The 52,364-nt window shown below is 38.6% G+C and carries 53 protein-coding genes, 2 tRNA genes and 2 rRNA genes; 53 read left to right on the top strand and 4 right to left on the bottom strand.

The window, feature by feature from the left end; all coding sequences use genetic code 11:
- Positions 1-7 precede the first annotated feature (7 nt).
- The 11 genes from rrf (at position 8) to rsmI (ending at position 7,920) form a co-directional block, all read left to right on the top strand.
- Positions 8-124 (top strand): 5S ribosomal RNA (gene rrf, locus FHY47_RS18440).
- Positions 125-823: 699 nt separating this feature from the next.
- On the top strand, positions 824-1,033 hold the full coding sequence (locus FHY47_RS18435; protein WP_066103225.1) for a sigma factor G inhibitor Gin: 210 nt from the start codon (positions 824-826) through the stop codon (positions 1,031-1,033).
- 98 nt (positions 1,034-1,131) lie between these two features.
- Positions 1,132-2,580, top strand: coding sequence for an aminotransferase class I/II-fold pyridoxal phosphate-dependent enzyme (locus tag FHY47_RS18430; RefSeq protein WP_262366042.1), 1,449 nt, complete (start codon positions 1,132-1,134; stop codon positions 2,578-2,580).
- A gap of 7 nt (positions 2,581-2,587) precedes the next feature.
- On the top strand, positions 2,588-3,268 hold the full coding sequence (gene tmk / locus FHY47_RS18425; RefSeq protein WP_148631348.1) for a dTMP kinase: 681 nt from the start codon (positions 2,588-2,590) through the stop codon (positions 3,266-3,268).
- Between the two features lie 133 nt (positions 3,269-3,401).
- Positions 3,402-3,731, top strand: a complete 330-nt coding sequence (locus FHY47_RS18420) for a cyclic-di-AMP receptor (protein ID WP_066103220.1) — start codon at positions 3,402-3,404, stop codon at positions 3,729-3,731.
- 37 nt (positions 3,732-3,768) lie between these two features.
- Positions 3,769-4,773: a DNA polymerase III subunit delta' gene (gene holB, locus FHY47_RS18415; RefSeq protein ID WP_066103216.1), complete on the top strand. Its 1,005-nt coding sequence runs from the start codon at positions 3,769-3,771 to the stop codon at positions 4,771-4,773.
- Positions 4,766-5,593, top strand: a complete 828-nt coding sequence (locus tag FHY47_RS18410; RefSeq protein ID WP_066103211.1) for a PSP1 domain-containing protein — start codon at positions 4,766-4,768, stop codon at positions 5,591-5,593. Before holB ends, FHY47_RS18410 begins: the two co-directional genes overlap by 8 nt.
- 17 nt (positions 5,594-5,610) lie before the next feature.
- Positions 5,611-5,967, top strand: coding sequence for a DNA replication initiation control protein YabA (gene yabA, locus FHY47_RS18405; protein ID WP_066103206.1), 357 nt, complete (start codon positions 5,611-5,613; stop codon positions 5,965-5,967).
- 85 nt (positions 5,968-6,052) lie between these two features.
- On the top strand, positions 6,053-6,790 hold the full coding sequence (locus FHY47_RS18400; RefSeq protein WP_066103240.1) for a tRNA1(Val) (adenine(37)-N6)-methyltransferase: 738 nt from the start codon (positions 6,053-6,055) through the stop codon (positions 6,788-6,790).
- Complete coding sequence (locus FHY47_RS18395) at positions 6,777-7,061, top strand: GIY-YIG nuclease family protein (RefSeq protein WP_066103203.1); 285 nt, start codon at positions 6,777-6,779, stop codon at positions 7,059-7,061. The genes FHY47_RS18400 and FHY47_RS18395 overlap by 14 nt, the downstream gene beginning before the upstream one ends.
- Positions 7,039-7,920 carry a 16S rRNA (cytidine(1402)-2'-O)-methyltransferase gene (gene rsmI, locus FHY47_RS18390; RefSeq protein WP_066103200.1) on the top strand — a complete coding sequence of 294 codons (882 nt, stop codon included), beginning with the start codon at positions 7,039-7,041 and terminating at the stop codon, positions 7,918-7,920. The genes FHY47_RS18395 and rsmI overlap by 23 nt, the downstream gene beginning before the upstream one ends.
- Before the next feature lie 44 nt (positions 7,921-7,964).
- Here the strand turns inward: rsmI and FHY47_RS18385 are convergent, their stop codons facing one another.
- Positions 7,965-8,255 (bottom strand): transition state genes transcriptional regulator AbrB, encoded by a 291-nt coding sequence (locus FHY47_RS18385; protein ID WP_139063808.1) that lies wholly within the window; start codon positions 8,253-8,255, stop codon positions 7,965-7,967.
- A gap of 503 nt (positions 8,256-8,758) precedes the next feature.
- Between FHY47_RS18385 and metG the strand changes: the two genes are divergently transcribed.
- From metG to FHY47_RS18260, 25 genes are all read left to right on the top strand, one after another.
- Entirely contained in the window at positions 8,759-10,726 is a 1,968-nt protein-coding gene (metG, locus tag FHY47_RS18380; RefSeq protein ID WP_148631345.1) for a methionine--tRNA ligase, read from the top strand.
- A gap of 93 nt (positions 10,727-10,819) precedes the next feature.
- Entirely contained in the window at positions 10,820-11,587 is a 768-nt protein-coding gene (locus tag FHY47_RS18375; RefSeq protein ID WP_066103192.1) for a TatD family hydrolase, read from the top strand.
- 173 nt (positions 11,588-11,760) lie between these two features.
- Positions 11,761-12,978, top strand: coding sequence for a resuscitation-promoting factor (locus FHY47_RS19465; RefSeq protein ID WP_316246012.1), 1,218 nt, complete (start codon positions 11,761-11,763; stop codon positions 12,976-12,978).
- Positions 12,979-13,141: 163 nt separating this feature from the next.
- Entirely contained in the window at positions 13,142-13,702 is a 561-nt protein-coding gene (gene rnmV, locus FHY47_RS18365) for a ribonuclease M5 (RefSeq protein WP_066103188.1), read from the top strand.
- Positions 13,695-14,576 carry a 16S rRNA (adenine(1518)-N(6)/adenine(1519)-N(6))-dimethyltransferase RsmA gene (gene rsmA, locus FHY47_RS18360; RefSeq protein WP_066103185.1) on the top strand — a complete coding sequence of 294 codons (882 nt, stop codon included), beginning with the start codon at positions 13,695-13,697 and terminating at the stop codon, positions 14,574-14,576. The genes rnmV and rsmA overlap by 8 nt, the downstream gene beginning before the upstream one ends.
- A gap of 131 nt (positions 14,577-14,707) precedes the next feature.
- Positions 14,708-15,604: a sporulation peptidase YabG gene (gene yabG, locus FHY47_RS18355; RefSeq protein WP_066103182.1), complete on the top strand. Its 897-nt coding sequence runs from the start codon at positions 14,708-14,710 to the stop codon at positions 15,602-15,604.
- A gap of 483 nt (positions 15,605-16,087) precedes the next feature.
- Complete coding sequence (gene veg, locus FHY47_RS18350; RefSeq protein ID WP_066103179.1) at positions 16,088-16,345, top strand: biofilm formation stimulator Veg; 258 nt, start codon at positions 16,088-16,090, stop codon at positions 16,343-16,345.
- Positions 16,346-16,482: 137 nt separating this feature from the next.
- A complete protein-coding gene (locus FHY47_RS18345; RefSeq protein WP_066103234.1) occupies positions 16,483-16,638 on the top strand; it encodes a small, acid-soluble spore protein, alpha/beta type in 156 nt (51 codons plus the stop codon).
- A gap of 188 nt (positions 16,639-16,826) precedes the next feature.
- On the top strand, positions 16,827-17,696 hold the full coding sequence (ispE, locus tag FHY47_RS18340) for a 4-(cytidine 5'-diphospho)-2-C-methyl-D-erythritol kinase (RefSeq protein WP_066103175.1): 870 nt from the start codon (positions 16,827-16,829) through the stop codon (positions 17,694-17,696).
- Positions 17,697-17,749: 53 nt separating this feature from the next.
- Positions 17,750-18,571 (top strand): pur operon repressor, encoded by an 822-nt coding sequence (purR, locus tag FHY47_RS18335; RefSeq protein WP_066103173.1) that lies wholly within the window; start codon positions 17,750-17,752, stop codon positions 18,569-18,571.
- Positions 18,572-18,739: 168 nt separating this feature from the next.
- A complete protein-coding gene (gene spoVG, locus FHY47_RS18330) occupies positions 18,740-19,033 on the top strand; it encodes a septation regulator SpoVG (protein ID WP_066103170.1) in 294 nt (97 codons plus the stop codon).
- A gap of 204 nt (positions 19,034-19,237) precedes the next feature.
- Positions 19,238-20,611, top strand: a complete 1,374-nt coding sequence (gene glmU, locus FHY47_RS18325) for a bifunctional UDP-N-acetylglucosamine diphosphorylase/glucosamine-1-phosphate N-acetyltransferase GlmU (protein ID WP_066103167.1) — start codon at positions 19,238-19,240, stop codon at positions 20,609-20,611.
- A gap of 15 nt (positions 20,612-20,626) precedes the next feature.
- Positions 20,627-21,580, top strand: a complete 954-nt coding sequence (locus tag FHY47_RS18320; protein ID WP_066103164.1) for a ribose-phosphate diphosphokinase — start codon at positions 20,627-20,629, stop codon at positions 21,578-21,580.
- A 143-nt stretch (positions 21,581-21,723) separates the two neighbouring features.
- A complete protein-coding gene (locus FHY47_RS18315; RefSeq protein WP_148631343.1) occupies positions 21,724-22,335 on the top strand; it encodes a 50S ribosomal protein L25/general stress protein Ctc in 612 nt (203 codons plus the stop codon).
- A gap of 215 nt (positions 22,336-22,550) precedes the next feature.
- Positions 22,551-23,114, top strand: coding sequence for an aminoacyl-tRNA hydrolase (gene pth / locus FHY47_RS18310; protein ID WP_066103158.1), 564 nt, complete (start codon positions 22,551-22,553; stop codon positions 23,112-23,114).
- A gap of 79 nt (positions 23,115-23,193) precedes the next feature.
- The gene (fin, locus tag FHY47_RS18305) at positions 23,194-23,424 is read left to right on the top strand and encodes an anti-sigma-F factor Fin (RefSeq protein ID WP_066103155.1); all 231 of its coding nucleotides are present in this window, start codon (positions 23,194-23,196) and stop codon (positions 23,422-23,424) included.
- Positions 23,425-23,540: 116 nt separating this feature from the next.
- Complete coding sequence (gene mfd, locus FHY47_RS18300; RefSeq protein WP_148631341.1) at positions 23,541-27,077, top strand: transcription-repair coupling factor; 3,537 nt, start codon at positions 23,541-23,543, stop codon at positions 27,075-27,077.
- 200 nt (positions 27,078-27,277) lie between these two features.
- On the top strand, positions 27,278-27,814 hold the full coding sequence (gene spoVT, locus FHY47_RS18295; RefSeq protein ID WP_066103150.1) for a stage V sporulation protein T: 537 nt from the start codon (positions 27,278-27,280) through the stop codon (positions 27,812-27,814).
- A 175-nt stretch (positions 27,815-27,989) separates the two neighbouring features.
- Positions 27,990-29,606 carry a putative polysaccharide biosynthesis protein gene (locus FHY47_RS18290; protein WP_148631338.1) on the top strand — a complete coding sequence of 539 codons (1,617 nt, stop codon included), beginning with the start codon at positions 27,990-27,992 and terminating at the stop codon, positions 29,604-29,606.
- A 12-nt stretch (positions 29,607-29,618) separates the two neighbouring features.
- The gene (yabN, locus tag FHY47_RS18285) at positions 29,619-31,082 is read left to right on the top strand and encodes a bifunctional methyltransferase/pyrophosphohydrolase YabN (RefSeq protein WP_077248005.1); all 1,464 of its coding nucleotides are present in this window, start codon (positions 29,619-29,621) and stop codon (positions 31,080-31,082) included.
- A gap of 26 nt (positions 31,083-31,108) precedes the next feature.
- Positions 31,109-31,375 (top strand): RNA-binding S4 domain-containing protein, encoded by a 267-nt coding sequence (locus tag FHY47_RS18280; protein ID WP_066103147.1) that lies wholly within the window; start codon positions 31,109-31,111, stop codon positions 31,373-31,375.
- Between the two features lie 64 nt (positions 31,376-31,439).
- Entirely contained in the window at positions 31,440-31,745 is a 306-nt protein-coding gene (gene yabP / locus FHY47_RS18275; protein WP_066103144.1) for a sporulation protein YabP, read from the top strand.
- Positions 31,742-32,392, top strand: coding sequence for a spore cortex biosynthesis protein YabQ (gene yabQ / locus FHY47_RS18270; protein ID WP_148631336.1), 651 nt, complete (start codon positions 31,742-31,744; stop codon positions 32,390-32,392). The genes yabP and yabQ overlap by 4 nt, the downstream gene beginning before the upstream one ends.
- Before the next feature lie 13 nt (positions 32,393-32,405).
- Complete coding sequence (locus FHY47_RS18265) at positions 32,406-32,792, top strand: FtsB family cell division protein (RefSeq protein ID WP_066103137.1); 387 nt, start codon at positions 32,406-32,408, stop codon at positions 32,790-32,792.
- A gap of 107 nt (positions 32,793-32,899) precedes the next feature.
- Entirely contained in the window at positions 32,900-33,379 is a 480-nt protein-coding gene (locus FHY47_RS18260) for a S1 domain-containing RNA-binding protein (protein ID WP_066103134.1), read from the top strand.
- Between the two features lie 327 nt (positions 33,380-33,706).
- Here FHY47_RS18260 and FHY47_RS18255 read toward each other — a convergent pair.
- The 3 genes from FHY47_RS18255 to FHY47_RS19370 all read right to left on the bottom strand — a co-directional run bounded on the left by FHY47_RS18255 (position 33,707) and on the right by FHY47_RS19370 (position 34,103).
- Positions 33,707-33,778 (bottom strand) — tRNA-Glu (locus FHY47_RS18255).
- Positions 33,779-33,784: 6 nt separating this feature from the next.
- A tRNA-Met gene (locus FHY47_RS18250) sits at positions 33,785-33,858 on the bottom strand.
- A gap of 119 nt (positions 33,859-33,977) precedes the next feature.
- Entirely contained in the window at positions 33,978-34,103 is a 126-nt protein-coding gene (locus FHY47_RS19370) for a hypothetical protein (RefSeq protein ID WP_262366041.1), read from the bottom strand.
- A 72-nt stretch (positions 34,104-34,175) separates the two neighbouring features.
- On the opposite strand from FHY47_RS19370, the gene spoIIE reads away from it, so the two are divergent.
- From spoIIE to FHY47_RS18165, 17 genes are all read left to right on the top strand, one after another.
- Complete coding sequence (spoIIE, locus tag FHY47_RS18245) at positions 34,176-36,656, top strand: stage II sporulation protein E (protein ID WP_066103129.1); 2,481 nt, start codon at positions 34,176-34,178, stop codon at positions 36,654-36,656.
- A 79-nt stretch (positions 36,657-36,735) separates the two neighbouring features.
- On the top strand, positions 36,736-37,470 hold the full coding sequence (locus FHY47_RS18240; RefSeq protein ID WP_066103126.1) for a VWA domain-containing protein: 735 nt from the start codon (positions 36,736-36,738) through the stop codon (positions 37,468-37,470).
- Positions 37,442-38,410 carry a protein kinase domain-containing protein gene (locus tag FHY47_RS18235; RefSeq protein WP_066103123.1) on the top strand — a complete coding sequence of 323 codons (969 nt, stop codon included), beginning with the start codon at positions 37,442-37,444 and terminating at the stop codon, positions 38,408-38,410. Before FHY47_RS18240 ends, FHY47_RS18235 begins: the two co-directional genes overlap by 29 nt.
- 125 nt (positions 38,411-38,535) lie before the next feature.
- Complete coding sequence (gene tilS, locus FHY47_RS18230; protein WP_148631333.1) at positions 38,536-39,921, top strand: tRNA lysidine(34) synthetase TilS; 1,386 nt, start codon at positions 38,536-38,538, stop codon at positions 39,919-39,921.
- A gap of 23 nt (positions 39,922-39,944) precedes the next feature.
- Positions 39,945-40,496, top strand: coding sequence for a hypoxanthine phosphoribosyltransferase (hpt, locus tag FHY47_RS18225; protein WP_066103117.1), 552 nt, complete (start codon positions 39,945-39,947; stop codon positions 40,494-40,496).
- 124 nt (positions 40,497-40,620) lie between these two features.
- Positions 40,621-42,606 carry an ATP-dependent zinc metalloprotease FtsH gene (gene ftsH / locus FHY47_RS18220; RefSeq protein WP_148631331.1) on the top strand — a complete coding sequence of 662 codons (1,986 nt, stop codon included), beginning with the start codon at positions 40,621-40,623 and terminating at the stop codon, positions 42,604-42,606.
- A gap of 537 nt (positions 42,607-43,143) precedes the next feature.
- Positions 43,144-43,914: a type III pantothenate kinase gene (locus tag FHY47_RS18215; protein WP_148631329.1), complete on the top strand. Its 771-nt coding sequence runs from the start codon at positions 43,144-43,146 to the stop codon at positions 43,912-43,914.
- 29 nt (positions 43,915-43,943) lie between these two features.
- Positions 43,944-44,822 carry an Hsp33 family molecular chaperone HslO gene (gene hslO / locus FHY47_RS18210; RefSeq protein WP_066103109.1) on the top strand — a complete coding sequence of 293 codons (879 nt, stop codon included), beginning with the start codon at positions 43,944-43,946 and terminating at the stop codon, positions 44,820-44,822.
- A gap of 18 nt (positions 44,823-44,840) precedes the next feature.
- On the top strand, positions 44,841-45,722 hold the full coding sequence (locus FHY47_RS18205) for a peptidylprolyl isomerase (protein WP_066103106.1): 882 nt from the start codon (positions 44,841-44,843) through the stop codon (positions 45,720-45,722).
- Positions 45,723-45,895: 173 nt separating this feature from the next.
- Positions 45,896-46,822 (top strand): cysteine synthase A, encoded by a 927-nt coding sequence (cysK, locus tag FHY47_RS18200; RefSeq protein ID WP_066103103.1) that lies wholly within the window; start codon positions 45,896-45,898, stop codon positions 46,820-46,822.
- A gap of 153 nt (positions 46,823-46,975) precedes the next feature.
- Positions 46,976-47,824: a dihydropteroate synthase gene (folP, locus tag FHY47_RS18195; protein WP_148631327.1), complete on the top strand. Its 849-nt coding sequence runs from the start codon at positions 46,976-46,978 to the stop codon at positions 47,822-47,824.
- Positions 47,817-48,191 carry a dihydroneopterin aldolase gene (gene folB, locus FHY47_RS18190; protein ID WP_148631325.1) on the top strand — a complete coding sequence of 125 codons (375 nt, stop codon included), beginning with the start codon at positions 47,817-47,819 and terminating at the stop codon, positions 48,189-48,191. Before folP ends, folB begins: the two co-directional genes overlap by 8 nt.
- Positions 48,181-48,708 (top strand): 2-amino-4-hydroxy-6-hydroxymethyldihydropteridine diphosphokinase, encoded by a 528-nt coding sequence (gene folK, locus FHY47_RS18185; RefSeq protein WP_148631323.1) that lies wholly within the window; start codon positions 48,181-48,183, stop codon positions 48,706-48,708. Before folB ends, folK begins: the two co-directional genes overlap by 11 nt.
- Complete coding sequence (locus FHY47_RS18180; RefSeq protein WP_066103093.1) at positions 48,660-48,869, top strand: helix-turn-helix domain-containing protein; 210 nt, start codon at positions 48,660-48,662, stop codon at positions 48,867-48,869. Before folK ends, FHY47_RS18180 begins: the two co-directional genes overlap by 49 nt.
- A 41-nt stretch (positions 48,870-48,910) precedes the next feature.
- Positions 48,911-49,906 carry a tRNA dihydrouridine synthase DusB gene (gene dusB / locus FHY47_RS18175; RefSeq protein WP_148631320.1) on the top strand — a complete coding sequence of 332 codons (996 nt, stop codon included), beginning with the start codon at positions 48,911-48,913 and terminating at the stop codon, positions 49,904-49,906.
- A 171-nt stretch (positions 49,907-50,077) separates the two neighbouring features.
- The gene (gene lysS / locus FHY47_RS18170) at positions 50,078-51,565 is read left to right on the top strand and encodes a lysine--tRNA ligase (RefSeq protein WP_148631318.1); all 1,488 of its coding nucleotides are present in this window, start codon (positions 50,078-50,080) and stop codon (positions 51,563-51,565) included.
- 397 nt (positions 51,566-51,962) lie between these two features.
- A 16S ribosomal RNA gene (locus FHY47_RS18165) occupies positions 51,963-52,364 on the top strand; the annotation flags it as partial.

The following is a 52,364-nucleotide window of genomic DNA, read 5'->3' as shown; positions in this document are numbered from 1 at the left end:
CAAATAGTCCGGTAATGATGGCGAAGAGGCCACACCCGTTCCCATTCCGAACACGGAAGTTAAGCTCTTCAGCGCCGATGGTAGTTGGGACGCGAGTCCCTGTGAGAGTAGGACGTTGCCGGGCAATTTAAGAAACCAGTTCAGTTGATGAGCTGGTTTTTTTGTGTTGTTTTTATAGGGACCAGGGAGGATTTTGGATACTTGTTAGAGCTGGATGGGTGAGGAGTCGGGAAGGATCTTTCGTCAAGGATACTACCTTAAAGACTTGTGGAAGCTATAGAAAAGCTGCGCTATTCAACACCTATGGGACATCTATACTCGGGGGAAGGTGGGTGAAGTGTGGAAGAAAGCAGTTATGCTCCACCTATGAAGCATCTATGCCCGACCTATACCGGGGTATAGGTGGTTGAAAGGTAGGTGAAGTATGGAGGAAAGCAGCTAGCTATGCTCCACCTATGAAGCACCTACGCCCGATCTATCACCTACCTGCTCCCCACCTATCCCCGAAATAAAGATACGAAATAGACAAAGGAAGCCACCTATCAAATACTAATGATTCCCCTTTCCTGGGGTTATGTAATTAAAGCTACGAATAGTTGAGCTATGCCAATTTCAAGAACACACCCCAGCATTTTGCTACAACATTTAAGCCGTGAATTCCAAAGGTTTCTACATGAATTATTCCTCAAAGATATTTATATGTTGGACATTTTGAAAGACATACAACGAAATTCACTTGTGGGCATAGAATAATATATAAATTTAAAATATTGTATACAGTTTGTGGCCGGGGGCGATACTAAGAGGTATGGAGGTGTAGTAAATGGCCAACTGCGAGCGTGAAACAAATGATCATCTTAACGAAGAATGTGCAATCTGTGAATCGACGAAAAAAAAGGGAATGCATCTATATAATATTTTTATTTGCTCGGAATGTGAGGATGTGTTAATTCATACAGAAACAAATGACCCTTTGTATAATGAGCATGTAGAGAAGTTGAAGAAAATGAATATTTCCAGTATTTACTCATAAAACTTGAATACCGCTATACTCCATCCTTATAATATAGTCAGCTGGCCCCTTCAACCGGAAGGAGCCTTTTTATTTGTTGGAAAAGGAGGCGTGTATGAGTGGCGGAAAAAATAATTAAAGTACCAATATTAGATATGCTGGAGAAACACCGAAATAAGAAGTCCATATCCATGCATGTTCCAGGCCATAAAAATGGTGTTGTCCTGCCTATTGAGGCTCCTCCGAGTTTTAGTTCGGTCCTGTCATGGGATGTGACAGAACTTGCAGGATTAGATGATTTGCATGAACCAGAAGAGGGTATTAAAGAGGCTGAAGCATTATTAGCGAAGTTTTATCAGACTAAAAAAAGTTACTTTCTTGTGAATGGAACAACTGTCGGTAATCTTGCGATGATCTTGGCTAGTATTGAGCCTGGAGATAAAGTCCTTGTACAAAGGAATTGCCATAAATCTGTGATGAATGGATTAAAACTAGCTAAAGCTAACCCAATATTTCTGACGCCTGTTATAGAATCTGATATTTCAATTGGTGTTCCATATGAAACAATTTATAATAGTTTGAATGATCATCTGGATGTAAAAGCAATTATTCTTACATATCCTAATTATTATGGGTTGGGAGTAGATCTGGCATCTATCATTAAGCGAGCTCATAAAAAGGGTATTCTAGTTTTAGTTGATGAAGCGCATGGTGCCCACTTTGCGGCAGGTGCTCCTTTTCCGCCATCTGCTGTCAATTTGGGGGCAGATATAGTTGTTCACTCAGCTCACAAAACCCTGCCTGCTATGACAATGGGCTCCTATTTACATATAAACAGTGAATTGGTAAACCAAGAGCGTGTGGAAGGGTATTTAAGAATGCTGCAATCAAGCAGCCCATCTTATCCAATTATGATGTCTCTAGATTTAGCGAGGGCTTATTTAGAGAGCTATTCAGAAAAGGATAAGGAATATTTAATAGAGCAAATTGAGTCTTTTAAACAATATTTACGAAGGCATGAGGAACTGTGCATTTTCGAATCAGAAAACAGCGATATTCAGGATCCTTTAAAGCTTGTTCTCTATCATAAAAACGGAATGTCAGGCTTTGAGCTGCAAAAATTAATGGAGCAAGCAGGGATTTATTCAGAGCTCGCAGATGAGCTGCATGTACTGCTTGTTCTGCCTTTATTAAAGAAAAGTCAACCATATTCTGTTGATGATATTATACAAAGGCTAGAAAGGATTAATTGGATTACAGGAGAACAAACACGAATAAGCCTGGCTAGTAACCCATTAAAAAATAAACAACAACATATGGAGAGTGTCCTAGCAATATCCTATGAGGAAATGGATATAATGCCGCGGAAAAGAATTTCTCTTGCTCATGCATGTGGAGAAATCTCAGCAGAAACAATTGTTCCATATCCTCCAGGTATTCCGCTCATTCAAAAGGGAGAGATTATTACCTATGACATGGTGCAGAAATGCACATCCTTACTAACTCAGGGGGCTAAAATCCAAGGAGGAGTTTATTTAAAGCAACAACAAATTGAGGTCTTTGTGTAAGTCACATATGATATACTATCTAGTAGTTACAATATTGGAGGTTACTGCCTTGAAACGTGGAGTTTTTATAACGGTAGAGGGTCCTGAAGGGGCTGGGAAAACGACCGTACTAGCAAGAGTGGGAGAGCAGCTTGAAAAGGAAGGCTACTCAATTGTACTGACAAGAGAACCTGGTGGAATTCCTATTGCAGAACAAATCCGGCAGGTCATCTTAAATCCTGATCATACTGAAATGGATTCCAGGACAGAAGCACTGTTATATGCAGCAGCGCGCAGACAGCATCTTATGGAGAAGGTGGTACCTGCATTAAATAAAGGCTGTATTGTCTTATGTGACCGGTTTGTAGATAGCTCATTGGCTTATCAGGGGTATGCAAGAGGTCTTGGGATAGAGGAAGTCAGAGAGATCAATCGCTTTGCTATACAGGATACCATGCCAGAACTTACATTGTTCTTTATGATTGATCCTGAAATTGGCTTGAAGAGAATTGAAAATCATAAAAGTCGGGAAATAAATCGTTTGGATCTTGAGAAGCTCAATTTCCACCAAAAAGTATATGAGGGCTATCAACTATTAATAAAAAATGAACCTGATAGAATAAAGGTAATTGATGCAAATCAAAGCTTTGAAGAAGTTTATCAAGAAACTCTTCAACAAATTCGGACATATATTCACAGGAGACCTTAAGGCAAATGCTTTAAGGTTTTATATTTATCACTTGAATTGCTTTATGGTTACAGAATAACTGGTATAATGGATAAGTAAAGCTTAAATACGCACCGTCATTTTTTCTTTATAATCCTTATAGGAGGTTTTAGCCATGAAACTTATAATAGCAGTAGTACAAGATAAAGATAGTACTAAATTATTAGGTGATTTGGTCGACAATAACTTCCGAGCAACTAAGTTGGCTACAACTGGAGGATTTTTAAAATCCGGTAATACTACCTTTTTGATAGGTACTGAGGAATTAAGGGTGAATAAGGCTCTTGAAATCATAAAGAAGAACTGCAAATCCAGAGAGCAGCTTGTAGCACCAGTTACTCCAATGGGTGGTAATACAGACTCTTATGTACCTTATCCAGTAGAGGTCGAGGTAGGAGGAGCAACAGTTTTTGTAATGCCGGTGGATAAGTTTTACCAATTTTAACAATTTATACAGTCAGTGAGGATGAGAGGAAATAAGCATGATTAACACGTGGGATCAATTAGCCAATCAACAACCAAGAGTATCAATGATGCTCAAGAATAGCCTAATGAAGAATCGTGTGGCCCATGCTTATCTTTTTGAAGGAGAGCGTGGTACCGGTAAAAAGGATACAAGTATTCTTCTGGCTAAATCTTTATTTTGCCATAACCGAGAAGACGGTTTTCTTCCCTGTGAGGAATGTACAAATTGTAAAAAAATTGACCATAAAAACCATGCGGATGTCCATGTTATTGAACCGGATGGTTTATCGATAAAAAAGGAACAAATTCGATTGCTTCATGAGGAATTTCAAAAGAAGGCAGTTGAGTCATCACAAAAAGTTTACATTATTACGCATGCACATAAAATGACTGCTTCTGCGGCCAATAGTTTATTGAAATTTTTAGAAGAACCTCATGCAGGGACAACAATTATTTTGCTTACAGATCAAATTCACCGCATGCTTTCAACCATCCTATCCCGTTGCCAAACGTTATCCTTTATGCCGTTAAATCCAAAGGAATTAAGTAAGCAGTTAATACAGGCAGGAGTACCTGTCACGAAGGCTCCCTTGATTGCGAGTTTGACGAACAGTGTCGATGAAGGTTTGTCGTTAAATGAGGATGAGTGGTTTGCACAAGCCCAAAAAATAGTGGTAAAATTATTTGAAGCAATGAAAAATCCTGTGGATGGTATTATGGTCATTCAGGAGAGTTGGCTTTCGCATTTTAAAGAAAGAGAACAGACAGAAATAGGCTTAATGCTCCTATTGAATATATATCGTGATCTCCTTTATATACAGCTGGATAAGCCGGAAGAGATTGTATACAAAGATATGGAGGAAAGGCTTCGCCAATTGGCCATTCAACATTCCCCCAAAAAATTGGCGTATCAAATGAATCAAATATTAGAGTCAAAACGAAAAATTTCGGCTAATATAAACCCACAGCTGTTAATGGAGCAGCTTGTGCTTAACCTTCAGGAGGGGTTTACACTTGTATGATGTTGTAGGAGTCCGCTTTAAAAAGGCGGGTAAAATATATTATTTTGACCCAGGTGATTTGGAAATAGCCAAGGATGAATACATCATAGTTGAGACAGTACGCGGAGTAGAGTTTGGAAAAGCTGTTATACCCAGAAAGCAGGTTGGGGAAAATGATGTAGTTCTGCCCCTGAAAAAAGTTATTCGAATAGCTGATGAAAAAGACCGGCTGATTGTGGACGAAAATAAACAAATCGCTGAACAGGCATTTCAAGTATGCAGCGAAAAAGTGGTTGAGCATCGTTTGGAAATGAAGCTTGTAGATGTTGAATATACTTTTGATCGTAATAAGGTGATTTTTTATTTCACAGCAGATGGACGAGTTGATTTTCGTGAGCTGGTTAAAGATCTGGCAGCTATTTTCCGAACACGTATTGAATTAAGACAGATTGGTGTCAGGGATGAGGCAAAAATGCTTGGAGGCATTGGACCTTGCGGCAGGATGTTATGTTGTTCTACATTTCTTGGGGACTTTGAACCGGTCTCCATTAAAATGGCTAAAGACCAAAACTTATCATTGAATCCCACGAAAATCTCAGGTCTATGCGGGCGTTTGATGTGCTGTTTAAAATATGAGAATGATGAATATGAGAGCGCAAAAGAGCAGCTTCCAGATTTGGGAGAGTACGTGGTTACACCGGTTGGTCGCGGTAAAGTAATCGGTCTTAACATTCTTGAAAAAATCATGCAAATAGAATTGCAGGGTAAGGAACGAGTAGTTGAATATACGCTGGATGAGATGATGGAGGAAGGCACCTTCTCGATTCAAGCCACAGATTAATAAGGTGGTGGGTGTTGATGAATAAAAAGGAAATTTTCGATTCGGTTAGCAGTATGGAAGCTCAAATTGGAGATTTGTATAAGCAACTTGGAGATTTAAAAGAACATCTCGCAGAAATATTGGAAGAAAATAATTCCCTCAAGTTAGAAAACGAAAATGTAAGGCGTCGCTTGCTGGATTTAGAAAAGACAAAGCCTGCGGTTTCTCAGAAAAAGCAAGCAAAAAAAGGCAATAAGCTAATGGATGTCGGAGAGGGCTACGATAATTTAGCGAGACTATATCAAGAAGGTTTCCATATTTGTAATCTGCACTTTGGAAGTCCACGTAAAGATGGGGATTGCCTGTTTTGTCTTTCATTTTTAAATAAGAAATAAAGATAGTCTTTCCTATCGATAGGAAAGACTATTTTTATAATTGATTTTTTACTGTATATAGGTAGGAGCGGATTGTAGAGTGTATATATTAAAGGATGATGAGCGTCTGGATTATTTATTGGGAGAGCCACTTAGGATTATTCAAAGCCCGAGTGTCTTTTCTTTTTCATTGGATGCTGTTTTATTATCTAAATTTGTATATGTTCCCATTCAAAAAGGGAATTTGGTCGATTTATGTTCTGGAAATGGTGTCATTCCACTCTTGCTCAGTACACGCACCAAGGGGCGTATATACGGAGTGGAGATTCAGGAGCGACTATATGATATGGCCGTTAGGAGTATAGGCTACAATAAGCTGGATGATAGAATTGAAATGTACCATGAGGATTTAAATAAAATTATTCCAATTCTCGGCCATGATAAATATGATGTTGTCACCTGTAATCCACCCTATTTTTTGACACCAGCGAAGGAAATTCAAAATGAAAATGAACATTTTGCCATAGCCAGGCATGAAATTAAATGTACATTGGAGGATGTAATCAGAGTGAGCAGCCAGCTTTTAAAGAACGGCGGTAAAGCGGCCTTTGTTCATAGACCCGGTAGGCTGCTTGATATTGTAACGTTAATGAGAAAGTATAGATTAGAACCAAAACGTCTTCAATTTGTGTATCCAAAGGCAAATAAAGAGGCAAATACAATCCTGATTGAAGGAATAAAAGGCGGAAATCCTGATTTAAAATTATTGCCACCATTAATTGTGTATGATGAAAATAATGAGTATACCAAAGAATTGAGAACCATCATCAATGGACAAGAATAATCACTATTTTTATGTACTTGAATGTGCGGACGGCAGTTATTATGCTGGGTATACAAATGATGTAAATAAGAGAGTGAATACACATAATGATGGGAAAGGTGCCAAATATACACGAGGGAGAAGGCCTGTGGTGCTTCGCTATGTCGAGGAGTATCAGACAAAGACAGAGGCTATGCAGGCTGAGTATCGCTTTAAACAGCTAAGCAGGGGCGCCAAGGAAAGGATCGTACAAATGGGAGGAACAGATAATGAAGGCCCAAAAAAGCTTTGAAAAAGAGAATGAAGCAGTTCTCTATTTAGTACCAACACCAATCGGTAATTTAGATGATATGACATTTCGCACAATAAATATCCTCAAGCAGGCAGATTTAATTGCGGCAGAGGATACAAGGAATACAAAAAAACTGTGCAATCACTTTGATATTCAGACACCGTTAGTCAGTTATCACGAGCACAATATGAATCAGAGCGGGGAATCCTTGATTGAGAAAATGAAAAGTGGAAAACAAATTGCCCTCGTAAGCGATGCCGGAATGCCTGCTATTTCAGATCCTGGCTATGAGTTAGTCCAGTCCTGCATAGAGGAGGACATAAAGGTCGTATCATTGCCTGGTGCAAATGCGGCACTAACGGCACTGATTGCTTCAGGTATAGTCCCGCAGCCATTTTATTTCTATGGATTTCTAAACCGAAGCCGTAAAGAAAAGAAGAAAGAACTGGAGCGATTAAAAATAAAGGATTCAACCATAATCTTCTATGAATCTCCTCATCGTTTAAAGGAAACACTTACGATAATGTATGAGTATTTTGGAAATCGAAAAATAGTATTGGCAAGAGAGCTGACAAAAAAGTTTGAGGAATATATTCGAGGGACAATGTCTGAGATTATACAATGGGCTAATGAACATGAAATACGCGGTGAGTTTGTGATCATAACCGAGGGGTCAGATAGGGAAGAGTTAGATGATCTAGGAACAGCCTGGTGGACAGAGATGGAATTGAAAGAGCACGTCGATTTTTATATTGAATCTGAGAACCTTAAACCGAATGAAGCGATAAAAAAGGTTGCGAAAGATAGGGGTCTTCAAAAAAGAGAAATCTATCAGGCTTATCATGTTGAAGAGAATTAAATTAAAAGCTAATCAAAAAGCTCCCCGAAAGGGAAGCTTTTTGATTAGTTGTTTACAACCAAGTTTTCTTGAATCTCTTTAAGAAGCTGTTCTGCTCCTTCACGGCTAAGGATTAATTTACCGTCAGCAAGTGTGAAGTTGTTGTCGGATACTTCACCTGTAACTTGGCAAGTCATATTCGGCTTATATTTTTTTAGAATAATTTTTTCATCGTCAACATAAATTTCTAAAGCATCTTTTTCTGCGATTCCTAAAGTACGACGAAGCTCAATTGGAATTACCACCCGTCCAAGCTCATCTACTTTACGTACAATACCTGTGGATTTCATAAAAATACTCCTCTCATAGTAAAATATTTTTTTAATAAAATTCGTCATTATTCGACAAAATTTAAGGATGTTTTCATAATACCAAGCATTCCCAAAACCGTCAATGTTTTTGGATTGCATAATAATAGTAGTTTATTCCATATTTAGTGAGGTTTTATGAAAAAAACAGTAAAAAAACGATATAAATTTACATAAATATACATTAAATGAATCATTTACATGGACAAATTGACGATAAATTATAAAAGATTCAAAATAAATCAAATATATTTTGCGCATATTTGTAATTTTATTACAAAATTAAATATATTCATATAATTAATACATCTTGTCTACAATAATTATTTGTGAAAAAGATTTCAATATATAAGTGTAATAAAATTTTCCAAAAGCGCCCCGGGTTCATATGTATAAAAATAATTAAAATTCCTTTATAATGTACTATTATGTAATGTATTTATAAGCAAATCTTACGTACTTTATTGCAAGGCCTTTAAGGAGTGGAAAAGATGAAGGAAAAATTAAATACTTTTTATATTACTACCCCAATTTACTATCCAAGTGGAAATCTTCATATTGGACATGCATATACGACAGTTGCAGGAGATGCAATGGCTCGTTATAAGAGAATGCGTGGATATGATGTTATGTACCTAACTGGTACAGATGAACATGGGCAAAAGATTCAGCAAAAGGCAGAAGAAAAAGGAATCAGCCCGCAGGAATATGTTGATGGTATGATCAGAGACATCAAAATACTATGGAACAAGCTTGATATTTCTTATGATGATTTCATTAGAACCACTGAAGAAAGACATAAGAAGGTTGTTGAGAAGATTTTTAAACGCTTGCTTGATCAGGGCGATATTTATCTTGATCAATATGAAGGCTGGTATTGCACTCCATGTGAATCATTTTTCACAGATCGTCAGGTAGAAGAGGGCAATTGTCCTGATTGTGGACGTCCAGTTGAAAAGGTAAAAGAAGAATCCTACTTCTTTAAAATGAGTAAATATGCTGACCGATTATTAAAGTTTTACGAAGAGAACCCTGAGTTCATTCAACCGGAGTCACGCAAAAATGAGATGATTAACAACTTCTTAAAGCCTGGTTTAGAGGATTTAGCTGTTTCCAGAACAACTTTTGACTGGGGCATAAAGGTGCCGGGTGATCCTAAGCATGTTATCTATGTTTGGATTGATGCATTATCTAATTATATTACGGCTTTAGGTTACGGTACTGATGATGACTCCAAGTACATGAATTATTGGCCGGCAGATGTCCATTTGGTTGGTAAGGAAATCGTTCGTTTCCATACTATTTACTGGCCAATCATGTTAATGGCACTTGATCTACCTCTTCCTAAAAAAGTATTTGCACATGGCTGGCTATTAATGAAAGACGGCAAAATGTCTAAATCTAAAGGGAATGTTGTAGATCCTGTAACGCTCATAGATCGATATGGTTTGGATGCCCTTCGTTATTACTTATTGCGTGAGGTTCCATTCGGAGCGGATGGCGTATTTACTCCAGAAGGCTTCGTTGAAAGAATTAACTTTGATTTAGCCAATGACCTTGGAAACTTATTGAACAGAACTGTTGCAATGATTAATAAGTACTTTGAAGGAAAAATACCAGCTTATAAAGGGTCAGAGCGTGAATTTGATCAGCAGCTGCTGCAGGCTAATAAGGAAACGGTAGTAAAATATGAAGAGGCAATGGATGATATGCAATTCTCTGTTGCGTTGTCTACTATATGGCAATTGGTAAGCCGCACAAATAAATACATTGATGAAACTCAACCATGGTCCTTAGCGAAAGATGAAGCTAAAGTTGACGAGTTGGCATCTGTAATGGTTCATTTAGCAGAATCCTTAAGAAGAGTTGCTATCATGCTGAAGCCGTTCCTAACTGTAACTCCTGAAAAAATATTTGAACAATTGGATTGTCAGGATCCTTTATTACAAAGCTGGGATAGCTTGAAAGAGTTCGGATTGATCTCTGAAAATTCAACTGTTAAAAAAGGACAGCCTATCTTCCCTCGCCTGGATATGGAGGAAGAAGTTACTTATATTAAGGAAGCGATGCAAAGTACGGCACCAGCTGCACCGGTCCAAGAAGCGAAAAAGGAAATCGAACAACCTACAGAGGTAGAAGAGATTACGATTGATGATTTCAAAAAGGTGGAGCTCAGAGTAGCTCAAGTAATAAAGGCTGAGCCTGTGCCAAAAGCAGACAAACTGTTAAAACTTCAATTAGATCTTGGATATGAGCAGCGTCAGGTTGTTTCTGGCATTGCGGAGCATTACAAACCAGAAGAATTGACTGGTAAGAAGGTTATTTGCGTAACGAATTTAAAACCGGTTAAACTTCGCGGTGTACTATCTCAAGGGATGATTTTAGCTGGTAGTCTTGATGGTCAATTAGCGTTGGCCTCAATTGCGGAATCCCTACCAAATGGGGCACAGGTTAAATAATTGATTTTGAACGTAGGGATGTTACATGTGAAACATCCCTATTGTTTTGGGTATAGAGAGGTATTCTAGGCAAATGGTAAAGGAGTGCTAACATTGTTATTTGATACACATGTGCATTTAAATGATGAGCAATTTGATAATGATTTGGAAGAAGTTATCAGTCGAGCCAAAGCGAATGGAGTAGAGCGGGTTATCGTTGTTGGTTTTGATGAGAAGACCATTAAACGAGCAATGGAGTTAATAGAAACTTATGACTTTATGTATGCAGCGATTGGTTGGCATCCGGTAGATGCAATCGATCTAACTGATGAATATCTTGAATGGATTGAGGAGCTGACCAAGCATCCAAAAGTGGTGGCAATTGGAGAAATAGGCTTAGACTATCATTGGGACAAATCACCGAAGGATATCCAAAAGGATGTATTCCGCCGTCAGATTCGTCTTGCTAAAAAACTTAAGCTTCCTATCATCATTCATAACAGGGATGCTACAGAGGACGTAGTAGAGATCCTTAAGGAAGAGCATGCAGAAGAAGTTGGCGGAATTATGCATTGCTTTAGCGGCAGTGTGGAAACGGCACAGGTATGCTTAGACATGAATTTTTATATTTCTTTAGGCGGACCGGTTACATTCAAAAATGCAGTTAAACCCAAAGAGGTTGCAAAGGCCGTGCCGTTGGAAAGATTATTGATTGAAACCGATTGTCCTTATTTAGCCCCTCACCCGTTTAGAGGGAAACGAAATGAACCAGGCTATGTCAAACTTGTTGCTGAGGAAATAGCAAGGTTGAAAGAAGTTTCTTATGAGGAAGTTGCTGAAGCAACAATGAGTAATGCCAAAACACTTTTTAAATTGATTTAAAGACAGATTCCCCCATTTTATTGGATGAAAATATACGTATATGGATAGGTAGACTGGATGTCATTAACTGCTTCGAGACAATCCTTACTCTAATAAGCATGAGAGCGGTATTATTTGACAAGCCTATTTATATATTTATATAATGCATTCAGTGAAAAGGGGGTAATTTTTTCGTGAATAAATACATGAAAAACCTATTTTCCAGGCCGCGGCAAACGCCAAAGGTAATATTAATGATGACTAGTATCGCTGTATTTCTATTAGCTTCCGGAGTTTTATTTTTTGAAGGAACAAAGAAGACAGTGGCACTGAGCCTGGATGGAGAAAAGCAAAAGGTAAAAACCCATGCTGATACCATAAGTGAATTACTTGAAGAACATGACATATTAGTAGATTCGAAGGACTATCTCAGTATACCTGAAACGACTAAAATAAAAGATGATTTACACATTGTGTGGGAGCCTGCTGTTGATATAAAGGTCATAATAGATGACAAAGAGCAGAGCTTTGCTACGACTGCGAAGACAGTTGAAGATGTTTTAAAAGAGGAAAATATACAGCTAAGGAACGAGGATTTCCTGTCCCATGATATGAATGACAAGATAGAAGCCGGTATGATCATACATATTGAGAAGGCTTTTCCTGTTACCGTAATTGATGGTGAGAATGAAAAAATACTATGGACAGTCTCGACCCCTGTGAAGGACTTTTTAGATACTGCCAATATACATATTGGTGATTTGGACCGTGTTGAACCTGGGATAAACGAGCAGCTTAGTAAGAAAGCATCCTTGTCTATTACACGAGTTGAAAAAGATACGGAAGTAGTGGAAGAACCGATTGCATATGAGACTATCAAGCGAAATGATCCCGCATTAACCTCAGGAAAACAGAAAGTAACCACTGAAGGCGTTAACGGTCTCATAAGTAAGAAATATGAGCTTATTAAAGAAAATGGGAAAGTTGTGTCCAAAAAGCTGATTTCAGAAAATGTTATTAAGGAAAAAACTGATCAGGTAATCTCCGTTGGGACAAAACAAAAACTACCTATAGCAAAGCCAATGTCTAATGTAAAAAAGAACGTGCAAAAGGCTAGTGATAGTGATGAATATTATGTTACGGCTACTGCCTATACCGTTGACTGTGATGGCTGTTCGGGTAAAACTGCAGTTGGCATTGACCTGCGTGCAAATCCGAACAAAAAGGTTATCGCTGTTGACCCTAACCTAATACCGCTTGGCTCAAGAGTATATGTAGAAGGCTATGGTTATGCAGTTGCAGGAGATACAGGTGGCGCCATAAATGGGAATAAAATTGACGTCTATGTTCCTACATCTGCCGAAGCCCATAACTGGGGTGTAAAAAAGGTCAAAATAAAAGTTATTCGTTAAATATTACGGTAATTTATACAGTGGATTTCGTATCCGCTGTTTTTTTACGTTATAATAGGCAGGGTTAACCGTAAATAAATTAATATTACATTAATATTACAAAAATAACACAAATATATCAATTGTAAATTACAAATTTTAGATAAAATTTTTTGGAGGGAAAATGAAAATCAAAGAAATTATTGTCGTTGAAGGAAAAGACGACACCACGGCCATCAAACGCGCTTTAAATGCTGATACAATAGAAACGAATGGTTCAGCTATTAATCAGGAAACATTAAATAAAATTCGCTTGGCGCAAAAGGTCAGGGGAGTGATTGTTTTTACTGATCCTGACTTTCCGGGAGAGAGAATAAGACAAATCATTTCACAGGAAGTACCCGGATGCCAGCATGCGTTTCTGCCAAAGCACTTGGCTATCCATAAGTCAGGGCGTGGGCTGGGTGTTGAACATGCGTCTGATGAAGCCATCAGAGATGCATTAAAAAATGCGAAACTAATGGATTCGGAATTAAAAGAAGTAATCAGTAAGGATGATTTGGTCTTATTTGGTTTAGTTGGCGGTCCAGGTTCCGCTGAGAGACGGGAAAAGTTAGGTCGATATCTGAATATCGGCTATGCAAATGGCAAACAGCTATATACAAGATTGAAGATGTTTGGAATCTCAAAGGAAGAGTTCATGAAGGCAATCGAACATATAAATGGAGTGGAAATAAATGAATAAAGATATTGCAACCCCAATTAAAACAAGAGAAATACTGGATAAATATGGATTCTCCTTTAAGAAGAGTCTTGGCCAGAACTTCTTAATTGATACAAACATACTACGAAATATTGTTCACCATTCGGGTGTTCACTCAGAGAGCGGAGCAATAGAAATTGGGCCGGGTATTGGCGCGTTGACAGAACAATTAGCAAAGAACTGTAAGAAAGTTGTAGCCTTTGAAATAGATCAACGCCTTTTGCCGATCTTAAAAGATACTCTTTCAGCTTATGATAATATCCAAGTTATTCACGAGGATATACTGAAAGCAGACGTAGCAAAAGTGATTAAGGAGGAGTTTACTGGTCAGGTAGATGATCTTCATATTGTAGCGAACTTGCCATATTACGTTACTACGCCGATTATCATGAAACTACTTGAAGAACGTCTGCCCCTTGAAAGCATAACGGTTATGCTTCAAAAAGAAGTTGCTGATCGTATGGCAGCAGCTCCAGGAACGAAAGAATATGGGTCATTGTCGATTGCAGTCCAGTATTACACAACAGCTGCAGTAGCCATGATTGTACCGAAAACGGTATTTGTGCCGCAGCCTAATGTAGATTCTGCTGTTATCCATCTAAAGGTCAGAGATAAACCGGCTGTAGAGGTTGAAGACGAAGGTTTCTTTTTTGAAATTACGAGGGCAAGTTTTGCTCAAAGAAGAAAAACGATTTTAAATAACTTAGTTTCCCAGCTTCCTGATGGAAAAGCAAGAAAGGAACTGATTCTCCAAGGGCTGGAAGCTGCGGGTATAGATCCGATTAGAAGAGGAGAGACATTATCTCTGCAAGAGTTTGCCGATTTGAGTAATGCTCTTAAACCTCATTTTAAATAAATATATTAAGCAAAAAAAGCCAGTTCAAGTTGATCTGGCTTTTTTCTGTCTTCACATCTGACCCTTGATCTGCATAGCCTATGTTGAATCCATTGATTAGTTGCAGTGACATAATATGGAGTGAGGCTTTCATGATAAAGGTTAATGATATAGTTGGTCGGAAATCGTATGATTGCGATATCTATTTTCGTGTTATAGATATTTTGGAGCATGATGGCGGAAAAATTGCGATCATATTTGGTGAAGATATACGTTTGGAAGCAGATGCACCCCTCTCGGATCTAAAAGTAATAGGCGAAGATGAGAGAGCTACAAGAAATATGTATACAGATACTTTGGTGAATCAATCAAATCATCTTATATCACAGGAATTTGAGCGATTGCGTCATAAAAAAGAATATGAAGTCACAGATGGGTACCGACAGCCTGTTGATTATTTTCAAATCCCTGGAAAGGTGCTGCATCTTGATGGAGATCCTAGTTATTTGGAGAAATGCCTGACCCTTTATAAGCGCATTGGAATTCCTGTACACGGAGAACATTGTAAGGAGCGTGAAATGCCTTATAAGGTTGGAGAATTATTGGATCAATACAGGCCTGATATCCTTGTCATCACAGGCCATGATTCCTATTCGAAGTCTAAAGGAGCCATTAATGATATAAATGCATATAGGCATTCAAAGGACTTCGTAATGGCCGTCAAGGAGGCTAGGAAAAAAATTCACCATTTGGACCATTTAGTTATCTTTGCAGGTGCTTGCCAATCTCATTTTGAATCATTAATCGTTGCTGGTGCTAATTTTGCCAGTTCTCCTTCCCGTGTGAATATCCATGCATTAGATCCGGTTTATATTGTTGGAAAGATAAGTCTTACGCCTTTTATGGATCATGTGAATGTATGGGAGGTTCTTCGTAATACTTTAACGGGTGAGAAAGGGCTTGGAGGAGTTGAATCGAAGGGTGTTCTTAGAATCGGAATGCCTTATCATACAAACGAGGCGAAGGAAAAGCTTGAAACAGATGACTGATTGTCTAACCCATATCATATGGTTTTTTAAAAGGTTCTTACCTATCTCTCAACTCTTGAATTAGTACTATTTATAAGCAGATTCTTAACAGAATGATTGCTAATGCCAAAAGTACCGATGGTTAATGATCGGTGCTTTTTTTATATTCACCAGATAAAGGGATAAAGTCAGTATTGATCCCTGCTAAATTGATTCCGCTGACTCGTGTTTAGTGAAGGGTAGAATGTTTTGTAGAAGTGGCTCTCCAAGATAGTTTTATTCAACAAAATAAATCATTTATCCTCTCTATAATCTTAAACATAATGTAATTGGAATTTACATACATATCTATCTGTCGAATAGGGTAGAATAAAAGAGAGAAAAAAACGGTATTTTTCTTGTGAAAAACATTGACAAACAAATTTGATCACTGATATAATTTATTATTTTATTTGACCGTCATTAGTCTATGTGATATACTACTTTTAGTGAGGTGGACGAAGCATGCCAAAAAGTTTGAATGATATTAAACAGATTTTGGATTCCCATTTGGGACAGAAGTTGCTACTCAAAGCGAATGGCGGTAGAAGAAAAACTATCGAACGTTCAGGTGTATTAGCTGAAACTTATCCCTCAGTATTCGTTGTCGAATTAGATCAGGATGAGAACTCTTTTGAAAGAGTTTCATACAGCTATGCAGATGTATTAACAGAAACGGTAGAATTAACATTTACTGAAGAGACATCAGGAAAAATGGCGTAACGGCAGTGAACAATAGTTCTCTGCTTTTTTATTTGCCTACATGAATATATTGGCTGTTATGAAATTTAGTTTTAGATAAATGATATAAAGGTCGTACCGATAAAAAGGAGCTGTTAAACTTGGGCAGAAGAAGTATGATGTCTGAAAAGTTTAAAGAAGAGCTTGCTAAGGAACTTGGTTTCTGGGATGTAGTGCAGAAAGAAGGATGGGGCGGAATTAGAGCCGTTGATGCAGGGAATATGGTGAAAAGGGCAATTGAAATAGCAGAGCAGCAATTAGCCAATCGATCATAAATGCTGTGACATTCGACTTTCCGAAAACTAATACTTGTTCGGTACGGCAATTAAACCCCAGGGATTTATATCCTGGGGTTTTCTTGTTCGCCACAAATTAAAGAGAAAAATTTATACGAATAGTGGCGATTGGTGTTACGAAAATGTACAATGTGAGAAGGTAACAAAAGGATAAGTAGGTGAACAGAATGAAATGGATGGAGAAAGCACCTGCTAAGATTAACTTGGCACTGGATGTTTTATATAAAAGGGAAGATGGCTTCCATGAAGTTGAAATGGTTATGACGAATGTCGATTTAGCAGATCGGATCGAACTGATGGAACTAAATAACAATACCATAAAAATTAACTCGCATAACCGCTATGTGCCGGATGATAGTCGGAATTTAGCTTATCAGGCAGCAGCATTATTGAAAAAGAAATACGAGATTAATACAGGTATTGAAATAACCATTGATAAACATATCCCTGTGGCAGCAGGTCTTGCAGGTGGCAGCAGTGATGCTGCAGCAACATTAAGAGGGTTAAACCGCATTTGGAACCTTGGCCTTTCTATGGACCAGCTTGCAGAGCTTGGAGCTGAGATAGGATCAGATGTATCATTTTGTGTGCATGGTGGTACAGCAATCGCAAGAGGCAGGGGAGAAAGAATTGAGCATTTGCCAGCACCTCCAAACTGCTGGGTAGTTTTGGCGAAGCCGACAATAGGGGTATCTACAGCAGATGTCTATCGTAATTTGAAGATAAATGAATTGGCACACCCTAATATAAATTCAATGGTAGAGTCTATATATAATCAAAATTATGAGGCTATGTGTCAAAGTATGGGAAACGTTTTAGAGAGTGTAACGTTAAAAATGTATCCTGAAGTGAAAATGATTAAGGAACAAATGAGCAGGTTCGGAGCTGACGCTGTGTTAATGAGTGGAAGCGGACCTACAGTATTTGGCTTGGTTGAACATGATTCACGTATGCAAAGGATTTATAATGGGTTAATGGGTTTTTGTGAACATGTTTATGCAGTTCGCCTGCTTGGAAACAGGCTGGATATTGAATAAGCACGGACATTAATATAAAATCATAATAAAATATTCGTGTTCTGGGGGTAAAAATGAAATTGCGCAGAAGTGAACGTCTTGTAGATATGACAACCTATTTGATGGATCATCCCTCCACCCTTATTCCACTATCCTTTTTCTCAGAAAGATATCAATCTGCGAAATCTTCTATCAGTGAGGATCTCGTGATTATTAAACAGACCTTGGAAGCAATGGGGAATGGAACGTTGGTTACTGTCCCTGGAGCGGCAGGCGGAGTAAAGTATATTATTGGCGTGAGTATGGAGGAATCTGACCAAATCATCAAGGATTTATGTGCTTTGATGGAGACACCGGAAAGGCTGTTACCAGGCGGCTACCTTTATATGACGGATATTTTGGGTCAGCCAAAAATAATTGGTAACGTAGGAAAACTAATTGCCTCACATTATGCAAACCAAAATATTGACGTTGTTATGACAGTAGCAACAAAAGGTATTCCTTTAGCATATTCAGTAGCTCACTATTTAAATGTTCCGGTGGTTATTGTCAGAAGAGATTCATTAGTAACAGAAGGCCCGACATTAAGCATTAATTATGTGTCAGGCTCAAATAAAAGAATTCAAACAATGGTCTTGTCGAAGAAAAGTCTTAAAAGGGATTCGAAGGTTTTGATTGTGGATGACTTCATGAAAGCCGGCGGAACCGTAAACGGTATGATTAACTTAATTGAGGAATTTGATGCAAATGTAGCAGGGATTGCTGTGTTAGTTGAAGCTGAAAATTCTGAGGAGCGTCTTGTCGATGAGTACCTATCTTTGATTAAATTGACGGATGTGAATATGAAGGACAAAACAATTAAGGTAAATAAAGGGAATTTCTTCCGATCTAAGTAGGAAGTAATCGGCATAACCGATTGGATGTTCAGTGCCTTTTATACTGCGATTATATTCAGTTATTAAAAAGTTTCACAATTATTTCTATATTTTTCAAAAAAAAGAAGGAATATCATAATTTTTGTGGAAATAGTTTAGTAATTCGCATTATAAAAGGTGGTGACATAGATGGAAGTGACTGACGTAAGATTACGCCGCGTCAATACAGATGGTAGAATGAGGGCGATTGCATCCATTACTTTGGATAATGAATTTGTTGTTCATGATATTCGAGTTATAGATGGGAATAATGGCCTGTTTGTGGCAATGCCAAGCAAACGCACACCAGATGGAGAGTTCCGTGATATCGCTCATCCAATCAATTCTGGAACGCGCGGTAAAATCCAGGAAGCTGTTCTTGCCGAGTATCACCGTATTGGTGAAATGGAAGAGGTAGAGTTAGAAGGAGCAGGAGCATCTTAATAGATAGAAAATTTAAAATCAACATCTAGAGCCGACCATCTGAGAGGCTCTTTTTTATTTTTCTTCACAAATTCCTCTAATACTCTCCAGTGCATTTCTCTTCACAAATTTATAAATTAATTCATGGTTTTGACTCCACTTCTTGAAAAGAACATGGAGTTAAGGTATATTCGTAATGGATAAAAAGGTAAACGGAGGGCAATCATGACGAACCGAAATGCTGTAATACTAGCTGCGGGAAAAGGGACGAGAATGAAATCCAGCTTATATAAAGTATTACATCCCGTATGCGGCAAGCCGATGGTAGAACATGTTATAGATAACGTATCATCCATTAAGGCGGAGAAAATTGTAACGATTATTGGTCATGGCGCTGAAGAGGTTAAGTCAGTCTTAAAGGACAAGACTGAATATGCACTGCAAGCAGAACAATTAGGAACTGCCCATGCGGTTATGCAAGCACAGGACCTACTTGGTAGTGAAGAAGGCACAACTCTTGTGATTTGCGGAGATACACCTCTTATTACAGCAGAAACGTTAGATGCATTATTAAATCTGCATGCTGAGCAAAAAGCAAAAGCTACAATCCTCACGGCACGAACAACCAATCCTGCTGGTTATGGTCGTATCGTGCGAAACAAAGAGGGCTTGGTTGAGAAAATTGTAGAACATAAAGATGCAACTGAAGAAGAATTGCTTATTGAAGAGATTAACACTGGCACTTACTGTTTTGATAATAAGCTCTTATTTGATTGCTTAAAGAATGTTTCTAATCATAATGCACAGGGTGAATACTATTTACCGGATGTTATTGAGATACTAAAGAAACAGGGAGAAATTATTTCTGCATATGAGACACCTGATTTTGCAGAAACGCTAGGTATTAATGATCGAGTAGCACTGTCTCAGGCAGAAACATATATGAAGCGTCGTATTAATGAACAGCATATGCGTAATGGAGTCACTATTGTAGATCCAGAAAACACATATATCCATAAGGATGTACAAATAGGAACGGACTCATATATATATCCAGGTACGACTATTACTGGTCATACAGTAATAGGAAGCGGCTGTAAAATAGGGCCGAATACGGAAATCGAAAATTGTAATATCGGAGATAATACGGTTATTCGCCAATCGGTTGCACATGATAGCCAAATTGGATCTGAGGTTCAAATAGGACCTTTCGCCCACATTCGTCCTCAATCCAATATTATGGACGATGTTAAAATTGGAAACTTTGTTGAAATCAAAAAAACCACCTTTGGTAAAGGAAGCAAGGCATCTCATTTAAGTTACTTAGGAGATGCAATTGTTGGAGAAGGTGTAAATGTTGGATGCGGAAGCATCACGGTAAATTATGATGGTAAAAATAAATTCCTGACTACGATTGAAGACGGAGCTTTTATCGGTTGTAACTCGAACCTGGTTGCTCCTGTAACTGTAGGCAAGGGAGCATATGTTGCCGCTGGTTCAACGATTACGAAAGATGTTCCAGGTGAGGCATTATCAGTTGCCCGTGCACGTCAGGTAAACAAAGAAAATTATGTAGGCAAGTTAAATCTTAAAAAATAGTCTTGGAGGCCCATAATGTCAAATCGATATTTAGATCCTAATTTAAAGGTTTTTTCTCTTAATTCGAATCCCGGATTAGCAGAAGAAATTGCTAAAGAGATTGGCGTTGAATTAGGAAAATGCACAGTGTCGCAATTTAGCGATGGTGAAGTACAAATCAATATTGAAGAAAGTATTCGCGGATGTGATGTTTATGTCATTCAATCAACAAGCCAGCCTGTAAATGAACATCTAATGGAGCTGCTAATTATGATTGATGCGCTGAAAAGAGCGTCTGCTAAGACCATTAATATTGTTATGCCTTATTATGGTTACGCGCGTCAAGATAGAAAAGCAAGAGCACGTGAACCTATTACAGCCAAGCTTGTAGCTAATTTATTGGAAACAGCAGGGGCATCACGTGTCATTACACTTGATCTTCATGCTCCTCAAATTCAAGGATTCTTTGATATTCTGATTGATCACTTAATGGGTGTGCCAATTCTTGCGGATTATTTCCAACAGAAGAATTTGGAGGATATCGTTATTGTATCTCCGGATCATGGCGGAGTAACAAGAGCCCGTAAAATGGCTGATCGCTTAAAAGCACCTATTGCTATTATTGATAAACGCCGTCCAAGACCAAATGTTGCAGAAGTAATGAATATTGTTGGCAACATTGAAGGAAAAACAGCTATCTTAATTGATGATATTATTGATACTGCCGGTACGATTACACTCGCTGCCAATGCGTTGATTGCAAATGGAGCAAAAGAAGTATATGCCTGCTGTACACATCCAGTACTATCAGGTCCGGCAATTGAAAGAATTCAAAGCTCCAAAATTAAAGAACTGGCTGTTACAAACACCATTGCACTACCAGAAGAAAAAAGAATTGATAAGATCGTAAATCTATCAGTGGCTTCTTTAATTGGAGAGGCAATTATCCGTGTTCATGAGGAACAATCAGTAAGTACATTATTCGATTGATCAGAAGTCTGCCATAAGGCAGACTTCTTTTAGTTATCATTCAATGTAACTTACCCATAGTGATAAGTGAATTGTTTCGAGTTCGGGAGATTAGGGAATAATGAAAGGGTGATATTTAAAATAGATTAGGATGGTGAAGCAAAATGGTTACAAATTTAACAGTAAGTGAAAGAACAGATTTGAGACACTCATCTTTAAGAGAATTAAGAGCAAAAGGTAATTTCCCTGCAGTAGTATATGGGAATCAAAAAGAAGCGAAGACAATATTTGTAGATGAAGGTAGTTTTTTAAAGGCGATTAAAGAAAGTGGACGCAATGGCGTACTATCACTTGAGATAAATGGTAGTAAGGAAAAGGTAATGCTTACAGAGTATCAACAAGATCCTATAAAAGGGCATATTATGCACGCTGACTTTTTAATCGTAAATATGTCGCAGGAAATGGATGTAGAAGTTAGGATTGATCTTGTTGGACAGGCAGAGGGTGTAAAATCCGGCGGTATGCTGCAACAATCTCTGCACACAGTAACTGTATCATCTAAGCCTGATGATATTCCAAGCTCAATCGAATATGATGTTTCTGAATTAAAAATTGGCGATTCCATTATCATCGCTGATTTAAATGTTGAAGGTTCTTATACCATTTCACAGGATGAAGATGAAGTCGTTGCATCTATCCTTCCTCCTACAGTTGATACGGATGATGATGCTGAAGAAAAGGAAAGTGCCGAGACAACAGATAATAAAGAAGACTAAGATTAAACTAAGATAGAGCAATATAGGTCGTGAATTAAGAAGGTTGTTGAGAACTGTCGTTTCTCAGCAGCCTTTTTTATCATGACAAAAAAGAGAAGAGGACATGCTAAAAAAATCACAAATTTTTGTTATCCTTATTTTCCTTTGAGGATGAAACAGTATAAAATGTTAAGAGGAAACTAATTAGTTTGATATTCACAAGGATGTGTAAAGGTATGAAGTTGATTGTAGGTCTTGGAAACCCAGGATCACAGTATGAGCGAACACGTCATAATATCGGGTTTTTAATCATTGATTATTTGGCTGAACGCTGGAATATTAAAATGAATCAAAGTAAATATAATGGCTTATATGGAACAGGAACCGTTAATGGAGAAAAGGTCGTTTTATTAAAGCCATTGACATATATGAATCTTTCGGGGGAAGCCATTGCTCCGTTAGCCCGTTTTTATAAAATAGGTCTGGATGATATTGCAGTCATCTATGATGATCTTGATTTACCAAGGGGTAAAGTTCGACTCAGACAAAAGGGAAGCGCCGGCGGTCATAATGGGATGAAATCAACCATCCAGCATTTGGGCGGAGATAGTTTTAACCGTATAAGAGTTGGAATTGGCAGGCCGGAAGGAAGAATTCCCGTACCCGATTACGTTTTAACCAATTTCAAGGATGATGAATGGGAAATCATGAAGGAGGCAATTGATAAATCCTTAAAAGTCTGCGATCAATGGCTTAATGAGCCATTTTTAAAGGTAATGAACTCATTTAATGGGCAATAATCATATCCATCCACTAGACTGAATAAACAATAAGATAATGGTGCATACTAGCGGTATATAATAAAGCGGAGGGTATGATATGACGCTACATTATTGCTGCAGGCACTGTGGGCACACTTTAGGTGAGATTAGCGAACAGCAGGATGAATTATATCAATCGGTTTATGATTTTCTTTCAACCGAGGAAAGAAAAGAGATTATTGAATATGGTGAGAATGGAACTATTCGCATTCGATCAATTTGTGAAAGCTGCCAGAATACGCTGGATCAAAATCCAGACTATCATTTGCTTGAACACTTAATACAATAAGACAGTGGACTGCTTTGGATGAAAATTCCAAAGCGTTTTTCTGTTTATTATTTTCACATAGCAGACCAACTATAAATATATAAATTATGTAGAAGGCTGAAGGGAGGACGGATTATATGAATAAATTGCAGCAACTACTTACAGATAACAAAGATATTCGATCCATTACAGATGGGCTACAGGAAGGTCTGAAGGAACAATTATTAGCCGGTTTAACAGGTTCTTCGCGTTCTCTCTTTATGGCAGCGCTATATGAACAAACAAATCGGCCCCTTCTAGTGGTGGTACCGAATCTTTTACATGCCCAAAAAGTATATGAAGACCTAACGTCGATTTTAAATAAAAATAAAGTATTTCTATTTCCAGCAAATGAATTGATTGCTGCTGAATTAAGTATTGCCAGTCCTGAACTGCGTACACAGAGAATAGAAACACTTAATTATCTTGCAACAGAGGAAAAAGGCGGAGTTATTATTGCTCCGATTTCCGGTATTAAAAAGGTGCTTCCACCTCGTTCTGTTTGGAAGGAATCCTTGATTGAATGGAATGTGGGCGATGATCTGAATATCGAGAGCGTATTGGAGAATTTAATCTCGCTTGGATATTCGAGAACGGATATGGTATCGACTCCAGGTGAGTTTTCTCTTAGAGGCGGAATATTGGATATCTATCCTCTGACAGAAGAAAACCCTTTCCGGATTGAATTGTTTGATACAGAGATTGATTCCATTCGTATATTTTCAGCTGAAGATCAAAAATCGCTACAAAAGGTAGAAAAGGCATTTATCAGCCCGGTCAATGAAATTATTTTGAATAAGGGCAATGTGGCTAAAATAGCAGAGCATTTAGAAGCCGGCTTAAGCCAATCCTTAAAGAAGATTAAAAATGCAGATGCACAACAGCGGATGGTTCAGCAAATCGAGCATGAAATTGAAATGCTTAGAAGCGGGAATAAGTTTGACCATATCACTCAATATATGTCACTGGCCTATGATAAACAGGCTAGTTTGCTAGATTATATTCCGACAGAGAGTATCGTCATTTTTGATGAAATCAGCAGAATTCAGGAGATGGGTGAACAGCTGGATAAAGAAGAGGCTGAATATTATACAACTCTACTTGATGAGGGGAAAATTATTCATGATATTACTCTATCTCATTCACTCTCTTCACTTATGAGTCAACATAAATATCCGCATATTTATATGTCATTGTTTTTAAGGCATGTACCTCAAACAAGCCCTCAAAACATCGTAAATATCAGCTGCAAGCAAATGCAGGATTTCCATGGGCAGATGAATTTATTTAAAGCTGAGGTAGAACGCTGGAAAAAAGGAAAATACACAGTTGTTCTTATGGGTGCCGATGAGGAGCGGGTCAAGAGAATAGAGCGTATCCTAGAGGATTACGAAGTCGATGCAAGCTTTGTACAAAATAAAGATGATATTAAGATAGAATCCCTGCAAATTATGGAGGGGCAGCTACTGACTGGATTCGAGCTTCCTATGCAGAGACTAGCACTCATTACGGAGAAAGAACTGTTTAATAAGCGAACAAGAAAATCAGCCAGAAGGCAAAAAATGTCCAATGCCGAACGTATAAAAAATTATTCGGAATTGAAGCCTGGCGATTATGTTGTCCATGTAAATCACGGGATAGGGAAGTTTATTGGTATTGAAACATTAGAGATTAATGGAATTCATAAAGATTATCTTCATATTCGCTATCAGGGAACTGATAAGCTTTATGTGCCAGTAGATCAAATTGACCTGATTCAGAAATATGTTGGTTCAGAAGGTAAAGAACCTAAGATGTATAAGCTTGGCGGTAATGATTGGACACGCGTAAAAAGTAAGGTTCAATCAACGGTCCAGGATATAGCTGATGATCTAATCAAATTATATGCAGAACGAGAGACCGCGAAGGGCTATGCTTTTATGCCGGATGGAGAAATGCAGAAGGATTTCGAAGCCTCTTTTCCATATAAGGAAACAGAAGATCAGCTGAGATCTATTGTTGAAATCAAGAAGGATATGGAACGTGAACGTCCAATGGATCGTTTACTATGCGGTGATGTAGGATATGGGAAGACTGAGGTTGCCATTCGGGCAGTATTTAAAGCTGTTGCTGATGGTAAACAGGTTGCCTTTTTAGTGCCAACTACCATTCTTGCACAGCAGCACTATGAGACCATGCGTGAAAGGTTTCAGGATTTCCCAATCAACATCGGCCTTTTAAGTAGATTCAGAACAAGAAAACAGCAGAATGAAACAATTAAAGGTCTAAAAAACGGAACAGTTGATGTGGTTATTGGAACACATAGAATTTTATCTAAGGACATCGTTTATCGAGATCTTGGTTTACTTGTTGTAGATGAAGAGCAACGATTTGGTGTAACACATAAAGAAAAAATTAAACAACTAAAAACAAATGTAGATGTTCTGACTCTGACAGCTACCCCAATACCAAGAACCTTGCATATGTCCATGCTTGGTGTGAGGGATCTTTCAGTAATTGAGACACCTCCGGAAAATCGTTTCCCTGTGCAAACCTATGTAATGGAATATAATCCGATGCTAGCACGGGAGGCAATTGAGCGGGAGATGGCAAGAGGAGGACAGGTATACTATCTGTATAACCGTGTAGAAGATATTGAAAGAAGAGCTGAAGAGCTGTCGATGCTAATCCCGGATGCCAAAATCGTGACTGCGCATGGAAAAATGACAGAAAGTGAGCTTGAATCTGTCATGTACAGTTTCCTTGAGGGTGAGGCTGATGTGTTGGTAAGTACTACCATAATTGAGACTGGAGTGGATATTCCTAATGTAAATACACTCATCGTTTATGATGCAGACAGGATGGGCTTATCCCAGTTATATCAACTACGGGGAAGGGTTGGAAGATCCAATCGTGTAGCATATGCGTATTTTACTTATCGGCAGGATAAGGTATTGACAGAGGTTGCAGAAAGAAGATTGCAGGCAATAAAGGAATTTACAGAGTTGGGTTCAGGCTTTAAAATAGCAATGAGGGATCTGACCATTCGAGGTGCAGGTAATCTTTTGGGTGCGGAGCAGCATGGCTTTATCGATTCTGTTGGATTTGACCTTTATTCCCAAATGCTCAAAGAGGCAATTCAGGAACGAAAAGGGGATACCAATAAAGAAGTCCATAATCTGATTGAAATTGATCTTAAAGTAGATGCATATATTCCGGATTCTTATATTTCTGACGGCAATCAAAAAATCGAAATGTACAAACGTTTCAGAAGCATATCAACTTCTGAGGAATTGGATGAACTTCAGGAGGAAATGCTTGACCGATTTGGAGAATTTCCACAAGAAGTTACCTACCTGTTTAAAATTGCAGAAATTAAAGTTCTTGCCATTCGGGCAGGTGTAGAATTAATTAAACAAACAAAAGATGAAGTTACTATTATCACCTCTGAAAAAACAAGTAAAGAAATTGATGGACATGTATTATTCAGATCTGCTTCAAAGTTTGGTCGTATGGTCGGACTGGGTATGGAGGCTAATCGCTTGAAAATGGTTCTTTACGTAAAGAAAGTACCGGTTCAGGACTGGCTCAATGCTGCCTTTGAATTAGTTTCTGAGTTGGAACGTAACAAAAAGGTTAAAGAAAAGACTGAATAGTAAAATGTGAACTATGTGCTTTTTAAAGCAATCAAGTGTACCAATGCCCTCCTTTTTATGGTGATACATAAAGAAAAAATTTTCTTTATGTATAGAAGTTACCATTAGAAAAATACTATGTACAACATCGGCGGCATAGTCGATTTGGGCAGCAGGATGTGTCGCAAAAAATCAACCCGATGAAAGAGAGGCAACATAGAATGAAAGCAACTGGTATTGTTCGTCGTATAGATGATCTAGGACGCGTTGTTATTCCAAAAGAAATCAGAAGAACATTGAGAATCCGTGAGGGAGATCCTTTGGAAATCTTCGTTGACAGAGATGGCGAAGTAATTTTAAAAAAATATTCTCCTATCAGTGAACTTGGAGACTTCTCTAAAGAATATGCAGAGGCACTTTATGATAGCTTAGGAAACCCAGTTCTAATCTGTGACCGTGATACATTTATCGCAGTAGCAGGAAGCTCTAAAAAGGAATTCCTTAATAAAGCAATCAGTGACTCTTTAGAGAAAATTATGGAGGATCGTAACTCAGTTCTACATACTCAAAAAGGTTCTTTTTCACTTGTAGATGGCGTTGATGAAGAAGTAGCATCCTACACAGTGGCTCCAATTGTTGCAAACGGCGATCCAATCGGCGCAGTTGTGATTTTTGCTAAAGAAGCTACAGTTGGTGAAATTGAATTAAAAGCAATCGAAACAGCTGCAAGCTTCCTTGCGAAGCAAATGGAACAATAATATATTATTGTTTAACGGTTAATTGTGAAAACTCCAAGGAGTCTCCAATTAACCTTTTTTTGTCTCCTAAAAACAGGACATGACTATGAAAAAGAGGCAACCAATACTCCAAATAATGATTATTTTTGCTTATGTTATAATGTTTTGGAAATAGATAGAGAGGTGCTTTATTTGGATGAGCCGTCAGAATGATTCTTCACACAAAGTTTTAAAGGGCGCTGTTATTCTGACAGCAGCAGCTTTAATCGTAAAAATATTGAGTGCTGTATACCGAATTCCTTTTCAGAATATGGCTGGGGACACGGGTTTTTATATTTATCAACAGGTTTATCCATTTTACGGAATAGCTGTTGTTCTGGCTACTTATGGATTTCCAGTTGGTATCTCTAAGCTACTGATCGAATTTAACAGGTCTGGTAATGATAAAAAAGAAAAGAATAAAATAATAGCAGCTTCTTTTATATGGGTTGCTCTCTTCGGAATTATATTGTTTTTATTCTTGTACTTGGGAGCGGACTTGATAGCGAAGATTATGAATGATATTCAACTTGCCCCGTTAATTCGTATGGTGGCCTTTTCCTTTTTGCTAATGCCCTTCATTTCCATTGTAAGGGGTACTTATCAGGCGTCTGGAAATATGCTTCCAACTGCACTTTCCCAGACCTTTGAGCAGCTATTTAGAGTTACCTTTATTTTGATTGGTACATATTTGCTTATGAAATTCGAATATTCTTTATACACTGTTGGAAAAAGTGCGATAGCAGGGTCGTTAATTGGCGGTATTGCCGCTATGGGGGTTTTGGGACTTTATTTATGGAGAGAACGCCGTGATTATTTTCCAACCCTGATGCCAGAAAAGGAAATATTGATCAAAACGGGAGCAGTCCTTTTATTTCAGGGGTTAGCTTTTTGTTTAAGTAATATGTACTTGCTCCTTCTTCAACTAATTGATTCCTTCCAACTGTATACGAATCTCCTGTCTCAAGGGATACCTGCAGAGGAAGCGAAAGCGATGAAGGGTGTTTATGACCGAGGGCAACCGTTGATACAGGTAGGGCTTGTTGTAGCCACTTCACTTTCTTTGTCAATTGTCCCGGTATTAACCAGCTTGCAAAAAAGTAAAGCAATTGAAGAAGTAAAGAAAATGTGCCGTTTGGCTATAAAAATCAGTTCTGCTATTGGGGTTGGAGCAGCTATTGGGTTGGCTGGAATTATTCAGTCAGTAAATATTATGCTTTTTAAAGATGATGAAGGGGTTGGAGCTTTAAGCGTTCTCGCTATTTTAATATTGTTCGCATCCCTCCTGGTGACATGCTCAACTATTTTGCAAACAATGGGGTTTTGGAAAGCATCAGTTATGGTTATTCTGCTATCGGTAGGGATTAAAGTCCTTTTAAATCCTTGGTTGATTGCCGGAAGCGGAATAAAAGGGGCTGCCTACGCAAGTCTTCTTGCGCTGATGGCTGCTTGTATCCTGCTGCTTTATCTGGTAGGGAAATATATAACTGGAAGGAATATGGAATTTCATCATATAGCAAGCCTGGTGATAGCCGGAATTGTCATGTATATTGTATTAAAAGGCTATTCAGCTTTACTTTCCTTTTTTGTGGGGGAACTTGGTCAGTCAAGAATACTGGCCTCCATACATGCATTAAGTTCCGTTGCAATCGGAGGAATGATTTATCTGTATATGCTGCTTAAAATGAATCTATTTGAAAATGATGAATTGGCCCATCTACTTGGAGGACATCATTTGATAAGAATTATGAATAAAGGGAAAATCAAACGTTAGGAGAGCTGAAGTGTGACTAACCAAATCACAATTATAGGTTTAGGGGCAGGAGAGCTTGATCAAATGCCTTTGGGCATTTATAAATTACTGAAAAATACAGAGCTCGTATATGCGAGAACTATTGAACACCCGGTATTGAAAGAATTGGTGGCTGAGGGTCTGAAGGTTGAGAGCTTTGACTCCATCTATGAGGAGCATGATCAGTTCGAAGCAGTTTATGAGAAAATTGCAGAAATTCTAATTCAGAAGGCTAAGGTCCAGGATGTAATCTATAGTGTGCCGGGGCATCCGCTAATCGCTGAAAAGACTGTACAAATCTTACTTTCGGAAGGTGAAAAGAAAGGGATACCTGTACATATTAAAGGCGGCCAAAGCTTCCTCGATGCCATGTTCACATCCATTAAAGTGGATCCGGTTGAGGGTTTTCAATTTCTAGATGGTACGGACCTTTCATTGAGGGATGTCAATATCACTCAGCATATGATTGTAAGTCAGGTTTATGACGCCTTTGTTGCTTCCGAAGTGAAACTGACCTTAATGGAAAAATATCCGGATGATCATGAAGTTTATTTAGTGACCGGTGCGGGGATGAGCTCCGAATCAGTTGAACGTATGCCACTTTATGAATTGGATCGTGCCATGCAATTGAGCAATTTAACGTCAGTCTATGTACCTCCGATTCAGAAGGAAGAAAATCAATATAAGGAGTTTTGGAAGCTGAGAGAGATCATTGATAAACTCAGATCTCCGGAGGGATGCCCATGGGACAGAGAACAGACTCATGAATCGCTAAGGAAGTATTTACTGGAAGAGGCTTATGAACTGATTGATGCAATTAATGAAGGTGATATTGATCACATAATTGAAGAGCTTGGTGATGTATTACTTCAGGTGATGTTACATGCCAGAATCGGGGAAGATGAAGGGTACTTTTCCATTGATGATGTCATTCAAGGGATATCTGAAAAAATGGTGCGCAGACATCCCCATGTTTTTGGTAATGAAAGGGCAGAATCAGCAAAAGATGTAGAGGAAACCTGGCAGAGGGTTAAAAAGGAAGAAGGTTCAAATACCTCTGATTCCATTTTGAATGTCAGCACCCATTTTCCGAATCTTATACAGGCTTATGATATTCAGAAGCAAGCCTCTAAATTGGGCTTTGATTGGAATGATGTTTCACCTGCCTGGGAAAAGGTTTTTGAAGAACTTGATGAATTTAAAGCAGAGTGGAATAAGAATAAACCAGACACCCATAATATAGAATCAGAGTTTGGAGATGTTCTGTTTGCCCTTGTAAATGTGGCTAGATTGTTAAAAATCAACCCTGAAGAGGCGCTACATCGGACAAATCAAAAATTTAGAAAGAGATTTTTGTTTGTAAATGATTGCGTAAGGGAATCAGGAAAAGCATGGAGCGATTATACACTTAAAGAGCTTGATGAGTTTTGGGAACAAGCCAAAGAGTCAGGTATATAAAGGAATAAATGGAGGTTGAATACATAGTGAGATTAGATAAGTTTTTAAAGGTTTCCCGGATTATTAAAAGGAGAACAATTGCAAAAGAAGTTGCAGATCAGGGAAGAATTAAAATAAATGGTAAAGAATCCAAAGCTTCAGCCGATGTAAAGATTGGAGATATTTTGGATATCAGATTGGGGCAAAAAGTACTGACTGTCCGTGTAGATAAACTTCTGGAGACAACGAAGAAGGATGAGGCAGCAGGAATGTATACCCTCATAAAAGAAGCAAAACTATCAGAGTCGTTTTAAGCATGGTCTAATTCCTATCATCCTATCATACACTTGTACAAATGTTTGATAATGGGGGATTAGGATGAACCAATATTATGATACAAACCAAACGAGTAAATCAGCTGGACCTGATCACGATATTAGCATGAAGGGTAGAAGGCTTCTCGATATATCAGGTGTTAAGCAGGTAGAGAGCTTTGACAATGAGGAGTTCCTTCTCGAAACGGTCATGGGGTTTCTTTCGGTCAGAGGGCAAAATCTACAAATGAAAAACCTGGATGTCGATAAAGGAATTGTATCAATTAAAGGTAAAATACTTGAAATCAATTACTTGGACGAACATAGCGGGGAGAAAGCTAAAGGATTCTTTGGCAAACTGTTCAGATGAGTCTGGACACCCAGTTTGTAACCCTGTTATCCATGATTGGCATGGGTATTTACTTTGGAGCAGCATTTGATACATACAACCGCTTTTTAGTTAGAGCAAAGAGAAAAGTATGGTTTGTTTTTATTAATGACATCTTATTTTGGTGCATTCAGGCCTTGCTCATTTTCTATGTTTTATACGAATCCAATCAGGGAGAATGGCGCTTTTATATCTTATTGGCACTGCTATGCGGTTATTCCGCCTATCAAGCCCTTCTTAGAAATTCATATAAAAGATTGCTGGAAATGACTATTTATTGGGTTAATAAATTCAGTAAATTCCTTGTTAAATTGGGAGCTCTCTTATTCATTCGGCCAATAAAAGGGTTAATTGCGCTAATTATTACTGTTATATTGCTTATATTTCAAGTGTTGCTAAAGTTTGGCAATCCTCTATTATGGCTTGCCAAGTATCTTTTAAAGGCATTAATATCGATAGTAAGGGTGATTTTCTATCCCTTTACTAGTACAGCGTCATGGCTTTGGAAGACAATTCCGGGCGGTGTGCGATCACCTGTCGAAAAGTTTTTTGATAAACTAGCAGGAATTGGAAAAAAGTTGAAGAATACTATCAATAAATTATTAAAAAAATGGACAAATAAGTCTTAAAGGAGGAAAGGAAATGGGATCGCTTGATAAAAAGAAGGAAAATATCAAACAAATCGATACGCCATATGCCCAATATCAAGAGAAACGAACCCAGTCCTTTGAGAAAAAGAAATTAGGATTGACAAGAAGGCTTGTAATATTTGGGCTTTTTGCCATCATAACAACTGGGATCGTTCTTACAACACTCTTTTCTCAACATTCCGCTTTGAAGGCTAAAGAAGAACATAAAAGTGAATTGAAAGTGAAATTGTCAGATCTTCAAAAGGATGAAGCAAGATTAAAGGAAGAAATCATTAAATTGAATGATGATGAATATATAGCAAAGTTTGCGCGTAAAGAATATTTTCTATCAGATGATGGAGAAATAATATTCAATCTTCCCGAAAATGAGGGCAAGTAGATATCCCTCACGTTGACACATATTTTTTTAAGTGATTATAATATAAGGGGAAGCTATAACTTCCATTATTTTATTTTTTTAATTTCTTAAGGAGGAGCAATTTTTTTATGTCAATCGAAGTAGGCAGCAAGTTACAAGGTAAGGTAACAGGAATCACTAATTTCGGAGCATTTGTTGAGCTGCCCGAGGGTTCAACAGGACTTGTCCACATCAGTGAGGTTGCTGATAATTATGTAAAAGATATTAATGATCACCTAAAAGTGGGAGATCAAGTTGAAGTAAAAGTCATAAATGTAGAGAAAGATGGCAAAATCGGTCTTTCTATAAAAAAAGCTGTTGAGAAGAAGGAGAGCGAACAACCTGCGCAATCATCTTATCAACAACGACCTCGTTATAACAGAGGAAACGATTCACGTGGTGGAAGAAATGACTCTCGGGGAGGAAGAGGAGGACATGATTCCAGACCGCCGCGAGAAAGCTTCGAACAAAAAATGGCCCGCTTCTTGAAAGATAGTGAAGAGCGTATGTCATCTCTTAAGAGGAACACAGAATCCAAACGAGGTGGCAGAGGCGGAAGACGCGGCTAAACCTTGCTGCTGAAACAAAATGGCAATTTATATAACAGACCAACATCAGTTGTTGGTCTGTTTTTGTTTTTTACATTTGATTATCAATTGATATAGGGATTATATGGCATAGATAGGGTAGTATAATCCTGCTGTTTAAAGGATTTGACTAGAATGAGCATGTCAGTAAATGTTGTTCATTTAAAAATCAATAAAGCCATCATGTTAAAAATGTTTGATTGTTGAGTGTTCTTATAGATGGAATAGTATGAAGTGATAAATCTAGAAGAGTTATATTCTTTATAAACACAAAAAAACCAGGGATATATCCCTGGTTTTTTGTATAGATGACCCCTACGGGATTCGAACCCGTGTTACCGCCGTGAAAGGGCGGTGTCTTAACCGCTTGACCAAGGGGCCTCAAAATAGCGGCGGAGGGGATCGAACCCCCGACCTTACGGGTATGAACCGTACGCTCTAGCCAGCTGAGCTACACCGCCATAATCAAATATACTTTTAAACACAAAAATTATCTTACAATCTAGTAAATACTTTGTCAATGGTTTAAATATTTTAGCCAATAATTAGAATATTACATTTAAATAAGTATCTATTTCTTCTATCTTCTAGCCTTTCCTACAAAGTAGTTTAATAAAATATTCTCCTTTATGATTCCTTCGATAACCTTTGTGTTTTCTTCTGCCCATTCACATGGAATGCCGTCGAACACTTTATAAAAACTCATCCTCCGTTCTGACAAATTTAGGATTATATCCCCTTTATAATAAAAGACAATCACCTGTTAGGGAGTGGTAATGTGGATAAAACACAAAGTACAATGTATGGATCGGTAACGGATGTTCAATATGATGCTGGCAAATGGAATCCTACTCAATTAGTGGACAAGTATGTAACGAAGCTAGAGGATTACTTCGTGAAACAAGGATATATATTAGTAGTTTTGGGATTTCTCCTGGGAAGGGCGCTTATCCTTTCACAGTTGGCTCCTTTTTCTCTCCCATTCTTTGCAGCAGTATACATGATGAGGCGGGAACGTTCTCCGCTTGTTATGGTCGCCTCAATAGGAGGTGCGTTAACAATCTCCTGGTCAGCAGGTTTAAGTTTATTTGCTTCATGTGCCTTATTCCTCCTCTTATATAAGCTAAGACAGCCATCAGTGGAGAATCAATTTAAAGTTGTTGGTGTATATGTTTTAATAGCCATGGGAATTGCAGGAGCAACGGAACGCTATTTGAAATATATGAAGTTTGAGATATACGATGCCATGATGATCGGTGTTGAAGCAGGTTTAGCTCTTATTCTTACCATGATTTTTATTCAATGTATCCCACTGATTGCTATGAAAAAAAGTCCACAGGGACTAAGGACAGAGGAAGTTATCAGTTTGATTATCATGCTGGCCTCTGTTATGACCGGTACGATCGGCTGGTCGATTTATCATATATCTCTTGATCATACATTGAGCAGATACTTAGTTCTCCTTTTTGCAGTCTCTGGAGGAGCCTCAATTGGATCGACAGTAGGAGTGGTAACTGGTTTAATATTCAGTCTGGCCAATCTGAGCAACCTTTTCCAGATGAGCTTATTGGCCTTCTCTGGTTTACTAGGAGGCCTTCTTAAAGAAGGGAAAAAAATAGGGGCATCATTAGGTTTAATAATTGCCACATTATTAATTGGCCTTTATGGGGAAGGGAGTCAAAATATATCAGTAACTCTATATGAATCTTTATTGGCTATTGCTTTATTTTTTATGACCCCTGCTACCCTTATTTCAAAAGTAGCCAAACATATTCCTGGAACAGCAGAGCATACGAATGAACAGCAACGTTATGTCAGGAGGGTCAGAGATGTTACTGCGCAAAGAGTGAATCAATTTTCATCTGTTTTCCAGGCTTTATCGAATAGTTTTTCACAGATGGAGGAACAAACAACGAAGGAGGTAGAAAAGGAACGTGAGTTGGATTATTTTCTTAGCAATGTGACTGAAAAAACATGCCAGACCTGTTTCAAAAAGGATCATTGCTGGGCGAAGAATTTTGATTATACGTATGGAATGATGGGAGAGTTGGTTGAGAGTTTACAGGACGAGTCCGGGCAAGTTCCGCAGGCCACGCAGAGAGAATGGAAACGGTTCTGTACAAGATATGATAAAGTGACGGAGGCGATGCTTCAGGAGATCTCTTATTACAATGCAAACCAAAAATTAAAAAAACAAGTGAGAGAAAGTAGAAAGCTCGTGGCAGATCAACTCCAGGGAGTTTCAAAGGTAATGGAGGACTTTGCTAAGGAGATTACAAAAGAACGCGAAAATCTCCATATTCATGAAGAACAATTACTGGATTCCATACGGGGGTTCGGTTTGGATATCCACCAAATAGAAATTTATTCCCTGGAACAAGGGAATGTTGATATAGATATGCAAATCCCAGATTGCGAGGGAAGTGGTGTAGGTGAGAAATTAATTGGCCCCATGCTCTCAGATATATTGGAAGAGCATATCATTGTTTACAAAGAAGAGTGCAGTTCGTTTCAGGGAGGTTTATGCCGCTTAACATTCCGTTCTGCCAAACGCTACACAGTAGAAACTGGTGTAGCCCATGCTGCAAAGGGAGGAGGGCTTGTATCAGGGGACAGTTACACCATGATTGACATCGGAAAAGGGAAGCATGCGATTGCCATTAGTGATGGCATGGGAAATGGAGAAAGGGCCCATAATGAAAGCTCAGAAACCTTAGGGCTACTGCAAAAAATACTAGAGTCTGGAATAGAGGAAAAGGTAGCTATTAAATCGATTAACTCGATTCTCTCATTGCGGACTACAGATGAAATCTTTTCAACACTTGACTTATCGATGATTGATTTGCAGGATGCGAGTGTGAAATTTTTAAAAGTGGGTTCAACTCCAAGCTTTATAAAGAGAGGGCAGCAGGTTACGAAAATCCAATCTAATAACTTGCCAATTGGTATTATCAAAGAATTTGATGTGGATGTGGTTCATGACCAATTAAAGGCCGGTGACCTTTTAATTATGATGAGTGATGGAATATTTGAGGGGCCAAAACATGTAGAAAATTATGAAGCATGGATGATTAGAAAGATTAGAGAAATCGGGACTGACAGGCCACAGGAAATAGCTGATATTATTCTCGAGGAGGTAATCAGGACAAGCTCAGGAAAAATTGAAGATGATATGACAATTGTCGTCGCACAAATCAATCATAATATTCCAAAATGGACAAGTATACCTGTCGGTGCCAAGAAGAAAAAAGCTCAATAATAATATCCTCCTAATCGTATAAAGCGCCTATATATAGGCGAAGATGGAAATAATAATAGCGGTATAGGAGGATGATGAAATGAAGACAGGTACAGTTAAACAAATATTATTGCTGACAGACGGCTGCTCCAATCAGGGAGAGAGCCCGACAGCGATGGCTGCACTAGCACGTGAGGAAGGAATTACTGTAAATGTAATTGGTGTTATGGATAAGGACATTATAGACGAGGGGGGAATGCAAGAGATTGAGAATATAGCATCATCTGGTGCTGGCATTCATCAAATCGTCTATGCTGAGCAATTATCACAAACTGTACAAATGGTCACTAGGAAGGCAATGAACCAAACGATACAGGGCGTAGTGAATAAAGAGCTTCAGCAAATATTGGGGAATCATATCACTATGGAAGAATTACCACCTGATAAACGCGGCGAGGTAATGGAGGTAGTGGAGGATCTGGGAGAAAAAGTAAAAATGGAGGTTCTTGTATTGGTTGATACAAGTGCCAGTATGAAGCATAAGCTGCCAACGGTTAAAGAGGCGCTTATAGATTTGTCTATAAGTCTAAATGCGAGAAGTGGTGAAAATCAGTTCTCAGTTTTTATATTTCCCGGGAAAAGAACCGAAGTGGAAAGAGTAATGGATTGGAGTCCTAGACTTGAATCTCTTTCTAAAATTTTCGCCAAATTAACGACTGGAGGGATTACCCCGACTGGTCCGGCTATTCGTGAGGCCATTAAGTATTTTAATAAAGAGTCTTCTATAAGGAGAATAGTAGGCGACGATGATCAATACTTCGAAGAAACCATGTAGCTTCCCAATTGGATCAGTAATCAGGGGCAAATGGCATCATAAGAGTTATATCATTCGAAAAGAATTAGGGTATGGCGCTAATGGAATTGTTTACCTCGCAGATTCTTCGGATGGATCAGTAGCAATCAAGTTTAGTGATAACAGTGCTACTATTGCTGCAGAAGTAAATGTATTAAAATCATTTGCAAAGGTCCAGGGAATATCCCTAGGACCTTATTTGATAGATGTGGATGATTGTATAGGGAGTGGAAAAATTATTCCTTTCTACGTGATGGAGTATATTTCCGGAGATTCCTTTCTAACGTTTGTGCAAAAAAGAAGTTCAGATTGGCTTGGTGTACTCATGCTGCAGCTTCTAAACAGCCTTGAGGAAATGCATAAGCTAGGATGGGTTTTTGGGGATTTAAAACCTGAAAACTTGATAGTACAATTACCCGATTTTAAAGTCCGTTTTATAGATGTAGGAGGAACCACGCAAATCGGTCGTGCGATTAAAGAATACACTGAGTATTTTGACCGGGGATATTGGGAGCTGGGGGGCAGAAGAGCAGAGCCATCATATGATTTATTTGCGCTCGCTATGATAGTGATCAATGCAGCCTATCAAAAAAGGTTTAATAAAAACGGAGAAGGAATTAACCAATTAAAGGAATTGGTGAAAAACAAGCAGGAACTCAGAGAGTTGGAGTCCATTCTTTTAAAAGCTTTGAAGGGTCATTACATAACGGCAACTGATATGAAAAAGGAAGTCATATCTCATTTACACACAAAACAAACCGCTACCCGCACCGCTGTAAAAAAGAATACTCCAGTTAACACCAGTCGAGTACAGATGAGGAAACGAAAATCCAATGATAAAAGCAGTTTCTTTGAAACGTTTTTTTTAGTTGCTATCATTACTTTGCTTTATGCATTTTATATGTTTGGTCAAGTTGTATAAGTTCACAACAAATACAAACAATAACGCTGTCTCTACCGTTTTTTTTTGAAAGATAATTTTTGGATTCCATTTGTAAGAGTGGTACGATAATAATTAATTGAAAGCAACGGTAGAAAGGAATATTTATGTTAGAGGCGAAAGTGACTGCTTATATTAATAAAAAACAATTGATTAATCATAATGACACGATTTTGGTTGGTGTTTCCGGTGGGCCGGATTCATTGGCATTGCTTGCTTATTTAAATAGCATAAAAAAATCCTATAATCTAACCCTTGTGGTTGCCCATGTAGATCATATGTTCAGAGGTGAAGAATCATTTGAGGAGTATTTATTTGTAGAAAAAATATGTGAGGAATGGGGAATCCCATTTGAAGGAAGTCGGATAGATGTCCCAAAATATATTAAAGATACAGGTAAAAATCCACAACAGGCATCCAGAGATTGTCGATATGCATTTTATAGGGATATAATGGAAAAGTATGCGGCGCAAAAATTAGCTCTTGCTCATCATAAGGATGATCAAGCGGAGTCAGTCTTAATGAACCTTATTAGAGGGACTTCTGGGATGGCGAGGATTGGAATTCCTCTGAAAAGATTATTCGGGGGTGGATGGATCATACGTCCTTTTCTTGCTGTTACAAGAGAAGATATTCTGGAATATTGTACAGAGATGAATCTCAACCCACGCATAGATCCGAGTAATGAAAAGGATATTTATACCCGAAATCGATTCCGCAAATACATATTACCGATGATAAAAAAGGAAAATAGTAAAGCGCTTGATCATATTCAACGGTTTAGCGAGGATTTGGAGCAAGATGAAGGGTTTTTGATGGTGTTAGCTGAAAAAGAGTATAATTCTCTTGAATTAACTGAAAAGGACGGGATTTTAAAAGTTCCCATATCTTCTCTTGGAAAGGTGCCAAAACCTTTACAAAGGAGGGTGATTCATCTAATATTAAACTATCTTTATCAAGTGAAACCTTATGTATTTTCATACGTACATATAGAGTGTATTCAGTCTTTATTGACAGAATCCAATCCTTCCACCTCCGTGCAATTACCTTCTGGGCTTCAAGTTACGAAAGCATATGATCAGTTGCTTTTCCATTTTGGAAGGCTGCCATCAGTAACTTTATCAAAGGAACTCCGTATACCGGGGAAGACGGCTCTTGCGAATGGCGCCGTTATTGAAACAGTACTGCTGGATCCCTTATCTGAAAAATGGGAGCATGCATCTCGATATACATGTATTTTACCTTTAAGTGAAGAGGACTTACCATTAAGGGTGCGGAATAAGCGGGATGGAGATCGTTATCAGCCTAAAGGCTTCACGGGCCATAAAAAACTGAAAAAGCTGTTTCTTGAACACAAGATACCTGTGCATGAGCGGGAGAGTTGGCCAATTATTGTTAATAAGAATGATCAAATTGTTTGGATACCAGGTCTGCAAAAGATTAATTTAGAAAAGACCCCGATGCCAGCCATCATGATAAAGTATGTTGAATAATGCTCTTCTAGGAGGACTACCGAATGACGATTCATAATGATATTGAGAAAATTTTGATTTCAGAAGAAGAAATCCAAGGCAAAATTAAAGAACTCGGGGCTTTGCTTACAGAGGAATACAAGGATCTTAATCCATTAGTGATAGGTGTGCTGAAAGGTGCAATGCCTTTTATGAACGATTTATTAAAGCATGTAGACAGCTATTTGGAAATGGATTTCATGGATGTTTCCAGCTATGGTACTTCTACGGTTTCAAGCGGTGAAGTTAAAATCATTAAAGATTTAAACACATCTGTAGAAGGCAGAGATTTGCTGATTATTGAAGATATCATAGACAGCGGTCTTACCCTCTCTTATTTAGTGGATTTATTTAAATACAGAAAAGCTAAATCCATCAAGCTTGTCACATTATTGGATAAGCCATCCGGAAGAAAAGCGGATATACATGCGGATTACGCTTGCTTTAATGTACCTGACGAATTTGTTGTCGGATACGGGCTTGACTACATGGAAAAATACAGAAACATTCCATACATTGGCGTGTTAAAAAGGGAAGTTTACGAAACTGCCAAATAGGGATATAGATGATTAATAACCGCTATTCACATAATAGACTGTGCTATGATCTTTATATAAAATATATAAGTAACCTGATTGTAGATACGAATACTATATTTAGTTTTTTGGGAGGAGGTTAGGGATGAACCGTATTTTTAGAAATACCATATTCTATTTACTTATTTTTGTGGCGATTATCGGAGTAGTAAGTGTGTTTAACCAAAATTCCGAGCCAACTAAACATATTTCTAATAATGAGTTTATTGAAAGCCTTGAAAAAGGTGAGGTTAAATCCGCTGATTTACAGGTGGAACGCGGAGTATATGCTGTTAAGGGTCAATTAAAGGATGCTAAGGAAAATGAGTATTATTTAACATATATCCTTGCAGAACAGGCTGAAGAGGTTACTGACTTAATTGATGAACAGGGTGTAAAATCTACAGTTGCTCCAGCAAAAGAAACAAGTGTATGGGTAACATTCTTAACTTCAATTATTCCGTTCGTCATTATTTTGCTATTGTTCTTCTTCTTGATGAATAGTGCGCAAGGTGGCGGAAACAAAGTAATGAGCTTTGGTAAAAGTAAAGCTAAGCTTTACAGTGAAGAAAAGAAAAAAGTGCGCTTCAAAGATGTAGCAGGTGCTGATGAGGAAAAGCAAGAACTGGTTGAAGTTGTTGAGTTCTTGAAGGACCCTCGTAAATTTGCTGAATTAGGTGCGAGAATTCCAAAAGGTGTACTTTTAGTAGGACCTCCGGGAACAGGGAAAACCTTGCTTGCAAGAGCAGTAGCTGGTGAAGCAGGTGTACCTTTCTTCTCTATCAGTGGTTCAGACTTTGTTGAGATGTTCGTGGGTGTGGGTGCTTCCCGTGTGCGTGACCTTTTTGAAAATGCGAAGAAGAATGCACCATGTATTATTTTTATCGATGAAATCGATGCAGTTGGACGTCAGCGTGGAGCTGGCCTTGGCGGGGGACACGATGAACGTGAACAAACCCTGAACCAATTGCTTGTTGAAATGGATGGTTTCGGAGCAAATGAAGGTATCATTATCATTGCTGCTACAAACCGACCTGATATTCTTGACCCGGCTCTTTTACGTCCAGGCCGCTTTGACCGACAAATTACGGTTGACCGTCCTGACTTAATTGGAAGGGAAGCTGTACTTCGTGTACATGCACAAAACAAACCGCTTGATGAAAATGTGGATCTTAAAGCAATTGCGATGAGAACCCCAGGTTTCTCCGGTGCTGATTTAGAAAATCTCTTGAATGAAGCTGCTTTGGTAGCTGCAAGACAAGATAAGAAAAAAGTAGATATGAGCGACATTGATGAAGCAACGGATCGTGTGATTGCCGGTCCTGCTAAAAAAAGCCGTGTCATTTCTAAGAAAGAAAGAAATATTGTTGCCTTCCATGAATCCGGACATACGGTTATCGGGTTGGTACTTGACGAAGCAGATATGGTCCATAAGGTAACAATTGTTCCGCGTGGCCAGGCAGGTGGTTATGCTGTAATGCTTCCGCGTGAAGATCGTTACTTTATGACTAAGCCTGAACTGTTCGATAAGATTACCGGATTATTGGGCGGACGTGTTGCTGAAGAAATTGTCTTTGGTGAAGTGAGTACAGGAGCTCATAATGACTTCCAACGTGCTACAAGTATTGCCCGCAAAATGGTAACTGAATATGGAATGAGTGATAAACTCGGACCGATGCAATTTGGCCAGGCTTCAGGAGGCCAAGTATTCTTAGGTCGCGATATTAATAGTGAGCAAAACTATTCTGATAAGATTGCTTATGAAATTGATATCGAAATCCAAAATATCATCAAAACTTGCTATGAACGTGCAAGAAAAATTCTTACTGAAAACCGCAGTAAGTTAGACTTAATTGCTAATACATTACTTGAGATTGAAACGTTAGATGCTGAACAAATTCGCCACTTAGCGGATTATGGTAAGTTGCCTGAGCGTAAGGTAGCGAGCGATGTTACAGTGAATGTATCAGCTAAAAAGGAAATTCTGTCTGAGGATCTATCCAAAGACGATACAATATCCGAGCAAAGAGAAGATGATCAAACTCCTCCTACACCACCGGATATGGAAACAAACGATCCTAATAAATTGTAAGAATTCTGAGTGTCCCATCATATGAATGGGGCACTTTTTTTGAAAAGGGATAGAATGCTAACAGGAAGTTGGTCATGAAGGCGTTGCCACAGGATGTGGCGTACTTAGTCTTTGTTCGTTAAATAAGGGGCTTCAGCTTTTTGATTAATCCAGCTTCAGGGCCTAGGAGCTCGGGACATAAGCATGATCTCTGCGGGAGGAAAGAGCACCTCCCTCCGAGTATTCGTCTTATGCTTGTCGCTCCTGACCAGTCGTCTCAGCTTTTTGATGTAATCTAGCTTCAGGGCCTAACCGCTCGAGACATTAGTGTAGCTGCTGCGGGAGAGAAAAAGCGCTCTCCCTCCGCACCTCCTCTTATGCTTGTCGCGGTTGAGCAAGGCCCTTTAGCTTTTTGATGTAATTTAGCTTCAGGGCCTAACCGCTCGAGACATAAGTGTAGCTGCTGCGGGAGAGAAAAAGCGCTCTCCCTCCGCACCTCCTCTTATGCTTGTCGCGGTTGACCAAGGCCCTTCAGCTTTTTTGATAGGGGGTTTTTGCATGTTATTGGTGATGGATGTGGGGAATACGAATATTTCGATTGGTGTTTATAGGGATGATGATCTTTGTTTTCATTGGAGAATTGGTACGAATCGGGGAAAAACTGAAGATGAATACGGAATGATATTTAATCAGTTGTTGAGTCATGTTGGGTTAACCTTCCATGATGTAAAAGGAATGATTCTTTCCTCTGTTGTGCCTCCCATAATGTCTTCACTTGAAAGAATGTGTACAAAATACTTTCAACTGAGGCCTTTGGTTGTTGGGCCTGGTGTTAAAACGGGATTAAATATAAAATATGATAATCCTAAAGAAGTTGGGGCAGATCGAATCGTGAATGCTGTGGCTGCAATTCATGATTATGGAGCGCCAATCATTATAGTAGACTTTGGTACAGCGACAACGTATTGTTATGTAAATGAGTATAGCCAGTATTTAGGAGGGGTGATTGCCCCGGGAATTGAAATTTCTACAGAGGCGCTCTATTCGAAGGCTGCTAAACTGCCCAGGATAGAGATTGTTCGTCCTGCCAATATCATTGGGAAGAATACAGTAAACGCTATGCAGTCCGGCGTTTTATATGGTTTTATTGGACAGGTAGAAGGAATTGTAACCAGGATAAAAAAACAGAGTAAGCAGAATCCTATGGTTATCGCTACTGGCGGAAGAGCATCTATGATTGCAAATGAAACATCCATAATTGATGTTGTCGATCCGTATTTAACATTAAAAGGTCTGCAAATCATCTATTCAAAGAATATACAACGATAATCCTGTAATGGATTTGGAAGGAGTTTATCATGAACGATTATTTAGTTAAAGCACTAGCATTTGATGGACAAGTAAGGGCGTATGCAGTCTCAAGTACGCAAACTATTGCAGAGGCACAAAGAAGACAGGATTCTTGGCGTACAGCATCTGCTGCGTTGGGAAGAGCAATGACAGCGGCTGTAATGATGGGAGCCATGCAAAAAGGCGAAGCAAAGATTACTATTAAAATTGAGGGTGATGGTCCGATTGGTCCGGTTATCATTGATAGTAATGCAAAGGGTGAGGTTAGGGGATATCTGACAAACCCTCATGTTGATTTTGAGTCTAATGAACATGGAAAACTTGATGTAAGACGTGCTATTGGTACAAATGGTACGTTAACTGTTGTTAAAGATATTGGATTAAGAGATAATTTCTCTGGCCAAGTTCCTTTAATTTCAGGCGAGCTTGGTGAAGACTTTACTTATTATTTTGTTGCCTCTGAGCAAACTCCTTCATCTGTAGGAGTCGGTGTTTTGGTTAATCCGGATGACTCGATTCTTGCTGCGGGTGGATTTATTATCCAGCTAATGCCCGGCACGGAAGAAGAGGTTATAGAAAAAATAGAGAAAGCTCTAGGATCAATTCCGCCTATATCCAAAATGATTCAGGATGGTTTAACTCCGGAAGAAGTACTTAATAAAGTATTGGGAGAAACAAACGTAAAAATATTAGAAAAAATGCCAATATCGTTCCAGTGTCAATGTTCCAAGGATAGGATAGCAAATGCTTTAATCAGTCTTGGAAAAGAAGAATTAGAAGATATGATCGAGACAGATGGTCAGGCTGAAACCCAATGTCATTTCTGTAATGAAAAATATATATTTACCAAAGAGGAGCTTCAGGAGCTAAAAGACACAGCTAAGTAATTTATTGGAGGAGTTACTTTGTCAAGTAAGCAATGTTGGTCCATTATCGCCGGTTTAATTCTATTGAATATTGTGACTGTCCTTTACTTTACGGTGGGGGAAAATTCAATGAAGGAAGATGCAACGGAAATTGTTGCTGCAGTAGGGGATGAAGAGATTAGCCGTCCAGACTGGCTCGCTGAATTGGAAAGGATACATGGCAAAGATGTATTAACTACAATGGTAAATGAAGAAGTTATTCTTCAATTGGCGGCTAAGCATCAGCTGACTGTTTCTGAGGATGAGATGAAAGTGGAGGCTGTTCTTCGGCAAGCGTTATATGGTTTTACTGGAAATTCACCCGCTCATATAAGTGATAAGGAGCACAAAAAGAAACTTGAAGTTTCAATTCTGCTTGAGAAGTTGTTGACAAAGGATGCCGTTATAACAGACAAGGAAGTTGAGTCTTACTATAAAAGTAATGAAAGCTTATTAAAGTTCACTGATCTCTATCGTCTATCCCATATCGTACTTAGTGAAAAGGCAAAAGCAAATGCGATTATTAAGGAATTGAAGGCGGGAACTGATTTTGCTGCAATGGCAATAGAGCGCTCGGAAGATAAATATACGGCCAATAATGGTGGAGAATTAGGGTATATATCTTTAGATTCCGAGTCTGTCCCTGAAGAATATAAAGAAACTGCGGCTTCATTAAAACCAGGGGAATGGAGTCAGCCAATTAAGATCAAGGATGGATATGCGATACTCTATTTGCGTGATCAGATTGGTAAATCCGAACTATCCTTTGGAAAAATAAAATCTAATCTTAAAAGAAAGACTGCAATGGAACAAATGAATATACCTGTATCTGCAGATATGCTTTGGGAACAGTATGATGTGGATTGGATTTATGGAAAATAGAGTCATGTGCTCTATTTTCTTTTATATACTGTAAATGAGCCATAAAGATTATTTCACATGGTTAGATGCGAGAAAATCTGGGAATTTAGAAGTATAATAGTTGACAGAAAGCGTAAAAATAGCTAAATTGTATATAAAACCAATGAAAATACTATGGATTAGGGGTGGATAAGTTGGGTAAAATAGCAAATAATATTTCTGAATTAATAGGTAATACACCTGTTGTTAAATTAAATAAGATTGTAGAAGATGGATCTGCAGAGGTTTATTTGAAATTGGAATATATGAATCCGGGAAGCAGTGTTAAGGATCGTATCGCACTTGCCATGATTGAAGATGCCGAGGAAAAAGGTCTTCTAAAGCCGGGTACAACGATAGTTGAACCAACAAGCGGTAATACAGGCATTGGGTTGGCATGGGTTGCAGCAGCAAAAGGGTATAAAGCTATATTGGTAATGCCGGATACAATGAGTATGGAACGCCGTAACTTATTGAAGGCATATGGAGCCCAACTTATTCTTACTCCTGGTAAAGATGGAATGAAAGGTGCAATTGCTAAGGCGGAGGAACTTGTTAATGAACATGGGTACTTTATGCCGCAGCAGTTTAAAAATGAGGCCAATCCAGAAGTCCATAGAAAAACAACCGGTAAAGAAATTGTAGAACAAATGGGCGATCAATTGGATGCCTTTATATCCGGTATAGGTACAGGCGGAACTATTACGGGTGCTGGAGAAGTGCTGCGTGAGAAATACAAAGATATTAAAATTATTGCAGTTGAACCAGCGGATTCACCGATTCTATCAGGCGGTACTCCAGGGCCTCACAAAATTCAGGGGATTGGTGCAGGCTTTATACCTGATACATTAAATACAAATATTTATGATGAAATTATAAAAGTTGAAAATGAACAAGCCTTTGAACAAGCAAGAAAAGCTGCTAAAGAAGAGGGTATTCTTGGTGGTATTTCTGCAGGGGCAGCTATTTTTGCAGCATTGGAAGTTGCCAAAAAACTTGGTGCCGGCAAAAAAGTTCTAGCAATCATCCCGGATAATGGTGAAAGATATTTAAGTACACCATTATATAACTTTGAAGATTAATCGTATAGAAGAGTAAATAAGCTAAACATATGGAGGAGGCTAAATGCCTCCTTTTGTTTTGGTTTTCTGTGTTTCTTTCTTTTTTACAAATAACATGTGGTATAGTGATTTGCATAGAGTAATTTCGGAGTCTAATTAAAGGAGCAAATTATTATGGAACTACCACAAAAAAAGATGATTCTAGAATGTGGACAATATAGATTGGAACTTGGACAAAGCACTAAGATTATGGGAATTTTAAATATCACTCCGGATTCGTTTTCTGATGGAGGCCAGTTTAACAAAGTAGAACAAGCGGTTTTGCGTGCAAAGGAAATGATAAAAGCTGGAGCAGATATCATTGATATCGGTGGTGAGTCGACGAGACCTGGCCATCAGCGAATTTCGTCAGATGAAGAATTGGAGCGAATCATTCCTGTTATTAAGGAATTAACAAAAGAGATCAATGTACCGATCTCGGTAGATACATATAAAGCGGATGTGGCAAAAGAAGCACTTCATGCAGGGGCAACTATCATAAACGATGTTTGGGGAGCTAAAGGTGATGAGGAAATGGCCCGTGTTGCTGCCGATTCAGGCGCTCCGATCATCCTCATGCATAATCGTAAGCAGGCTTCCTATGATCATTTTTTGCGTGATGTTTTAAATGATTTATATGAAAGTATTCAGATTGTTAAAGATGCTGGAGTTAGTAACGATAAAATTGTGCTGGATCCAGGTATCGGCTTCGCGAAGTCACTGGAGGAGAACTTGCTGATGATGCGAAATTTAGACATATTGACCAGCCTGGGTTACCCCGTCTTATTGGGAACATCACGTAAATCAATGATCGGCAGAACACTTGATCTACCAGTAGAGGAAAGAATGGAAGGTACAGGGGCGACAATATGTTTAGGGGTTCAGCAGGGGTGTCAAATCATAAGGGTGCATGATGTGAAAGAGATGTCCCGTATGGCCCGTATGATGGATGCGATGCTTGGAAAGGTGAAAGTAAATGGATAAAATAATTCTTGAAAATATGGAATTTTATGGATACCATGGTGTTTATGAAGAAGAAAATAAGCTTGGACAGCGTTATAGAGTAAGTGCAGAATTGTATATGGATCTGCAAGTCGCCGGAGAAACAGATGATCTGAATAAATCGGTTAATTATGCTGAAATATACACTTTATGTAAGGCTATTGTGGAAGGAAAGCCATATAATCTAATCGAAGCAGTGGCAGAAAAGATATCAGCAGAAATTTTAGGCACATATTCAATTATTCGTTCATGCAAAATCAAGGTTGTGAAACCAGACCCACCGATACCGGGTCACTACGATTTTGTTGCAGTTGAGATTATAAGGGAGCAAGAGCAGCATGATGAATAAAGTTTATATTGGATTAGGTACAAATGTAGGGGATAGAGAATCGAATTTAAAGGATGCCATAAGCGAATTGGCAGCAGTACCTGAAATTGAGATTATATCTTTATCATCTATATATGAGACAAATCCAGTAGGCTATTTAGAACAAGGTAAATTTTTGAATATGGTTGTTTGTATAAACACAACTTTCGATGCACAAACACTATTGGTTACCTGCATGAAGATAGAACAAATTCTTGGCAGAAAAAGGGAAATTAGGTGGGGTCCGCGAACAATAGACCTTGACATTTTGTTATATAATCAAGAAAATATTGTAACGAAAAACCTAATTGTCCCTCATCCGCGGATGCTTGATAGGGCCTTTGTGGTTATCCCGCTCGTGGAGATAGATAAGGACATCATTCTGCCTAATATGGAAAAACCTATAAGGGAAATCATGGATGATATCCCCGAAAAAGAAGGGGTTCGGATATGGAAGCGGAAAAATGGGGAAGGCGTATTAGGGCATTTAGAAAGCTGAAAGGTTTTACTCAAGAGGAATTTGCAAGGGAGTTATCTGTCTCTGTCTCAATGCTTGGCGAGGTAGAAAGAGGCAACCGAATACCCTCTGAGCGCTTTTTGCAGGATATTGCAAATCAGTTGGACATTACAGTGGAGGAACTAAAACCTCTCGTTAAATAGATTTAATGATAAGTGCAAGTAAAGGATAGGGAGGAATTGAATTGTTGAAGATTGGCAATGTCGAAATGAAGAATCCGGTTGTACTTGCACCTATGGCCGGAGTTTGTAACTCAGCATTTCGTTTAACAGTTAAGGAATTTGGGGTAGGGCTTGTTTGTGCAGAAATGGTTAGTGATAAGGGAATAATTTATGGAAATGAAAAAACCCTCAACATGCTCTATATTGATGAACGAGAAAAGCCATTGAGCCTTCAAATTTTTGGTGGAGAAAAAGAATCGCTTGTTCAGGCTGCTCAGTTTGTGGATAAGAACACCAATGCAGATATAATTGATATTAATATGGGCTGTCCTGTTAACAAGATTATTAAATGTGAAGCGGGAGCCAGATGGTTACTAAATCCGGATAAGATTTATGAGATGGTTTCAGCTGTAGTTGATAAAGTAGATAAACCGGTTACGGTTAAAATGAGAATTGGCTGGGATGACAAGCATATATTTGTTGAAGAGAATGCAAGGGCAGTTGAAAGAGCGGGCGGAAGTGCGATATCTGTCCATGGACGTACTCGGGTTCAAATGTATGAAGGAACGGCAAACTGGGATTATATCCGTATGGCAAAAGAAGCTGTCAATATACCGGTTATTGGAAATGGGGATGTACAGACTCCGCAGGATGCCAAGAGGATGCTTGAAGAAACTGGCTGTGATGGAGTCATGATCGGTCGTGCTGCACTCGGGAATCCGTGGATGATGTACCAAACCGTTAAGTATTTAGAAAATGGGTTCCTTTTGCCGGAGCCATCTGTTCGTGAAAAAATCGATGTTTGCGTCCTGCATCTTGACCGCCTTATTGCATTGAAGGATGAGTTTATCGCTGTGCGTGAGATGAGAAAACACGCAGCTTGGTATTTGAAAGGTATTAAAGGAAGCGGTAGAATCAGAAATGAGATAAATGAGTGCAACACACGTGAACAATTGGTAGGGCTGCTTTATAATATGGTGGAAGATATTGAACTCCATGAAGCCGTTCGTGCAGTTTGATGATTTGACAGTACCTGATATACTGTATAATAAGTATGTAGAAACTGCCGGTAAAACCGGCAGTTTTTATGATACTTTTAAAAGGATAATGATATTTTTTATATATTAGGTTCTAAGGTTGTGTAAAATAAAGGAACAGTATATACGTGATAGAGATGGAGTGGAAATAAGATGAGCAATTATGAAGAATTAAACGACCAATTAAAAGTCAGACGTGACAAAATGAACCGCATCCAAGAAATGGGCATAGATCCATTTGGCAAAAGATTCGAACGTACACATTTGGCTCAAGAAATTAGCAATGAATATGCAGATGTGGAAAAAGAGGATTTAGAAGCAAAGAATGCGGAAGTATCTATAGCTGGCAGAATTATGACAAAGCGTGGAAAAGGAAAAGCAGGCTTTGCTCATATTAAAGATGTGAGCGGTCAAATTCAAATATATGTGCGTAAAGATGCTATTGGGGAAGAAGCTTATGAGCTATTCACTATGGCTGACCTTGGCGATATTGTAGGTATTAAAGGAACGGTATTTAAAACTAAAGTGGGAGAGCTTTCTATAAAAGTAAGCCAGTTTACATATCTTACTAAGTCCCTTCGTCCTCTTCCGGAAAAATATCATGGATTAAAAGATATTGAAGAGCGCTATCGTAAGAGATATTTAGACTTAATTACAAGTGAAGAAAGCCAAAAAACATTTGTAACACGCAGTCGTATCATTCAGGCAATGAGACGTTACTTTGACGACCAAGGATTCCTTGAGGTTGAAACACCAATGCTTCATTCAATTGCTGGTGGTGCATCTGCACGTCCGTTTATAACGCATCATAATGCGCTTGATATGCCTATGTATATGCGTATTGCCATTGAATTACACTTGAAAAGGCTAATTGTTGGTGGTTTGGAAAAAGTATACGAAATCGGCCGAGTATTTAGAAATGAAGGAGTGTCCACAAGACATAATCCTGAGTTCACAATGCTTGAGCTTTACGAAGCTTATGCTGACTACAATGATGTAATGGACTTGACTGAAAATGTCATTGCTTATATTGCAAAAGAAGTTTTAGGAACAACTGTCATTCCTTACGGTGATTATGAAGTGGATTTAACACCAAAATGGACAAGACTTCATATGGTAGATGCAATTAAAGAATACGTAGGTGTAGATTTCTGGAAAGAAACATCAGTTGAAGAAGCGCGTGCGCTTGCTAAAGAACATGATGTCCAAATTACTGAATCTATGACATACGGTCATATTGTTAACGAATTCTTCGAGCAAAAAATCGAGGAGAAGTTAATACAACCAACCTTCATTTATGGTCATCCGGTAGAAATTTCTCCGTTGGCTAAAAAGAATGAGGATGATCCACGCTTTACTGATCGTTTTGAGTTATTTATCGTGGGACGTGAGCATGCGAACGCCTTCACTGAGCTAAATGATCCAATTGATCAGCGTCAACGCTTTGAAGCGCAATTAAAAGAGCGTGAACAAGGTAATGATGAAGCACATATGATGGACGATGATTATATAGAAGCATTGGAGTATGGTATGCCTCCAACAGGAGGTCTTGGAATTGGTATGGACCGTCTAATTATGCTACTAACTAATTCACCTTCAATTCGTGATGTACTGTTATTCCCGTTAATGAGACATAGATAAGATTTTAAAGAAGAAGCTGCCGATTAAGGGCAGCTTCTTCTTTATTTTCTTTCATTCGTATAATTGATATATGAAGATAAGGATATAAATCTAAGCTTCATAGTATAAGAAAGGATAAAAACAAAAACTTTTATAAAAAAGTATTGCAAAATAAAAAACAAGGTGGTATATTAATAAACGTCGCTGCTGCAGTATTAAATACGAAGCAAGCGATAAAGAAAAAAATAAAAAAAGTTGTTGACATGAGGTTGCTAACTTGGTATGATAGTTAAGTCGCCAAAACGACAACGAAACAGATTGTTCTTTGAAAACTAAACAAAACGAAACGCCAAGCAAGTCTAAAATAAGAGATTTTTAATCTCGTCAATTTGCTTTAAAATTTAGCTAGATCAAACATCTTTCGGAGAGTTTGATCCTGGCTCAGGACGAACGCTGGCGGCGTGCCTAATACATGCAAGTCGAGCGAATCTAAGGGAGCTTGCTCCCGAAGGTTAGCGGCGGACGGGTGAGTAACACGTGGGCAACCTGCCCCTAAGATTGGGATAACTCCGGGAAACCGGTGCTAATACCGAATAGTTTCCAACACTACATGGTGTTGGAAGGAAAGTTGGCTTCGGCTAACACTTAGGGATGGGCCCGCGGCGCATTAGCTAGTTGGTGAGGTAACGGCTCACCAAGGTAACGATGCGTAGCCGACCTGAGAGGGTGATCGGCCACACTGGGACTGAGACACGGCCCAGACTCCTACGGGAGGCAGCAGTAGGGAATCTTCCGCAATGGACGAAAGTCTGACGGAGCA

This window comes from Bacillus sp. E214, from assembly GCF_008087365.1.
GTDB lineage: Bacteria > Bacillota > Bacilli > Bacillales > Pradoshiaceae > Pradoshia.
The sequence above is the reverse complement of the archived record's forward strand: the minus strand, read 5'-3'. Positions and strand labels throughout refer to the sequence as shown.

What these genes read in the sequence shown, in the direction of transcription:
- rsmA (WP_066103185.1), top strand. Translation starts at nt 13,695, where the DNA reads ATGAATAAAGATATTGCAACCCCAATTAAAACAAGAGAAATACTGGAT.
- FHY47_RS18320 (WP_066103164.1), top strand. Translation starts at nt 20,627, where the DNA reads ATGTCAAATCGATATTTAGATCCTAATTTAAAGGTTTTTTCTCTTAAT.
- spoVG (WP_066103170.1), top strand. Translation starts at nt 18,740, where the DNA reads ATGGAAGTGACTGACGTAAGATTACGCCGCGTCAATACAGATGGTAGA.
- veg (WP_066103179.1), top strand. Translation starts at nt 16,088, where the DNA reads ATGCCAAAAAGTTTGAATGATATTAAACAGATTTTGGATTCCCATTTG.
- FHY47_RS18265 (WP_066103137.1), top strand. Translation starts at nt 32,406, where the DNA reads ATGGGATCGCTTGATAAAAAGAAGGAAAATATCAAACAAATCGATACG.
- yabP (WP_066103144.1), top strand. Translation starts at nt 31,440, where the DNA reads ATGAACCAATATTATGATACAAACCAAACGAGTAAATCAGCTGGACCT.
- folK (WP_148631323.1), top strand. Translation starts at nt 48,181, where the DNA reads ATGATGAATAAAGTTTATATTGGATTAGGTACAAATGTAGGGGATAGA.
- purR (WP_066103173.1), top strand. Translation starts at nt 17,750, where the DNA reads ATGAAATTGCGCAGAAGTGAACGTCTTGTAGATATGACAACCTATTTG.
- yabQ (WP_148631336.1), top strand. Translation starts at nt 31,742, where the DNA reads ATGAGTCTGGACACCCAGTTTGTAACCCTGTTATCCATGATTGGCATG.
- hpt (WP_066103117.1), top strand. Translation starts at nt 39,945, where the DNA reads ATGACGATTCATAATGATATTGAGAAAATTTTGATTTCAGAAGAAGAA.
- ispE (WP_066103175.1), top strand. Translation starts at nt 16,827, where the DNA reads ATGAAATGGATGGAGAAAGCACCTGCTAAGATTAACTTGGCACTGGAT.
- FHY47_RS18240 (WP_066103126.1), top strand. Translation starts at nt 36,736, where the DNA reads ATGAAGACAGGTACAGTTAAACAAATATTATTGCTGACAGACGGCTGC.
- FHY47_RS18345 (WP_066103234.1), top strand. Translation starts at nt 16,483, where the DNA reads ATGTCTGAAAAGTTTAAAGAAGAGCTTGCTAAGGAACTTGGTTTCTGG.
- FHY47_RS18420 (WP_066103220.1), top strand. Translation starts at nt 3,402, where the DNA reads ATGAAACTTATAATAGCAGTAGTACAAGATAAAGATAGTACTAAATTA.
- folB (WP_148631325.1), top strand. Translation starts at nt 47,817, where the DNA reads ATGGATAAAATAATTCTTGAAAATATGGAATTTTATGGATACCATGGT.
- FHY47_RS18215 (WP_148631329.1), top strand. Translation starts at nt 43,144, where the DNA reads ATGTTATTGGTGATGGATGTGGGGAATACGAATATTTCGATTGGTGTT.
- tilS (WP_148631333.1), top strand. Translation starts at nt 38,536, where the DNA reads ATGTTAGAGGCGAAAGTGACTGCTTATATTAATAAAAAACAATTGATT.
- tmk (WP_148631348.1), top strand. Translation starts at nt 2,588, where the DNA reads ATGATATACTATCTAGTAGTTACAATATTGGAGGTTACTGCCTTGAAA.
- yabA (WP_066103206.1), top strand. Translation starts at nt 5,611, where the DNA reads ATGAATAAAAAGGAAATTTTCGATTCGGTTAGCAGTATGGAAGCTCAA.
- rsmI (WP_066103200.1), top strand. Translation starts at nt 7,039, where the DNA reads ATGAAGGCCCAAAAAAGCTTTGAAAAAGAGAATGAAGCAGTTCTCTAT.
- FHY47_RS18315 (WP_148631343.1), top strand. Translation starts at nt 21,724, where the DNA reads ATGGTTACAAATTTAACAGTAAGTGAAAGAACAGATTTGAGACACTCA.
- folP (WP_148631327.1), top strand. Translation starts at nt 46,976, where the DNA reads ATGGAACTACCACAAAAAAAGATGATTCTAGAATGTGGACAATATAGA.
- ftsH (WP_148631331.1), top strand. Translation starts at nt 40,621, where the DNA reads ATGAACCGTATTTTTAGAAATACCATATTCTATTTACTTATTTTTGTG.
- FHY47_RS18435 (WP_066103225.1), top strand. Translation starts at nt 824, where the DNA reads ATGGCCAACTGCGAGCGTGAAACAAATGATCATCTTAACGAAGAATGT.
- FHY47_RS18395 (WP_066103203.1), top strand. Translation starts at nt 6,777, where the DNA reads ATGGACAAGAATAATCACTATTTTTATGTACTTGAATGTGCGGACGGC.
- spoVT (WP_066103150.1), top strand. Translation starts at nt 27,278, where the DNA reads ATGAAAGCAACTGGTATTGTTCGTCGTATAGATGATCTAGGACGCGTT.
- FHY47_RS18180 (WP_066103093.1), top strand. Translation starts at nt 48,660, where the DNA reads ATGGAAGCGGAAAAATGGGGAAGGCGTATTAGGGCATTTAGAAAGCTG.
- FHY47_RS19370 (WP_262366041.1), bottom strand. Translation starts at nt 34,103, where the DNA reads ATGAGTTTTTATAAAGTGTTCGACGGCATTCCATGTGAATGGGCAGAA.
- hslO (WP_066103109.1), top strand. Translation starts at nt 43,944, where the DNA reads ATGAACGATTATTTAGTTAAAGCACTAGCATTTGATGGACAAGTAAGG.
- FHY47_RS18260 (WP_066103134.1), top strand. Translation starts at nt 32,900, where the DNA reads ATGTCAATCGAAGTAGGCAGCAAGTTACAAGGTAAGGTAACAGGAATC.
- FHY47_RS18290 (WP_148631338.1), top strand. Translation starts at nt 27,990, where the DNA reads ATGAGCCGTCAGAATGATTCTTCACACAAAGTTTTAAAGGGCGCTGTT.
- mfd (WP_148631341.1), top strand. Translation starts at nt 23,541, where the DNA reads ATGAATAAATTGCAGCAACTACTTACAGATAACAAAGATATTCGATCC.
- FHY47_RS18235 (WP_066103123.1), top strand. Translation starts at nt 37,442, where the DNA reads ATGATCAATACTTCGAAGAAACCATGTAGCTTCCCAATTGGATCAGTA.
- fin (WP_066103155.1), top strand. Translation starts at nt 23,194, where the DNA reads ATGACGCTACATTATTGCTGCAGGCACTGTGGGCACACTTTAGGTGAG.
- pth (WP_066103158.1), top strand. Translation starts at nt 22,551, where the DNA reads ATGAAGTTGATTGTAGGTCTTGGAAACCCAGGATCACAGTATGAGCGA.
- rnmV (WP_066103188.1), top strand. Translation starts at nt 13,142, where the DNA reads ATGAAAATCAAAGAAATTATTGTCGTTGAAGGAAAAGACGACACCACG.
- metG (WP_148631345.1), top strand. Translation starts at nt 8,759, where the DNA reads ATGAAGGAAAAATTAAATACTTTTTATATTACTACCCCAATTTACTAT.
- yabG (WP_066103182.1), top strand. Translation starts at nt 14,708, where the DNA reads ATGATAAAGGTTAATGATATAGTTGGTCGGAAATCGTATGATTGCGAT.
- holB (WP_066103216.1), top strand. Translation starts at nt 3,769, where the DNA reads ATGATTAACACGTGGGATCAATTAGCCAATCAACAACCAAGAGTATCA.
- glmU (WP_066103167.1), top strand. Translation starts at nt 19,238, where the DNA reads ATGACGAACCGAAATGCTGTAATACTAGCTGCGGGAAAAGGGACGAGA.
- lysS (WP_148631318.1), top strand. Translation starts at nt 50,078, where the DNA reads ATGAGCAATTATGAAGAATTAAACGACCAATTAAAAGTCAGACGTGAC.